Annotated in this window: 39 protein-coding genes and 1 tRNA gene (2 of these 40 running past the window's edge); 22 read left to right on the plus strand and 18 right to left on the minus strand. The window is 55.5% G+C overall.

Going from position 1 to position 57,671, the window contains the following annotated elements; translation table 11 throughout:
• On the minus strand, positions 1 to 503 hold the 5' portion of the coding sequence (locus GKC41_RS04995) for an ABC transporter permease (RefSeq protein ID WP_045934991.1). 337 nt of this gene lie to the left of the window's left edge; the window shows 503 of its 840 coding nt (coding positions 1-503); it begins with the start codon at positions 501 to 503; the stop codon falls past the left edge of the window.
• Between the two features lie 158 nt (positions 504 to 661).
• Between GKC41_RS04995 and GKC41_RS05000 the strand changes: the two genes are divergently transcribed.
• On the plus strand, positions 662 to 1,804 hold the full coding sequence (locus GKC41_RS05000; protein WP_154313234.1) for an acyltransferase family protein: 1,143 nt from the start codon (positions 662 to 664) through the stop codon (positions 1,802 to 1,804).
• A 25-nt stretch (positions 1,805 to 1,829) separates the two neighbouring features.
• Here GKC41_RS05000 and GKC41_RS05005 read toward each other — a convergent pair whose 3' ends face one another.
• The 6 genes from GKC41_RS05005 to GKC41_RS05030 all read right to left on the minus strand — a co-directional run bounded on the left by GKC41_RS05005 (position 1,830) and on the right by GKC41_RS05030 (position 10,453).
• A complete protein-coding gene (locus GKC41_RS05005) occupies positions 1,830 to 3,731 on the minus strand; it encodes a DUF6020 family protein (RefSeq protein WP_154313235.1) in 1,902 nt (633 codons plus the stop codon).
• Positions 3,732 to 3,847: 116 nt separating this feature from the next.
• On the minus strand, positions 3,848 to 4,780 hold the full coding sequence (locus GKC41_RS05010; RefSeq protein WP_229281639.1) for a glycosyltransferase family 2 protein: 933 nt from the start codon (positions 4,778 to 4,780) through the stop codon (positions 3,848 to 3,850).
• Complete coding sequence (locus GKC41_RS05015; protein WP_195760182.1) at positions 4,780 to 6,477, minus strand: glycosyltransferase; 1,698 nt, start codon at positions 6,475 to 6,477, stop codon at positions 4,780 to 4,782. The genes GKC41_RS05010 and GKC41_RS05015 overlap by 1 nt, the downstream gene beginning before the upstream one ends.
• A gap of 96 nt (positions 6,478 to 6,573) precedes the next feature.
• Complete coding sequence (locus GKC41_RS05020; protein WP_154313238.1) at positions 6,574 to 7,290, minus strand: glycosyltransferase family 2 protein; 717 nt, start codon at positions 7,288 to 7,290, stop codon at positions 6,574 to 6,576.
• Positions 7,291 to 7,466: 176 nt separating this feature from the next.
• A complete protein-coding gene (locus GKC41_RS05025) occupies positions 7,467 to 9,536 on the minus strand; it encodes an RICIN domain-containing protein (protein WP_154313239.1) in 2,070 nt (689 codons plus the stop codon).
• Between the two features lie 203 nt (positions 9,537 to 9,739).
• Positions 9,740 to 10,453 (minus strand): metal-dependent transcriptional regulator, encoded by a 714-nt coding sequence (locus GKC41_RS05030; protein WP_154313240.1) that lies wholly within the window; start codon positions 10,451 to 10,453, stop codon positions 9,740 to 9,742.
• A 176-nt stretch (positions 10,454 to 10,629) separates the two neighbouring features.
• On the opposite strand from GKC41_RS05030, the gene GKC41_RS05035 reads away from it, so the two are divergent.
• From GKC41_RS05035 to GKC41_RS05045, 3 genes are all read left to right on the plus strand, one after another.
• Positions 10,630 to 12,072, plus strand: a complete 1,443-nt coding sequence (locus tag GKC41_RS05035; RefSeq protein WP_229281640.1) for an Nramp family divalent metal transporter — start codon at positions 10,630 to 10,632, stop codon at positions 12,070 to 12,072.
• 321 nt (positions 12,073 to 12,393) lie between these two features.
• Positions 12,394 to 13,836, plus strand: a complete 1,443-nt coding sequence (locus GKC41_RS05040) for a catalase (protein WP_154313241.1) — start codon at positions 12,394 to 12,396, stop codon at positions 13,834 to 13,836.
• A gap of 126 nt (positions 13,837 to 13,962) precedes the next feature.
• Positions 13,963 to 14,050 (plus strand) — tRNA-Ser (locus tag GKC41_RS05045).
• Positions 14,051 to 14,225: 175 nt separating this feature from the next.
• On the opposite strand, the gene GKC41_RS05050 is transcribed toward GKC41_RS05045, so the two are convergent.
• The gene (locus GKC41_RS05050; RefSeq protein WP_154313242.1) at positions 14,226 to 16,640 is read right to left on the minus strand and encodes a hypothetical protein; all 2,415 of its coding nucleotides are present in this window, start codon (positions 16,638 to 16,640) and stop codon (positions 14,226 to 14,228) included.
• 62 nt (positions 16,641 to 16,702) lie between these two features.
• Between GKC41_RS05050 and GKC41_RS05055 the strand changes: the two genes are divergently transcribed.
• Complete coding sequence (locus tag GKC41_RS05055) at positions 16,703 to 17,566, plus strand: HNH endonuclease (protein ID WP_229281641.1); 864 nt, start codon at positions 16,703 to 16,705, stop codon at positions 17,564 to 17,566.
• 89 nt (positions 17,567 to 17,655) lie between these two features.
• On the opposite strand, the gene GKC41_RS05060 is transcribed toward GKC41_RS05055, so the two are convergent.
• Both GKC41_RS05060 and GKC41_RS05065 read right to left on the minus strand, forming a co-directional pair.
• Positions 17,656 to 19,089, minus strand: coding sequence for a DHA2 family efflux MFS transporter permease subunit (locus tag GKC41_RS05060; protein WP_154313243.1), 1,434 nt, complete (start codon positions 19,087 to 19,089; stop codon positions 17,656 to 17,658).
• A 62-nt stretch (positions 19,090 to 19,151) separates the two neighbouring features.
• Complete coding sequence (locus GKC41_RS05065) at positions 19,152 to 19,601, minus strand: MarR family winged helix-turn-helix transcriptional regulator (RefSeq protein WP_154313244.1); 450 nt, start codon at positions 19,599 to 19,601, stop codon at positions 19,152 to 19,154.
• A gap of 563 nt (positions 19,602 to 20,164) precedes the next feature.
• On the opposite strand from GKC41_RS05065, the gene GKC41_RS05070 reads away from it, so the two are divergent.
• Positions 20,165 to 20,563, plus strand: a complete 399-nt coding sequence (locus tag GKC41_RS05070; RefSeq protein WP_229281642.1) for a MarR family winged helix-turn-helix transcriptional regulator — start codon at positions 20,165 to 20,167, stop codon at positions 20,561 to 20,563.
• A complete protein-coding gene (locus GKC41_RS05075) occupies positions 20,560 to 22,833 on the plus strand; it encodes an ATP-binding cassette domain-containing protein (RefSeq protein WP_154313246.1) in 2,274 nt (757 codons plus the stop codon). Before GKC41_RS05070 ends, GKC41_RS05075 begins: the two co-directional genes overlap by 4 nt.
• 26 nt (positions 22,834 to 22,859) lie before the next feature.
• On the opposite strand, the gene GKC41_RS05080 is transcribed toward GKC41_RS05075, so the two are convergent.
• On the minus strand, positions 22,860 to 23,630 hold the full coding sequence (locus GKC41_RS05080) for a GNAT family N-acetyltransferase (protein WP_154313247.1): 771 nt from the start codon (positions 23,628 to 23,630) through the stop codon (positions 22,860 to 22,862).
• Positions 23,631 to 23,977: 347 nt separating this feature from the next.
• On the opposite strand from GKC41_RS05080, the gene GKC41_RS05085 reads away from it, so the two are divergent.
• Positions 23,978 to 24,598 carry an isochorismatase family protein gene (locus GKC41_RS05085; RefSeq protein ID WP_154313248.1) on the plus strand — a complete coding sequence of 207 codons (621 nt, stop codon included), beginning with the start codon at positions 23,978 to 23,980 and terminating at the stop codon, positions 24,596 to 24,598.
• A gap of 18 nt (positions 24,599 to 24,616) precedes the next feature.
• Here GKC41_RS05085 and GKC41_RS05090 read toward each other — a convergent pair whose 3' ends face one another.
• On the minus strand, positions 24,617 to 25,363 hold the full coding sequence (locus GKC41_RS05090; protein ID WP_154313249.1) for an SDR family oxidoreductase: 747 nt from the start codon (positions 25,361 to 25,363) through the stop codon (positions 24,617 to 24,619).
• A 261-nt stretch (positions 25,364 to 25,624) separates the two neighbouring features.
• On the opposite strand from GKC41_RS05090, the gene GKC41_RS05095 reads away from it, so the two are divergent.
• Both GKC41_RS05095 and GKC41_RS05100 read left to right on the plus strand, forming a co-directional pair.
• Positions 25,625 to 26,506, plus strand: coding sequence for a glycosyltransferase (locus tag GKC41_RS05095; RefSeq protein ID WP_267872850.1), 882 nt, complete (start codon positions 25,625 to 25,627; stop codon positions 26,504 to 26,506).
• A gap of 18 nt (positions 26,507 to 26,524) precedes the next feature.
• Entirely contained in the window at positions 26,525 to 28,570 is a 2,046-nt protein-coding gene (locus tag GKC41_RS05100; RefSeq protein WP_229281644.1) for a DUF6541 family protein, read from the plus strand.
• Here the strand turns inward: GKC41_RS05100 and GKC41_RS05105 are convergent.
• Positions 28,543 to 29,538, minus strand: a complete 996-nt coding sequence (locus GKC41_RS05105) for a glycosyltransferase (RefSeq protein WP_154313252.1) — start codon at positions 29,536 to 29,538, stop codon at positions 28,543 to 28,545. The genes GKC41_RS05100 and GKC41_RS05105 overlap by 28 nt on opposite strands.
• A 153-nt stretch (positions 29,539 to 29,691) precedes the next feature.
• On the opposite strand from GKC41_RS05105, the gene GKC41_RS05110 reads away from it, so the two are divergent.
• The 6 genes from GKC41_RS05110 (at position 29,692) to GKC41_RS05135 (ending at position 37,085) form a co-directional block, all read left to right on the plus strand.
• The gene (locus GKC41_RS05110; protein ID WP_154313253.1) at positions 29,692 to 31,017 is read left to right on the plus strand and encodes an MFS transporter; all 1,326 of its coding nucleotides are present in this window, start codon (positions 29,692 to 29,694) and stop codon (positions 31,015 to 31,017) included.
• Between the two features lie 200 nt (positions 31,018 to 31,217).
• Positions 31,218 to 31,655: a (deoxy)nucleoside triphosphate pyrophosphohydrolase gene (locus GKC41_RS05115; RefSeq protein WP_154313299.1), complete on the plus strand. Its 438-nt coding sequence runs from the start codon at positions 31,218 to 31,220 to the stop codon at positions 31,653 to 31,655.
• A 72-nt stretch (positions 31,656 to 31,727) separates the two neighbouring features.
• Positions 31,728 to 34,880, plus strand: coding sequence for a DUF3427 domain-containing protein (locus GKC41_RS05120; protein ID WP_154313254.1), 3,153 nt, complete (start codon positions 31,728 to 31,730; stop codon positions 34,878 to 34,880).
• A gap of 190 nt (positions 34,881 to 35,070) precedes the next feature.
• Positions 35,071 to 35,811: an SDR family oxidoreductase gene (locus GKC41_RS05125; protein ID WP_154313255.1), complete on the plus strand. Its 741-nt coding sequence runs from the start codon at positions 35,071 to 35,073 to the stop codon at positions 35,809 to 35,811.
• 111 nt (positions 35,812 to 35,922) lie between these two features.
• On the plus strand, positions 35,923 to 36,291 hold the full coding sequence (locus tag GKC41_RS05130) for a TIGR02328 family protein (protein ID WP_154313256.1): 369 nt from the start codon (positions 35,923 to 35,925) through the stop codon (positions 36,289 to 36,291).
• A 62-nt stretch (positions 36,292 to 36,353) separates the two neighbouring features.
• Complete coding sequence (locus tag GKC41_RS05135; RefSeq protein WP_229281645.1) at positions 36,354 to 37,085, plus strand: hypothetical protein; 732 nt, start codon at positions 36,354 to 36,356, stop codon at positions 37,083 to 37,085.
• Here the strand turns inward: GKC41_RS05135 and GKC41_RS05140 are convergent.
• Complete coding sequence (locus GKC41_RS05140; RefSeq protein ID WP_154313258.1) at positions 37,072 to 38,322, minus strand: MFS transporter; 1,251 nt, start codon at positions 38,320 to 38,322, stop codon at positions 37,072 to 37,074. The genes GKC41_RS05135 and GKC41_RS05140 overlap by 14 nt on opposite strands.
• Before the next feature lie 204 nt (positions 38,323 to 38,526).
• Here GKC41_RS05140 and GKC41_RS09010 point away from each other — a divergent pair, with 204 nt between their 5' ends.
• Both GKC41_RS09010 and GKC41_RS05150 read left to right on the plus strand, forming a co-directional pair.
• Positions 38,527 to 43,965 (plus strand): Spy0128 family protein, encoded by a 5,439-nt coding sequence (locus GKC41_RS09010; protein WP_154313259.1) that lies wholly within the window; start codon positions 38,527 to 38,529, stop codon positions 43,963 to 43,965.
• A 236-nt stretch (positions 43,966 to 44,201) separates the two neighbouring features.
• Complete coding sequence (locus GKC41_RS05150) at positions 44,202 to 44,618, plus strand: glycerophosphodiester phosphodiesterase (RefSeq protein WP_154313260.1); 417 nt, start codon at positions 44,202 to 44,204, stop codon at positions 44,616 to 44,618.
• Positions 44,619 to 44,700: 82 nt separating this feature from the next.
• On the opposite strand, the gene GKC41_RS05155 is transcribed toward GKC41_RS05150, so the two are convergent.
• From GKC41_RS05155 to GKC41_RS05170, 4 genes are all read right to left on the minus strand, one after another.
• A complete protein-coding gene (locus tag GKC41_RS05155; protein ID WP_154313261.1) occupies positions 44,701 to 45,471 on the minus strand; it encodes an MIP/aquaporin family protein in 771 nt (256 codons plus the stop codon).
• Entirely contained in the window at positions 45,468 to 47,102 is a 1,635-nt protein-coding gene (locus GKC41_RS05160) for a glycoside hydrolase family 43 protein (protein WP_154313262.1), read from the minus strand. The genes GKC41_RS05155 and GKC41_RS05160 overlap by 4 nt, the downstream gene beginning before the upstream one ends.
• A 13-nt stretch (positions 47,103 to 47,115) precedes the next feature.
• Complete coding sequence (locus GKC41_RS05165) at positions 47,116 to 49,149, minus strand: alpha-glucuronidase (RefSeq protein ID WP_324612048.1); 2,034 nt, start codon at positions 49,147 to 49,149, stop codon at positions 47,116 to 47,118.
• A gap of 612 nt (positions 49,150 to 49,761) precedes the next feature.
• Positions 49,762 to 53,256, minus strand: coding sequence for an SNF2-related protein (locus GKC41_RS05170; protein WP_324612049.1), 3,495 nt, complete (start codon positions 53,254 to 53,256; stop codon positions 49,762 to 49,764).
• A gap of 160 nt (positions 53,257 to 53,416) precedes the next feature.
• Between GKC41_RS05170 and GKC41_RS05175 the strand changes: the two genes are divergently transcribed.
• From GKC41_RS05175 to GKC41_RS05190, 4 genes are all read left to right on the plus strand, one after another.
• Positions 53,417 to 54,889, plus strand: coding sequence for a DHA2 family efflux MFS transporter permease subunit (locus tag GKC41_RS05175; RefSeq protein ID WP_324612050.1), 1,473 nt, complete (start codon positions 53,417 to 53,419; stop codon positions 54,887 to 54,889).
• A 101-nt stretch (positions 54,890 to 54,990) separates the two neighbouring features.
• Positions 54,991 to 56,226 (plus strand): FtsX-like permease family protein, encoded by a 1,236-nt coding sequence (locus GKC41_RS05180; protein WP_154313264.1) that lies wholly within the window; start codon positions 54,991 to 54,993, stop codon positions 56,224 to 56,226.
• The gene (locus GKC41_RS05185; protein WP_154313265.1) at positions 56,223 to 57,218 is read left to right on the plus strand and encodes an ATP-binding cassette domain-containing protein; all 996 of its coding nucleotides are present in this window, start codon (positions 56,223 to 56,225) and stop codon (positions 57,216 to 57,218) included. Before GKC41_RS05180 ends, GKC41_RS05185 begins: the two co-directional genes overlap by 4 nt.
• An 82-nt stretch (positions 57,219 to 57,300) precedes the next feature.
• Positions 57,301 to 57,671, plus strand: partial view of a hypothetical protein gene (locus GKC41_RS05190; RefSeq protein ID WP_154313266.1) — the 5' end (the start) only. 511 nt of this gene lie beyond the right edge of the window; only the first 371 of its 882 coding nucleotides appear in the window; its start codon is at positions 57,301 to 57,303; its stop codon lies beyond the right edge, outside the window.

The raw sequence follows: 57,671 nt of genomic DNA on the forward strand, positions 1-57,671 counted from the left end.
GTAGCCATGATCAGCGTGAAGCCCAAGGCAAGGATATACAGCTGGAATACGCTGATGGGCAGCAACAGGACCCTCCAGGTGAAATGCACCCGGCAGAAGATGGCAAAGATGAGAACCACGATCAGGTTGATGCCGTAGCTGATCAGCGCCCCCATGGTAGCAGATACAACCACGATGTAATTGGGAAAATGCACCTTACGCAGGAGGTCGCCACGGTCCACAATAGAACGCAGGCCTATGGAAGTTGACTCGTTGAAGAACTGCCAGGAGCTTATGCCCAGAAGCAGCACGACGGGATAAGTCGGCGTGCCATCGGTCATCCTGAGGAATTTGGCGAAGACCAGGTACATAACCACGAAGAGCATCAGCGGCTGCAGAACGGACCAGGCAACCCCAAGGAAGGAGCCCTGATACCTGAGCTTGAAATCGGTCTTGACAAGCTCACGCAGGATAACCAATGAATAGTGGTATCGCTGGCGTAATCTATCTACGATGCTTCTCACAAGCGTACAGACTACCAAACAGCCGTGAAAGATATCCTTCCATCTCTGCATTCTCACAAATAACAACGGGTTGTTGATACTTTACAGCCACTGCTTCAGGTAGGCACCAGGCATTATCCTTTGACGTATTCATGTCATCTTGATGGGAGATCAGAGTGATGTCTCAACCGGAGAAGGCAACAGGCCGATCAGCTCGCAGCCTCAATATCGAACTCCTACGCATATTGGCAATGCTGATGGTCGTCTATTGTCATATGATCATCCACGTTGATTTCACTAACGGGGTCTCGCGCATCGTATTGCCCATGTACCCAGGCTGGAAATCTGCGATCAGCTTCACTATTGTGCAATACGGCCAGGTTGGCGTTTCAATCTTCTTTATGATCTCAGGATACTTCCTCGTTAAGAAACAGTTTTCGTGGAGACGAATTTTCTCGACCTGGTTCCAGATGTTTCTCTATGCAGTTTTATGCTTAGTGATTGCAATTGTTGCCAAGCAATTCCGACCTCTGCCGTTCGGCACCAACGAGCTGCTATCTGGTTCCCAGACCCTGGATACAGTCCTATGGAGTTTATGCCCATTTTTGTACAACAGCTACTGGTTCATAGATGCGTACATTCTCATGCTGCTTCTTAGCCCATTTATCAATACTGTATATGCGCACATGTCCCAGAAGCAGATTCTTGCGCTGATCGCTCTTCTTATGTTCATCGGTACCTGGCCCTTATTTTTCGGCAGAGCAAATCATTGGAACAATGTAGTATACGCCGTTCTCGGATATATCATCGGCGCTTATATCCAGACCTACCACGATTCATTGCGGGGCATATCAAATGGCGCGCTGGCCATCTGCACAGTCTTATGTACAGCACTCATGCTGGGGTTCAATCATTTTGTCTTGTCAGAATCCTACTGGGCACAGAGACTGACATGGACGGCACAAATCCATCAGGGCCTGCAAATACTGCCTATATGCATTGCTTTTTGCCTTTTCGTGGCAGTTTGTCGGCTACCACAGCTCCACCTCCCACACATATGGAGCAATTTCCTACTGCAGGTATCAGCAGGGACCTTCGGTGTCTACCTCCTGCATGAGAACACATTCGGTTTCCGATTCATCTGGGGCACTGTCGCTTCGTGGCTACCAAACATATCCAGCAAGACTGGTTTTGTTTTAACTTATATAGTTACGGGGTTGCTCATCTTTGCTGTTCTTGACATTATCGCCATGCTGGTCGACCGATGGCTTATCCATCCATTGCGTGATTGCATCATTAGCAAAGTGGGATGGATTCAATAAGGCATAAGCTACAATAGAGCGTCTTTTATGCCGATCTACTTACCTTGCATTCCTTGGTAAGCACTTTGGCAAATGGAATAGCAAGCGTAAGTGCGAAAGCAAAAAGGAAACTAAGCGTGTACCTCGCCTGATGCGATGGCAGGAGCAGCAAACTGAACCAAGATACCACGGTAGGAATTAGATAACAAAGGTTCATATAGCGTCTGCTCGATATGGTCAGTCCTAATGCTCCCATCGGTAGCCATACAGTATACAAAGCTTCACTACCAAGAAAAGAAAAAGGTGGCACTTTATTTAATGCGTTCTTCAAGGGAAGTGCAATCTTCTCTTGCGTATAGCTGAGTCCACATTCAGGATATTCATTAAGAATCTGCGATCCACCTGCTTCCCACCAACCACAGCGAACGGGTCCGCTATAGTAATAGGTATCTCCATATATAAATGGATTTATTAGATAAGGCACTGCAGCAATGTAATCCTTTGGGTATCGGAAAAACAAACGTATCCAAGTTAAAATAAAGTTTTTCCTGTCAGACGAACTGGCATTCAGTCTGTACCCATAGTGCTTGGCATAATCAGCTGAATCAGCCTGCCAATACGGCTTTAAATGATTAATATCAAGGACTTTGTCAATCGCCTCCCGATCGGATCTTGTTAACTCATCTTGATGAAGTATCGCAACTCTCGACAGCTGTTGAATAGGGACAGATATGGCCTCCTGAGAACCTCCAGGTGCTATATCCAACGCGGGAAGCACCGCCACAGGCACAAAACCAATCACTAGAGCAGCGGGTACAATCATAGAAATCAAGAAAGCGGCGAACTGCTTTCTAATGACAATTATTGCTAATAACAGCGACACTGTAGTAACATAAATTCCCAGCTTTTTTGTTAGACCTGAGAACAAGCCAAGCACCACAAGGCACAGCGCTAATTTCCAGCCAACTGCATGGTTATTGTTACACCGATATATCGCTTCAAAGAAAGCCACCATCCATAAGAGAAAGATGGAAACCCAGGTTGAATCCTTGAGCACAATACTCATATACATAGGAAAGGCTGGCAATATCGCTGCCAGGCACCAACAGACGCAAATACAGGAATCTGGAAGATTCGTTCTTTTCTTAATCCATACTAGCGATACAACTATCGCAAAGGCCGCCACTGTGCTTTGCAATGCTATAAGAATGCGAAAACCCAGAATTTCCTGACCAAGCCATAACCCAAGTTCATCAAATAGTCCATATATATAAGTATCAAAAAAAGGGTGGTGATCCTGTCCCGCATATCCCGGTAATTCAGCCATCGTCATGGGATCCCAAACATGTCCTGTACGAAACTGAACTAGCTGCACCATAGAATCCACGCCTATAATAGCTGGACCCTGAATTATGAGCATAGGTACCCAACAAAGAACCATGGCCAAGGTAGCCACGGTCATGTGTTTAGGTTTGCCATCAAAGAAGCGAACTCCTCTTTCCCAGATACTGAGGTTTGTAGGTGGGATAGAATTTGACGCATCGTCTGTGTTCCTGTACTCAACAAAGTTAGCTGCTTTATGCATTAGCCAACAGATAATAACAGCAAGAATAAAACCAATTGTCAGCAATTGGACACTAGCAACCATCCAAAAAATCGGCTTGTGCCACTGTGGCACACCACCCACATAATTCGGATAACTGTCGAAAGACACATTAGGCAGTTTCATTAGACGCGGCACGACAATTGAAAGAGCCAAGAAGAAAGAAAGAATTGCAGAAATCAGCTGATCTCTCTTTCCTGCATGATTAAAATTCGGATAAAACCGATAAAATAAAACTCCAAGACATACAGCAAGGGCGATAGAACCAGCTGGGCCAAACTGTGCAATTGAATCCAAACCCTTAGCTGTTAAATTGGCGAAGTTATCGAACGCTGCAGAATCCACGTTCCTAAACGCCAAAGACTGAGCACAAAGGATTCCTACGGCCACAGATAAAAAGCAGCGCAACTTTTGTACGCATGGTCTATTCGTTTTGCTGGTCATTAGTCTCTCCGGATTGCTTACAACTGCGGATAATCGATTGATGGGTTGAACCTTATAGCTTCAATCATCTTGCAGTACATCTGTCGACGCAGCTTCTTGTCGACTCCCCCGGACCGCATGGCATACCAAACCTGGGCGCAAAAGAGCAGATAATGAGCGAGGCTCTTATGATGCAATCTGTAGGATCCCTGATTGCGGATGCCATAGGCGAACTTCCAGGCATTCTTCTCGTTGATCATCGAGAAATTGACCCCCTTATTCTCACCCATATCGTGCACCACTACGCTATCGAGAACCTGGACTCCGGGACAGTCTCGGGAGATACGAAGAGTGTACTCAGCATCGTCAAACCAGATGAAGTACTCCTTGTAGGGTAGACCGTAGGCTTCCATAACCCAGCGTGGGATGAGTACGGATACGAAAGATGCCTGATCGATCAGCACCAAATCCCTGAGCCCCATAGCCCGCAGCCGACCCCAGTCCCATGTAGGCACAGGATTGTTCATTTCCGAAATGGTCCCATCGATATATTTGATCAAGGAGCAGGCAAAAGGGATATCCGGACTCAGAGCCTTGGTGGCTTGTTCATAGCCTCCGAGCAGCTTCTCCAAGGCATCCGGCTCAGGATATCCGTCATCATCGAAGATCCACACGTAGTCGAGGCCCATCCTATAGCCCTCGCGCATTCCAGCAGAGAAGCCGCCGGCCCCGCCGACGTTTTTGGGTAGGGTGACAATGCGAAGCTCTACCTTCCCTCCCAAGGGGAATGCGTCCTGATATTCATGCAGGTAATCCGCAGTCCCATCAGTCGAAGCGTTGTCGACGATGATCAGGGCCTTGGGCAGAAAGGTCTGGGACTCCAGGGAGGCCAGAACCTTCTTCAGCTTTTCCAGACGGTTGAAGGTGACAACGACAGCGGCCACATTCCTCCGGTTATCTACAGCATTCATCACTGCGCCCATTCTCCCAACATCCGGGTGAAGAAGGAGTCGGCCGATTCCTTCCTTGAAAACTCTTGAAGCCGTTCCAGCTCCACGGTCCACAACCGCCTGCGATCCTGTTCATAATCATCCATCCTCAGCAAGGAACGGACCGATTGGCGGACAAGGCCTAGCGATTCTCGAGGCAGCAGTCCCTGGGCAGGAACCAGCGTCGATTGGGAACCGACATCAGCGCTCAACACCGGCATGCCCCGACTGATAGCCTCGATGGTCGTAAGAGTGATGCCCTCATTGATCGAGGTAATCAGCAGGGCGTCCGCCCAATCATATGTTGCAGAAACCGGCTGAGAGACATCACGACGTTCCACTACATGACCCAAGCCATATTTTGCAAGGAGTTTGCGTACCTCCAAGTCCATATCTCCGCTGCCATGCATGATAAAGCGAAAACGACCCGGGAAACGACGCTCCATCTCCTTGGCGACATTGATAAATGCCTCCGGGCGCTTCTGCCTGGTCATCCTTCCTACAAAGGCGACGTGGAACACATCCTGCTGTACCCGGTCCTTGTACTGTGGATTCATCTGATCGGCAGTCAGACCAACCAAGGGCGCCATAACCACCTTTTTTGCCGCTATGCCATGATGATTTACCAGCCAATCCTGCAGTTGGGGTGAAATGACATGGTGTAGATCGATGTAAGGGTCACGGCTCACGCTCTGGTTGGGATAGCCACCGCGGTCATGGTATTCAAGAATGTGCAGTGAGTCGACAATGAACGTATGCGGGTAGTACCGCTTGATCCACCAGAGCCGGTCGTACATCCACTGATTGTGATGAATCATGACGCCACGGATATTGTACTGCTCAAATAGAGCCCTGAGCAGGGGTACGTCACCGATGCTCTCTTGCGCAGGAAAGGTCAGATTGATGACGAGGGCATCGTCCAAATCCTTGCTGACAATCCATGGCTGATGACTGTCATTGTTGGTGATGACGATAGGCAATAGTCCCGCTTTACGGGCCAGAGCAACTGTTTCCATGGCCCAACGCTCGGCTCCCCCGGGCTGCAGCCAATGCATGGCAATAATGACAGCCTTAGGAGCCGAAGAATCCGGTTGCGCAGGTTCGATAGAACTGCCGGGATGATGCGCAGCCCCGCGAGCGAACAGATCGCTGGTTGAATCGGGGTGATAAGGCTCAATAGCCTGGTATCCCGCTTTCTCACGCTTACGCCTGAGCAGCTCACGAACCTGATCGAACAGAAGCGGGAAATGCAGCTCACAGTAGTTATAAATTTGGTTGCGCATGGGCAATCGGGCGGACAGATTCCTGGCTTTGACTGTCATATCAGTGGCATCGTCCGGAGTAAGTAACACATACCGTTCATTCCAGTCAACCAGCTGATGATGCAAGTCGAAATAATGAGGCGTAAAGGCGGTCTTAGGCTTGGATACGGACCGTGCTTTGAATTCGACTACAGGTTTAAGCCCTGCACCCTTGGTTAGAGAACCATTCAGAGTCGACGTATCCGTCAAGCGGGGATATTGCCAATCTTCACCCATATAGATCTTGTAGAGCAGCTCTCGACCAGGCTGTATCAACGAATGATAGTTAACTGCTGAAATAACCAATCGGCGTTGCCGCTCGCTCAAGCCACCAAGTTGCTTCCAGGCATCAGGTCCAGTTTCAAATAGATGCTGCATGTGGCCAATGGTAACCTGAACACGGTACGCCAATCGATGATGGAGTTGGCTACTGCCCACAAATTCCATATTTGCCGGTTCACCTTAGTCTCCGTACTAATCAGCTGGTTGCACACCTTTGCGTTGCACAAAACGGTTCTTGGCCACCCACCATAGGTGACCGAGGCCAGTCTTCAGATATCGTTGCTTAGTCTCACCTTGGCGTGTTTTCTGCACAATTTTCACTTCGCCAAAACGAGTACCGAGATATCGATGCGCATTAAGTTTAATCTGAGGCGACAAGTTCCAGTCGCCCTCAGTCAAATGGAGTCGAGGGGCCACATCACGACGGAAAACCCACATGCCCGAGAGGGAGTCGTGAATGACGACTCCATATAGAAGAAACATTTCAAAGTTGAGTACTTTAACGCCAAGTTGCAAAGCAAACGGAATCGTTGAATCAGGATACCTCGTGCAGGAAGCCAGCAGCAAGTTGCGCTTTTTCATTTCATTGAGAATTCTTGGGGCATCTTCGACAGGATAAGTGCAGTCTGAATCCGCACAGACAATGATGTCTCCTTTAGCGTGAGCGATGCCAGTCATATGTGCATATCCATAACCGATGCCTGAGGCACATCTATCGTCTATATACATATGAAACCGATTGTTGGTTTTTTCCAACTTCTTGCCCAGTTTGACGGTATCATCCGTTGATTTGTTGCTGACGCATATTATTTCATCATAAAAGTCGGGGAGCTCGGCAACCATCTGAGTCAGATGCTTTGCCTCATTTCGGCAAGGCATAACCAAGGAGGTAGTCAAACCATTTATCATTGCCTGTTACTCCTCTTATAGCCACCCGGTTGAGTCCTAAATCCTCTAAGATAGGCGACTCAATGTCCCGAAGATATCTTTTCAAATCATACAGCACCCATAAACATTCACCTTTTAATGAGGACCAAGAACCGAAGTGTCCGTGTCATCACCAATCAAAAAGATGCCACAGATTCTTATTGGCGTATATCCCATAATTGATTAGCTTGTCGATGAAAAGTATAAGAAATGAGCCTTGCACCAGGGTTGACGTTAGCCCCACATATGTCGATAGCCTTGTTGTTCAATACACTGCGTATTGAATAGCCTCCTGAATAATGTTGAAGATACCATAATTGGTTGCTTCTGCCAGTGGAGGGGAACTGAACGACATTACCTTCATCCCCCTGATAACCATATTGAATATCAAGATACAGTCCCGAATGAGCAGCTTGAAGAGCAAATTGCCCATTTCCTTTATAAACAAGTATGAATTTTTGGTTATCTCCGCCGTTAGGAGTCCATGTCTGCAAATGTGCGTCAGACGCTTGGCTGGCGCCCTCCACATCAAAGCTATTCCCATTGGCAAATCGATTGGTGATACTGTTGGTACCCTGGAAAGCCTCGCTAGCCTGCAAGAGTCTAAAGGACTGATTCATTCCACCATTGAATTGCCATATCTCCAGCTGCGTCCCGGATGAAGTATTACCGCCAGGTATGTCAAGTGCTGCTGATTTGCCACCATTTAATGCCGAAGTGATATAGACAAAACCATCAGGAGCACGGTAAAACCGCCATCGCTGATTTGCCCCACCGTTCTGTGTGTATTGAATGATCTCATTGCCGTTTTGTGTTGATCCATATCTGACGTCCAAGGCTTTCCCTGAATGTTTCGTAACAATGGAGTAAGTTCCGGATCCTTCGGGCTTTATGTGAAAAAGCTGATTCGCACCATCGGTGGGCGCCCAGACCTGAACTGGGAAAGCCTCCGCCTGTGTTCCTCCGGAAATATCCAGGTACTTATCGCCCAAAGAAGATTCGATGTAGTAATCTCCCTCAACCATATCGGTCAACGCCTCAAGCTGATTCGGGCCATCAACTCCCGAATCAGAATCCTTGACTCCACAAGCACTCAAATCCGTGTTTACGCCTATACCGCTGATGCGTCCATCATCAGCGTATTGCCAGCAGCGATAGTTAGTGTAAAAATTAAAACCAGGACGACGGCCGTAACTAGCGACCCAACTTGTTTTACTTAGTATATCAGGAGAATTCAGCGCCGAATTAAGGTAAGAGACATAAGAATATACAGACAAATTTTGAAATCCAGCATTTTGCAAACAAGTAAACCAGGCATTAACAATATCTTTGTAAGTGCTTGGCGAACTCGGTGGCACGTGATCTTTCCATACCCACTGCTCAAGATCGTAGTAAATAGGGTAGGTGAGATCATTCGGACTAATTCCAGCCCGGCGAAGAAGATCCACAATGCTGTTGCCCTCGGCCCGTCCAGTCCCTCCGTCATAGGCGTAAGAATACAGATAGATGCCGAACGGGATGCCTAATCGCTTGCATTCGACAATATTCCGCAATGCCTTGCCGTCGAAGCCATTGCCCCAACCCCAGCCAATACGAATAATTGCACCTTCTACACCCGAATGGCGGACCTGATCCCAATTAATTGTCCCCTGCCATTGAGATACATCAATTACCCCCTTTGCTTTCTGGGCGAATAAGGAACCATCAGCTTCAAAAAATGCCGGAGAGCCTGAATATGCACCCCAATATGCCCCATACGAGTTGCCTGCCAACGATGAGGAAATAACCGAACCTGCTTGCGCAGATGGACGGAGAGCAGCCGATTTCACCGATTTACCCTTTTCCTCAATATGACGAGTAGTTCTGCCGGGTTTCTCAAGGGACCCCTCACCAAGCGAGGATTCTTGGCGGCGAGCATCTCCAACCTTGACGGGAATAAAGCTGCGACCGTAGGTTTTTGCGAGTGGGTCAGCCGGCTTGGCAGAGGTCCCAATCAGCTGTTTATCAGTAACCGAGTGCCCGTTGCTGACAGACTTCAGCGATCCATCTTTTGTAACCGCTAAGTCCTGAGAAACCAAGACGGCGTCATCAGGAATGGACTTCACAATAAACTCAGGCACATCTTTATGTTGGTCTACATACCCATCCTGCAGATCAAATGATGAGATTGGCGAAATCAACATAATCAGCCCGGCAAGCAACGTCGCTACAATAGTTCTTACACCCATCTTGTGCCCCTACTTTCTGCAAGATCACAATTGCAGAGTCAAATTCGCTCTATTTTAGAATAGCCTGGCGCTGGGCAAACTTACCATGGCAAGACAGTCCACTATATTTATGCGTTCTCTCTACTGTGCAAGAATTCGACGACGAAGTGCGACTACGAGTTTGCATTCATGCCTGTATATGCGATTCACAAACACATCAACCGTTACAAGATGACAGTCTGGATGCGGTCCGCGTCCTTAAGATGAATGGTTTGTTTGGAAGAAAGCTTGTTTTGATTTCTTTCATCAGCAATGCGCCCGCTCTTCAGGAGATTCAAGCGTATCTGTCCCTGAGGGGCATCCTTGCCCTCCACACGCACAAGACTTCCCGGCACCAAGCCGATGCGAACCAGGTACCTGAGAGCATTCGAATCCTCGTCGCTGACGCGTTGAACTCGAACCGTTGAGCCGACCGGCACTTCGGATAGCGTACAGGTAGCAGGAAGTTCAGGCAGAGATCCGCTACCGGTTGGTATGGCATCTCCATGCGGATCCATGGTGGGATGGCCCAGATAGTCGTCGATGCGGTCGACCATCTTGTCGGAGACGGCGTGCTCAAGGCTGTCCGCCTCCTCATGCACCTCATCCCAGCCGTAACCGAGAACCTGCACCAGGAAGGTCTCCAGCAGTCTGTGGCGCCGGACCATGGTGACCGCATAGCGACGACCGGTTTCAGTAAGCTCCACCTTGCCGTAAGGCCTATGGGTGACCAGACCGGCATCGACCAGACGACCCAGCGCGCCCGAGACCGTCGACTGTTTCATGCCCGTCCTTTCGGCCACCGCAGTGGGCTGGACAGGGCCCTGATCCCATTCCTGAAGATCCCAGATGACCTTGAGATAATCCTGGGCGCTGGAGGACAGTTCGGCAATTCCCATGTTCCACAGTCTATAGCACAGATCCATGGCGCGACCCGCGAGCAACCCCTGCAGGCATATTTCGACATTGTCACAGATCACCTCTGGTATTCTTCATCGAGCGCCACTAGACTTCGAAGGGTCGAAGTCTATAGCCAGCCACACGACCACCACGGTCCAGAATCAAGGAAGGTGACATGCCGAACACTCAGACCCGACCCGCCTCAGGGTCCGCCAGTCCAGCCGGATCCGAAGTCAGGACTCCGCCGTCCAGTCGGCAGCACCAATCCCATCCCATCATTGAGACGGCCAATGGGCGCTCTCTGGAGGAGATCAACGCCACGGTCTCCGTACCCAACTCAACCTCCTCCTTCTGGAAGAACCTGGCAGCCTTCTCCGGCCCTGGCGCTCTGGTGGCAGTCGGTTACATGGACCCGGGCAACTGGATCACCTCCATCGGCGGCGGCGCCCAGTACGGCTATCTGCTCATGAGCGTCATCCTCATCTCCAGCCTGATCGCCATGATGCTGCAGTACATGTCGGCCAAGCTGGGAATCGTGACTGGTCTGGACCTGGCCCAGGCCACCCGCCAGCACACCAGCCGCCGGCTCAGCTTCGTCCTCTGGATTTGCACGGAGCTGGCTGTGATGGCCACCGACATCGCCGAGGTGATCGGCGGGGCCATCGCCCTGAAACTGCTCTTCGGCATTCCGCTGATCCTGGGCGTGACGCTGACCGTGCTGGATGTGCTCATCCTCCTGCTGCTGACCAAGATCGGCTTCCGCCGCATCGAAGCCATCGTGGCCACCCTGATCCTGGTCATCATGGCGGTATTCCTCTACGAGGTCTTCCTGGCCAGGCCCGACATGCCCGCAGTCTTCCGCGGCTTCATCCCCGACAAGGCCATCCTGGGCAACGGCCAGCTGACCATGGCTCTGGGCATCGTGGGCGCCACGGTCATGCCCCACAACCTCTACCTGCACTCATCCATCGTCCAGACCCGCGACTTCGACCGAAGCGATGACCGTCAGGTTGCCAACGCTGTCCGCTTCGCCACCTGGGATTCCAACATCCAGCTGTCCGCCGCCTTCGTGGTCAACTGCCTGCTGCTGGTGCTGGGTGCGGCCATGTTCTTCGGACACGGCGAAGGGCTGGATACCTTCACCGCCCTCTACAACGCCCTTGGCGACAAGACCATCGCCGGTCCGGTCGCATCCGGTCTGCTCTCCACCCTCTTCGCCGTAGCCCTGCTGGCCTCGGGCCAGAACTCGACCATCACCGGCACCTTGACCGGACAGATCGTCATGGAGGGCTTCATCCGCATGAGGATCCCTCTCTGGCTGCGCAGGCTGGTCACCCGTGTGATCTCCATCATCCCCGTGCTGATCTGCACCATCGCCTTCGGAGGCAAGGAGTCCGCCCTGGATAGTCTACTGGTCTACTCCCAGGTCTTCCTGTGCGTGGCCCTGCCCATATCCATGATTCCCCTGGTCTGGTACACCTCCTCCAAGAAGATCATGGGCAAGTATGCCAACCCTCGATGGATGGCCTTCCTGGCCTGGATTGTGGTGGCGGTCCTAACGGGGCTCAACCTTCAGCTGGTCATCCAGGATGTGGGCGAACTGATACAGATGCTCTGAGCACCAGTGCTCTGATGAGAGCCGTCGCCGTTTGCCGATTGAATGAGGCATCGTCGGCGGCTCTCTTGTAATTCCGCCCGCAACAGACACATCACTCTTCGGCATCATGAGCATCTTGCTCGATTAGTGACATATCTGACTCTCGCTCAGCGCGCATATCCACCAACTCAATCCCCCGTCAGATACGGTGGAGAATAGCAGGATTTTATCAAGAGTCCTGCCATCAGCGATCGAGTGGTCAACCAGGAGCTGGGTCGCGGACCTGACTCGCATGGGACCGTCAATCGCGAAAATCATAGGTGTCAGAGGAATCGAGCAGACATGAACGACAAACTTACTACCAACGAAGGGCAGCACTGGGCAGACAACAACCATAGCCAGACAGCGGGCACCCGGGGGCCCATCCTCATGCAGGACTACCAGCTCCTCGAAAAGCTGGCCCACTTCAACCGCGAGCGCATACCAGAGCGCGTAGTCCACGCCAAGGGAGCCGGAGCCAAGGGAACCTTCACCTTGACCAAGGACATGAGCGCCTACACCAAGGCCGACGTATTCAACGGAGCAGGCAAGACCACGCCCATCCTGCTGCGCTTCTCCCAGGTGGCCGGCGAATCCGGCTATCCCGACACCCTGCGCGACGTCCGCGGCTTCGCCCTGCGCTTCTACACGCAGGAAGGCAACTACGACGTGGTGGGCAACAACACCCCCGTATTCTTCGTCAACGATCCCCTGAAGTTCCCCGACTTCATCCACTCGCAGAAGCGCGACCCGGCCACCCACCTGCGCAGCCAGGAGATGCAGTGGGACTTCTGGTCGCACTCCCCTGAGTCTGTCCACCAGGTCACCTATCTGATGGGTGACAGGGGCAACCCTGCCAGCTACCGGAACATGAACGGCTACGGAAGCCACACTTTCAAGTGGGTCAATGCGAAGGGTGAACAGTTCTGGGTCAAGTACCACTTCCTGAGCGAGCAGGGCGTGAAGAACATGACCGATGAGACCGCCGCCAAGGTCGCCTCCGAGGACACGGACTTCCTCCTGCATGATCTTTACGATGCCATCGACAGGGGCGACTACCCCAAGTGGAAGGTCTGCGTGCAGATCCTGCCTTACCAGGAGGGCCTGGACTACAAGGACGATATCTTCGACGTGACCAAGGTGGTCTCCAAGAAGGACTATCCGCGCATTGAGATAGGCGAGTTCGTGCTGGATACCAACCCGACCAACTACTTTGATGATGTGGAGGAAGCCGCCTTCTCCCCCGCCAACTTCGTTCCAGGCATCGAGCCCTCGCCCGACAAGCTGCTGCAGGGCCGCCTGTTCGGGTACAAGGATGCTGAGCGCTACCGTCTGGGCGCCAACTACGAACAGCTGCCCATCAACCGCCCGGTCAACGAGGTCCACAACTACGAACGGGACGGTTTCATGTCCCAAGGTCAGGATGGATCGGTCAACTACGAGCCCAACAGCAAGGGCGGCCCCGTGGAAGACAACGATGCCAAAATGCACAGCGATGCCGTCCAAGGGCAGACCGAATACTCCCGCCCCTATGACAAGGACTACTATTCCGCAGCCGGCCGTCTCTACAGGCTGATGAGCCCGGAAGAGAAGGACCGCCTGATCCAGACCATCAAGAACACCCTGGGATCCGTCGATGACCAGGAGATCCAGGTTCTCGAGACCAGGCAGTTCTACCAGGCTGACCCCGACTACGGCCAGCGCGTGGCCGAAGCTCTTGGCCTTTCCATGGATCAGATCAAGTAACACAGGAACAGGGCGGGAATTGTCGGCGACACGTCTGGACTGGCCTGCAATCCCCGCCCTGTGTTACTATTTCCTAGTTGCCTTGATCAGGGTCACGTAGGCTACGGCCCCGCTCACTGCAGCTTTGGAGGATTCGCCTAGTGGTCTATGGCGCACGCTTGGAAAGCGTGTTGGGTTCACGCCCTCACGAGTTCGAATCTCGTATCCTCCGCCAGCAAGGGGTTTTGGGGTTCCAAAACCCCTTTTTGTTACTCACCTCCACGACCCCAAGAGTATTGGTAATAGTAAGTCGGCAAAGGCTGGTCGCATCCCTATCAACTGATACGACAAGGCACAGAATCCGATGCACACTCATCTCGGCATGATTCCCATCCAAGCGCCGTCATTGATCAGGCCGATTCAACATCGTCTTTCGCAACTGTCGCAGTCTTCTTTGAGCGATTTTTCTGATTAATCAGCTTCGCCAATTCCTTTTCACAGTTATGCATGTACCCCAGGCTCTTCTTAAGACCGGAGAGCTCTTTCTTGGTTTCCTTCTTCTCAGCCTTGTCTAGGTTCTTATCTTCAGAACGCATAGAGAAGACCTCCTGCTGAATTTCCGTTCGTTCAATCTGATCGAGCAAGCCTTGTCGGATCCGTTCAATCGTCTCTGGCCTCATATCAGCTTGAGCGAAGTCGGATTGGCAAAATGTTAGGAGCTTCGAACATTCGTCGAGGGCAAACGCTCCTTTGGAATCAGTGAGAAGCGAAGCAACAGCAGTTACCCCACTACCACCGACCAAACCCAAGACTGCGCCGCCACCAGCGATTATGGCTGTGCCGCCTGCCATACCGAGGCCTCCAGCAGCCAATGCACCACCGCCAACCGCTGCAAGGCTCGCACTGGTAAGAGCAGCACCAGATAGGCCGGCAACAGCCGACCCGGCAAACAACGGCGCTATGACTGGCGCTAATGTAAAGGCTGCACCTCCCGTAGCAACCGCAACCGCGGCAGTTCCCGCAGCACCGACAATTTTTTTGGTTCGGCTACCATTCAATACGCCGGCATTCCTATTCAGCGCCTTAGCGGTCTGCTGCACAGGGGATTTATCCGAATCGCCGCTTACATCACGCCATAATTCTTCGAGGATCTTTGAATCAAATTTTGGGCGTTTAGTTCTCTTGATCGAGGAGTCCGGCCCTCCCTCAGGATTCTCTGACTCCGTTTCAAAACGATATAGGTCATACGGAGCAAACCGCGCAAGTTCAATCAGAACCAATGCTTTCCATGTGTCTCCGTCCCGCGCAACAAGTTCTTCAATTCTCCGTTTCACTTGCCCGCGATTAAGGAGATCACAGTCATCAGGCAGGTTTTCAGACCACCTGTCAAACCATTTTTCCTTTTCTCTCCGATCCACTGCCCTACTTCGATCTATATCCTCATAAAGCGCCAACCGCTCTATCGAGAACAATACAGATAGATGCTCCGGCTTCAACGAGAGCATTTCCATTGTCACCCGACCGGCCGAATCGTCGTTTTGCCGCCGCTGCCTGTGGCTTGCTCTTCGTTCCCATACCGTTTTGACATCCACACCTATTGCGAAAACCAGACGAGTCACACCTACATAGTTGATTTTCAGCAGGAAGAGATTGCTATCGAATCCCCCTACTAGAATCCCGACCAAGGCGGCCCGAATAGCAGCATCCGCTAGATCCACTGCAGTAAAGGTAGCCGAAGCAATGGATACCATGCGGACTACTCTGGAATTATTGAATGGAAGGACCACACCCATATCCAGCTGTGACAGGTCGTCCAAAGAGTCGACTTCATTGTTTTTCATTTCCAGATAAAGATGATGAAGAAAATAGCAGCCCCGTGTCAGGCACTCATTCAGCAACACTGGGAGCGCCTGACGCCCCAGTACATGCACAATTCCGATTTCAGTTCGCAGGTTAAACCTACGAAGGACTTTACGACCTTCATCGTCAACTTGAGCGAATAAGGTCCCATTGAACATCTTGGAAAGAAGTTTCCGTAACCCCATGCCGGAATCCATGGCGTTTTTAAACACGGGCAAGGCGGACAATTCCTTAATAATAGAAAGAAAAGGCCCAGGTATTCCCGTGCCCTCACCGGGATTCGAACTTGACCCCGACACGTCTGACGCCATGTGAAAGAACCATTGCACCGTGCCTAAGAACAGCTTTTCGCAGACAGTATCGCCGATCAAACCTTCCTTAAACCAGTGTTCTTCCACCGGGACTGCAATGAAATCTCCGTTCTGATTGGTGCCGTATACCTTTCCTGTAAATTGAGTGAGTATCGAGAACACCAATCCTTCAAGGGAGAAGTGGTGAGAAAAGTCTCTGAGATGATGTTGCAAACCGCCGCCAAATTCGGCCGTGTACTTATCACCAACAAAAGGATATTGATCTTCTAGGAAATGAATGGCATCACGCAGGGACTCCCCTTTAAAACCAGAATGCTGCTTTGCCACCCAAACCACGAATTCATTGACTTTCTCCGAACCCCACTCGTTCGCCTTGTCCAGAGAGAACTTGCCAACAAAAATCGAATCACATAAACCCGCAACCACTCCACAAGCCGCAGCGATCTTGTAATCAAGCTGCGCGTCATCTTGCACATGGCCACTTGCAGCATCTTCTTCAATGGATTCCACATAGATTCCATCACCAAAATCTTCGGTCGTTTTATCAGCGCCGAATCCAGCCTCTATACCTTTGTCATTAGCAAGCTCCAGCGAATACTCAACAGAGACCAAATCACCACCGTGCCGTGGCGAAAGCTCCAACTCCCTTGTCATCCGTCCCTCTCCCTCCACAGTGCGCATAGGAACAAAGCAATATAGCCAGAATAAAACAGCACTTGGAGCGTCTGCAAACAGTCAACAGGGTGCTTGAGCCCAGGGAGTGTGACGACAATGGGCTAGACGTACAGCGTCTGGCGTCATTCCTGCATCGCACTCCCGACTCTATTGCCTTGAAAATCTGGAACATCGCAGCCCATGACGTCAATCGGAGGGCCCAAGGCAAGGCGGGCATGAAGCATGGCAGCAAGCTGGATTCCCAAGTCTGGCAATGGTACGCAGAAAATCCTGATGCCTTCATGGCGGAGTGCCTCGATTTGCTCCAACACGCACTCCTGCAAGCCAGCAAACAACACTTCCACCCAGCACCGTTGGCCTCTGACCGATATTCCCCGCTCGAAACCGCAACAAAAATGCTGCTTGACAAGCCCAATCCCGAAGGCGGCGAGCGCGAAGCGACCACGATTCAGCGGATCAACCAGTCCTACTTCCGCAATTCACTGCTCTTGAACTACCAGTGCACATGCTGCATCACCGGCATGCAGATACCTTCAATGCTGATTGTCAGCCATGTCAAACCATGGAAAGCCTCAACCCCGACCGAGAAAACTGCCGCATCGAACGGCCTGCTGCTCAATGCCCTCCACGACCGAGCCTTTGACCAAGGGCTCATCTCCATCGACGACGATTACCACATCATGGTCAACCACGACAAGGTAAGGCACTCACCGATCAACGATCGATGGCTCTCAGCCTTCGAAAACCGAAGAATCACGTTGTCGCCGATCAGCAACCCTCGTATGAATTTATCGAGTACCGCCACAAACACATATTGTTCACCGACACCGAAGGCTTCCTGCTCCCCGTATTTGGAAGCGCTTTTCCCTTCCCTATCGAATTCATGGCCTCACCCTGGGCAATAGTCGTTTTACGTCCGCAGCATTTCCCACTTGCTAGTCAACCGAACAGCATCTGAAAGAGACTATCCAGTAAATGCACAAAATTTTTCCTCTTACTCGCCCGTCAGTTTGCGCGGCTTGAGGAAGAGAGAGCCGCATAGACCGATTAGGGCTACGAGCGTGAGGAAGATGAAGGCCCATTGGTAGCCCTGGTCGAGTGCCTGGGCTGACGTGGCTCCGCTGAGACTGCCGCGCTGAGTGCCGATGGTCACAATCATCATGGCTGCGGCCGTACCCAGTGAACCGCCCACCTGGCGGACAGTCGAGGCAGCCGCGTTGCCATGGGCCGTGAGTTCTGCGGGCAATGCGTTGATGCCCTCGGTGAAGGTGGTCATCATGACCAGCGCCACTCCTGCCAAGCGCAGAGCATAGCAGGAGGCGATCACGATAAGACTGGTAGTAGTGCCGAACCATATCATCGGCAAGGTTCCGGCAAGCAGCACCGTGTACCCCAAAAGGGAAATCTTCCTCGCTCCGATTCTTTGATAGATCAGACCAGAGAGGGGGTTGAATATGCCCATGACAATGGCTCCTGGCAGCATGACCAGACCAGAAGTGAGCGCGCTTGACCCGCGCGTATTCTGCAAGTACAGGGGAAGCACCAGCTCCACTCCGACCATGGCAATGTTGCTCAGGGTGCTCAGCAGACTGGTCAGATTGAAGGTGGCATTCATGAAAACACGCAAATTCACCAGCGGAGACTTCAGATGAAGCTGACGCCGACAGAACAGGATTACTACCAGCACGCCAGCAAGCAGCAATCCCAGGTCAAGCACTGACGCACCACCCGCGTCTCCAATGGCGGACAGGGCGTACAGAATGAGCCCGAAACCCAGGCAGGAATAAACTACGGAAGGCACGTCCAGCCGAGTTCTCGCCTGGTGGTTGACCGTATAGACCAGGAAGAACGAGGCCACCAGAATCGCGGCGCTCAAGACAGCAAGCAGCACAAACAAGGCCCTCCAGGACCAGTGCTCCAAAACAAACCCTGAGAGCGTGGGGCCAACCGTCGGACCCAAGGCCACCACCAGGCCCACCACGCCCAGGGCCACACCGCGCCTATCCGGCGGGAAAAGCAGCAGTACCACATTCTGAATGAAAGGCATCAACGATCCGGCTGCCACGGCCTGAATGATTCTGCCCGCCAACAGCAGCGGGAAATGCCCTTCGCAGAAGACACAGACCAGGGAGCCCATCAGGAAAATACCCATCATGGCCATGAAGGTGTGCTTGGACCGGAAGTTGGAAAACACCCAAGCCGATACAGGTATCATCAGCCCCACCACCAACAGATAGGAGGTGCTCAGCCATTGTGCGGTGGATTGGGACACATGGAATTCCGCCATAATGGTAGGCAGAGCATTGTTAAGGAAAGTCTCCGCCATCAAGGCCAGGAAGGCCCCTGCCAAAAGCGTGCCCACCATCGCAGTGCGATTTCCCTCAGTCCCGCCTTGGCTTCCTTCCCCTTTGCCGCCATCCTCATTCATACCGCATCATCCCCGTCCTTCACCGACTCGGTCCGAAGCTTGTTTGATCCAACTAAGGCAGATCAGGATTCCATGTTTCTAATGATTCGTTCCAGATAGCCGACAAGCTGTCTGCTCTCCTGCTCATCGAACCCTTTCAAGGCAAGCTTGCCCGTGGCCTCCAATGCATGCCGGATCTCGACCTGGTGGGCGTTCAGCTCCTTGCGTGCATGTCCGGTAAGCTCAAGAACCATCTGACGTCGGTCATCAGTCTGTGGCTTTGCCGTCAGCCATCCTGCCTTGACCAGCCGTTTGACAACTCCCCGAACCGTGGGATGGCTCAAACGGAACCTGTCGCCCACCGTCTTCTGCGTCACCTCCAGGCCCTCATGCTCATACAGGTAATAGACCATGACGAATTGGGGACCAGTCAGATTGGGAAAGATGTTCCGCACACACTCATTCATGTGCTTTTCCAGCAGGGTGTTGGCTATTTTGACCAGCCCCTCTGGCCGCTTCTCCGAGAGCTCCAAAAGATACCGCCTCTCTAAAATGTAGCATGCTACATTATTAGCGAAGAAAGCCTAGCTGTCAAATCAAGGAAATACAAGAACCTATTCATCAACGTTCTTAATGCAGGAGGCTCGAGCAAAAGAAGAGCCTTAGCTCAGCCTTTCCGACCGGTGGGCATGCTGGTTTACCTAGCATTTTGGCCTCAGTATCGTCGTTCTGCATAGCCGATTGGCTAAGCAATACTGATAGGATGATAAGTTGACACTCTATCCCACCGCCGCTGTCAACAAATCACGAGCCTTTAGTCCAACAGACCTCCTTTACCTTGGAGCGACCAACAGAGAAAATTGCTAAACCGCATCAAGGGATCCACCAGGCAGACACACACCTACTCTCATGCAAGAAGCTCTTTCAACAACACAAGGCCAATATTGAACCTCCTGAGACGTGGCTTCATCAGTCAATACAGTCAGACAAGCACGAATCCGGGGCACAGGTAACTACCTGAGCAATAGATAATTTCCAATATGATATAGTTTCCATTATGAAATCAAATAAATCCTCTTCCCTTTATAACGCTCTCATGTATCTGCAGTGCGAATTCGTAGCAGAGCGTAATAGGGTCAACCCAGGAGACATCACCTGGCAACAGTTCGATATCCTCACTGTTTTGCGTACTGGAGCCTTCAGGCCATCACAGATTGGTCAGCGACTTGGTATGAGCCGATCCAAGGTCTCCAAGAACCTGAGCACGCTGCGCGATCTCGGATACATCAGACAGACGCCCGATACCCGTGACCGGCGAGAGCTGGAGACCTGCCTGACCCAGGACGGTCGGGACATGCTCGGCATCATCGATCAACAGCATAAGACCCTTGAGGAAGACGCCAGACAGGTCTGGTCCGAAGACGAGCAGGAAGAGTTCACTGCTCTTGCCAACAGACTCATCGCCAAGCTACGCCAGGAGCGGATCGCCCGATGAGGACGGAATCCATCCTTATTGATAGGGCCTCCACACACAATCTCCAGCAAGTCTCGCTGGCCATACCCAAACGGGCCATCACCGTGGTTACCGGCCTGTCGGGTTCAGGAAAGTCGTCTCTTGTGTTTTCCACACTGGCAGCCGAATCACAGCGCATAATCAACCGCAGCTACAGCTCCTACATTCAGCAGCTCCTGCCCAAGTATGAGCCTGCGGAAGTCGCCCGAATCGACAACCTGCCCTTCTCCATTGTCGTAACCCAAAAGCAGCTCTCGGGCAATGCTCGCTCAACCGTAGGCACCTACACTGATATCTACACTGCCCTGCGCCTGCTGTTCTCCCGTATGGCCCAGCCCTTCATCGGGTACTCCATGACATATTCCTTCAACAATCCTGCGGGGATGTGCCCGATCTGCCAGGGACTCGGAACTGTGCGCACTCTGGTGCTTGATCGCCTGCTCAACATGGATCTCTCGCTGAACCAGGGAGCCATCTACTTTCCCACCTTCCAGCCAGGCGGCTGGAGGCTGACCAGGTATACGGATTCAGGTTATTTTGACAACGACCTGCCTCTACAGGAGTGGGACAGAGATGACCTCGACTTCCTGCTCTACGGCAAGAGGCAAAAACCGGCACACCCTGGCCCCAACTGGCACAAGACAGCCATGTATGAGGGATTGGTGCCCAGGATCACCAAGACCTTCATCAACCAGAGCAACGACAAGTACCAGCATGAGCTGGAGGAGGTTACGCGAATCACCCAGTGCCCCGACTGCCAGGGGGCCAGAGTTAACGCCAAGGTGCGCTCAGCCAGGATCCGCGGACTGAACATAGCTGACTGCTCCGCCATGAGCGTGGCAGACCTCCAGGAATGGCTTAGAAAGATTCATGACGATCAGGCTGAGACCATTCTGCAGGACTTGAAACGCAAGATAGCCAATCTGATAACGGTAGGTCTGGGCTACTTGAGTTTGGAGCGTGGCACTTCCACCCTTTCCGGAGGAGAGGGTCAGCGTCTGAAAATCGCCAACTGCCTGAACAGCCCCTTGAATGACGTCCTCTACATCTTCGATGAGCCAAGCGTTGGCTTGCACCCCCATGACCTGACTGGGATCAAGAAAATCTTTGAGGGCTTGCGAGACAAGGGCAATACGGTAGTGATCGTGGATCATGACCCCGAGCTCATCGCCATTGCGAACCATATCGTCGATATGGGGCCAGGGGCAGGCAGTGAAGGCGGACGGATCGTCTTTGAAGGGAACTATCAGTCTCTGCTGAGAAGCGGCACAGCAACTGGCAGAGCCCTGGCAAATCCAGGCGTGGTAAATGAACCATCGGTGCCTTCGCATGGCTTCTATACAATAGACAAGGTCACTGCCCACAACGTCAGAGAAGCCCACGCCAAGATACCCCGGCAAATGCTGACTGTGGTGACCGGGGTGGCCGGCTCAGGTAAGAGCACCCTTATTAAGGAAGGCTTCATGGCTCAACATGAGGCCTTACTCCTGGATCAGAAACCAATCAAGACCAGCGGACGCTCCAACCTGTTGACCTACTTGGGTGTCTTCGACCCGCTGCGCAAGGCTTTTGCCAAGGCCACAGGCGAGTCCCCCTCGCTCTTCTCATTCAACGCTGCCGGAGCCTGTCCGGTCTGCAAGGGCAAGGGGGTCGTCACCCTGGATATTGCCTACATGGGCGACACCAGCACTATCTGCGAAAGCTGCCATGGAACCAGGTATTCAACGCAGACCTTGTCTGCCAGATACCGTGGTCTCAGCATCGCCCAGGTGCTGAAACTGACTGCCAGCGAGGCTATGCACCAATATCGTGAAGTGCTGGGGCCAGCTATGAAGGCCCTGGAGGATGTGGGTCTGTCTTACCTATCCGTTGGGCAGGCTCTTGATACGCTCTCGGGCGGTGAGCTGCAACGCCTCAAGCTGGCCAGACTACTCAAGGAGGGGATTCGCGAGACCCTGATTTTGGATGAGCCCACCAGCGGCCTGCATGAATCCAATATCCTGCAGCAGATTGCTCTCCTACGCAAACTCATCACCAGCAAAGGTCTCACTATCATCGTCATAGAACATAACCTGCGCTTCATCGGCCAGGCCGACTGGGTGATCGATATGGGCCCGGGAGCCGGAAGCGCGGGCGGAAAAGTGCTATTTGAAGGAACTCCGCTTGCGCTGATGCGCCGCAATGACACTCCTACAGCCCGAGCCATGAATGTTTATTTCGGTCTCATCAAGGATGCCGCGGCGCAACCATAAGCGGCTGCATTCAGATCAGCAATCGTTCAGCAATCTTGCAGACGGCGCCTCTGCATGCCATCCTGATCGAAATTGTCATCATCCAGCCAGGTCTCCAACCGCTCTTTTACTGTCGGCCATTCACTGTCCAATATGGAAAACCAATCCGTATCCCGAGTACGGCCCTTGTAGACCATATCGTTCCTGAACCGGCCTTCAGCCTGGAATCCCAGCCTCAGCGCAGCCGCCCGCGAGGGCGCGTTGAGGCTGTCACACTTCCACTCGTATCGTCGATAGCCCAAGTCCTCGAAGACATGCCGAGCCATCAGATATTGGGCCCCGGTAGCCTGTCTGCTTCTCTGCAGCTCACGGGTATAGATAACGTGCCCCATCTCGACGCTTCCCACGTCGGACCTTATCCGGTGCAAGGCGTACATGCCCAACAGATCCGACGAATCATGAAGCTTGACATGCTTCCGTATATCCGCATCCTTTCCATCTGCAGACTGACCGACACTGAGTCCATGTGCAGACGGATTGCGGAGAATAGCAAAGAAGAGAGGATCCCGACTATTAATCATGGATGCAAACCCTGAGTCGAATGTTGGTCTATCAGGATAGAGATCGTGAGTGCTATAGGTCATGATGGCTTTGTCGCATTCTGGACTGAAAATCCGCTCATAGAAGGCATCGCCTTGATTCTCGTTCAAGGGCACTACCAGAACGGTCCTGCCAGTCAAGATGACCGGCTCCGGCGTCATGGCCCCGGGAAACGAAATCGCATCACCTATAGGTTGCCCAAACTCATTGATCCTCATACCCGCATCTCCTCCCTTGGAACGATGCCCGCTCTGTAGTCTATGGAAGAGTCAGCCCCAGAAGCACCGGCTATAACTCCGTACAATCCTGGCACTTAGAATACCAAGCAAACACCCCAAAAGCCCGTATGGATCCGCCTCACACATCCGTGTTTATTCTCCCCCGTTATCCCCTTTATCATCTTGTCCACAAGATGCTGCTTCACCGCCATATTTGTCCACATGCACCCAAGCGGAAGGGCCGACGCGGAAGCGAGAATTAAACTGATACGTAAGAGGAATATTCGCCGAACTTCAACCGGTATTCCCTCTGCCTACCGTCAGCATCGACCAAGGGAGTGATCACCATGTCCAAGGCTTTGATCGTCGTGGATGTTCAACCAACCTTCTGCGAAGGAGGTGAACTCGGAGTCGAGGGAGGCAACGCCACGGCCGGCAAAATCGCCGATTATGTCCACAATCATGCCGGGGACTACGCCTACATGGCCACCACCCAGGATTGGCACATCGAACCCGGATCTCATTGGTCCGATCACCCGGATTTTGTGGACACCTGGCCCAAACACGGCGTAGCCGGCTCACCCGGAGCGGAGTTGCATCCCAAGATTCGAGGACTGGACATCGCCCACCACTTCAAAAAGGGCCAGTACTCAGCCGCCTACTCCGGATTCGAAGGCATCGAAGACAACACCGATAAAATCCAGAGCAGGCAGGAGTTCGCTGCGGCCAAAGCATCTGGAGTCACCTTGGCCGATGCACTGGCGCAAGCTGGCGTTGACCAAGTGGACGTAGTAGGCATCGCCGAATCCCACTGCGTCAAGGAGACGGCCTTGGACGCTGCAAAACTTGGCTACCAGGTCACGGTCTTCGAGGATCTGACTGTCCCGGTCAGCGAGGATCAGGGCGTCGAGGCTCGAAAGACCATGGCCCAGGCAGGCATTCGTCTTCTTTCCTCCAACGGCGACTAAGGTCAGCGGGAGAAAAATTCACCAAGGCTGGATGGTAGGGCCTACGGTGAATTCCGATACATTGGTATCCTCAGGCTGATCAATGGCAAAGGCCACTACCTGGGCTACCCGTTCGGGATCAATTTGGTAGCTGTCGTAGGTCTTGTTCATGTCGGCCAGGGTCTGCTTGTCCGTGATGGTATCCAGCAACTCGGTTCGAATGGCCGCCGGGTAAATGGTAGAGGTGCGGATATGGGTCCCTTCCTGGGCGGACTCCATCCTGAGTACCTCCATCAGATCCCGCAGACCCCACTTGGTTGCTCCGTAGACCGCTCCACCGGGATAGGCTTTGAGGCCAGCCACCGAAGAGGTGGCGATGAACTGTCCATGTCGCTGCCCGGTGAACTCAGGCAGGGCCGCAGCAATGCCGTACAGTGCGCCTTTCAGGTTGACGTCAATGGTCCGATCCCACTCGTCCACATGCAGGGCCGACAGGGGCGAGTTAGGCATGAGCCCGGCGTTGAGGAATACTACGTCCACCCCGCCGAACTGCTTCTTAGCGAAAGCCACGAAGTCCTCATTGGCCTGGCGATCGGTCACATCCAGAGCCATGGAGGCCGCCTGACCACCCGCCTGAACGATGTCGTCGACAATTTTATCCAGCCGATCCTTGCGGCGAGCGCCCAGCACCACCTTGGCCCCTCGCTGTGCCAACAGCCTCGCCGTGGCCTCCCCTATGCCGGACGAAGCTCCGGTGATCAACACCGTCTTATCAGCAACAGTCATAACAGTTCCACCTTTCCTTGATCTTCAGTCGGCCTGATGGTACAACCTCGAGTCGCTGGAAGTGCAAGTCTTGCTACAGCCAAGTCCAAACCAACAATCGTGACTAAATGCGTGGCATGGGGCTGAAGCTACTGAGAAGGACGGGTCAGTCAGAACTGCGCTGGCCGGGCACATGTAGAATCGACGCAGTAATCCACGAAGAAAGGCGGCTGCACTGCCATGAGCGCAAGGAACCAGAGTCACACTCCGTTTTCCCTCCTTATGGCTGTCTATGCCGGAGACAGGCCCTCCTTCGTCGCCCGCGCATTGAAATCCGACACCATCGATCAAACCCTTATGCCCGATCAGATTGTCGTTGTGTGCGACGGTCCGTTGGGTAAAGAACTAGGCCAACTGGTTGATCGGTATCCAGCTGAGTTGAAGAGACAGTTGCTGCAGGCCGACAGGGCCGAGGAAATGCCCGCATTTACGATTGTGCGTCTGCCGGCCAACAGAGGACTTGCCCACGCACTGAATCTCGGGTTGAAGTCCTGCAAGCACGAGCTGGTGGCCAGAGCGGACAGCGACGATATCTCCCGGCCATCAAGATTCAGCATCCTCATCCCCTTGCTTGCCTCATCGGGTTTAGATGCCCTGGGGAGTGCCATCCAAGAGTTTTCGGATGACGAACGCACTCCCGGACGGATCCGCTATCTGCCAAGCGGAGGATCCGAACTTCGAACATATGCCACCCTGCATTCCCCTCTGCACCATCCCAGTGTGGCCTTTCGCAAGACAAGCGTGTGCAAGGTTGGCGGTTATCCGGAAGAATCCGGGCGCTTTGAAGATTACCGTCTTTGGGAAACCATGCTGGTCGCCGGCGAGCATATCGGCAACATCAAGGAACCTCTTGTTCTCTACCGATCCGATACGGCCATGTATCACCGCAGAGGCGGCATGCGCATGTTTCGGGACGAGCTGCGCCTGCAAAACGACTTTCTGCACGACCGCTTCATCAGCCCCATACAATATGTCAGAAACATCCTCATTCGTGCCTGCTACCGTCTGCTGCCCGACCAAGTACGCAGCTGTCTGTATGCCATCATGACCACCCTGCTCAACCGGTTCCATGGGAAGTCGGTGAATGACAGCCGAAAGAAGTGATTCATGCAATCAACCCTGATGACCTGGCAACAATCCTGGCCTCTGCTGCTCTTCATCATCGCAGCCCTGTATCTGCCCGGCTGCCTGCTGGTAGCAGCACTGGGCAGCCGAAAAACTATCTTCGTGACGGCACTCGGCCCTGTGGCCTCCATCGCGCTGGCCGGCATCGATGGCGTACTCTTCCAGCCGCTCGGCATATCCTGGAACTGGCGTTCCTACGGGCTTTCAGCCATAATACTCATTGCCATCATTCTTCTAGCACGCCAACTTTTCAATCATTTTCGTAATTCAGATGGAGTCGACCGAGAATCCTGGGCACTGACTACCAATGTCGGAAAAACCAAACCTCGACTGAGCCACTTCCTTCCGGCACTTCCGGCAATCATCGGCACAGCACTGGCTGCTTGCAACATCGGCATCAGACTGATGCACGCCGCGCCTTCGCCGGATCAGGTCACACAAAATTACGACTCGGTCTTCCACTACAACGTAGTGGCACGAATTGTGCTCACCGGTCAGGCTTCATCCCTGCATGCTCTTCCGCCCATCAGGGAAATATACCCAATCGCATTTCAGCAGTTCGCCGCCATAAGCGCGATGGCCTACAGACCTGCCACCGCAGTCAGCGCCGTCACCTGCACTTGGCTGGTCTTTGCTGCTCTGATATGGCCGATTTCCATGCTCTTCCTGATCAGAATCCTGCTGGGCAGACATGCCTGGAGCGATCTGCTCACACCGGTACTCGCCTCATGCTGCGCGGGTTTCCCCTTCCTCTTGCTGGATTGGGGCACCTTGTATTCCATGTTCGCCGGTCAGGTCATACTGCCTGTTTTCGTCGCGCTTACCTGGGCTTGGTGTACAGACGGGTGGCGGGAAGGCCGCCGATCCCTAGCCGGCCTTGCCTGGATTCTCCTCAGCGTCGTCGCCGTATCCTTCTGCCATTTCAGGGTCATGATGACCGGCGCTCTTCTTGTGCTGCCACTGATCCTCAGTTGGCTGATCAGGGCAGGGAGGCAGCTGGCCCAAACCAACAAGCATCGTTTCCGAGTGGCCGCCGGAGTGCTGACTGCCGGATTCCTGGTTCTGCTGGCTATAGGCCTCAAGATCTTCCATAATTTGTACCTGCGTGGCCCTGCACGGAAAATATCGGATCATCTCAACGGCGGCCCGGCACAACCCACGGAAGACCTGCCAGCCGCCATAGTGCGCTTTCTGCTGGGGCAGCCCATCAATTCAGGCAACCGCCGACTGCCGGTCTACTGGCCCCTGGCCCTGGCCCTGATCCTGGCCCTGATTGTCCTCTGTCTGCACCACAGCCGAAAGGACATGCTCCTAGTGTCCTCCTTCATGCTGCTGGGCCTGGTCTTCGTCGCCTGTGCAGGCACCCACGCCGATTGGGCCAAGATCCTTACAGCCCTGTGGTACAAGGATCAACGCCGACTGTTCTCTGCCTGGCCTGTAGTAGCCATACCCATCATGGGCATGGCCTTGGAGCATGGCATAGGAGCCTTGAAAAGGTATACGCCTCAGGGTGAGAAAATGATATCAATGCCAATTATGATGTTGGCAGCCACGGTAGCTGTTCTGATCTGCGCCGTGAATCCGCAGTTGGACTCCATGGAGAAGACCTTGGGCTCAACATATGCCTTCGCAGCCAACAACGCCGATGCTCCGATGCTGTCAACTGATGAATTCCTGCTGATGAAGAGAATGGGCCGCCATGTTTCGGCCAGCGAACAAGTCCTGTCCGATCCATGGAACGGCAGCGGATACATGTTGGCTGTCGGTGGCACCACATCCTTCTACGCTCATCTGAATATGAACTGGGATCATGATCATGCCTACCTGGCCACAAACTTTGAGCGCATAGGCTCCGATCCACAGGTATGCAAGATCCTGACCGATCATCACATTGACTGGTATGCGGACATGGGCGGACCATACGTTGCCAACGACCCCCAGCATCAGATCTTCAATGGCCTCCACCCCGTTCCGCAAGCCCTCCAACTGGTCGACAGCCAGGGTCGGGCGAAGCTCTACCGGATTACCGCCTGCCGCCCCTGATCGGCACGGTCGATCAGTGCCTGAATCTCGGGCTCCTGGACAAACAGGTCGTGGTTGCTGCCAGGGTGTGTAGACATGCCGGCTTTGAATCCTCGAGACAAACAATGCTGGATCTGCCGCCGATCATGCGCCCTAATAAAGGTAAGAAGCCACCGTCTGCCAGTAGCAAGGAGCAGTGCAAGAAATTCAATCGTTGTGAAATTGTCCCTGCTGAATCGGAACATCCATATCTTGTTACGCACCTCGTAAAAGAAGCGAGAACCCGGGTCGGCATCGCTGGAGCCGAAGACCTTGGTCTTATGCCATACCCGACTGGCAGGAACGTAATAGCCTATGCCTGTTTTCAGCAGTCTGGAAGTGTATTCGAAGTCGTCATTCCAAAGGAAAAAGGCGGCACGTGGCAGGGTTCCTGCAGCTTGGATGGCCTTGACGTTCACCAGGCAGGAGACGAAGGACAGGGAGCGGACCTGGTAGGCATGGGCGCTGGCCTGCAACTGCGGTCTGCCTCTTCTGATCGACAGACGTCGACGGGGCTTGTTCATCCCATGCACCCTGCCGTCGACCCACACAGCCTCGGAGCCCAAAACGGCCGGCCAGGATCCGTTATCGGCGTAAGCCTCGGAGGCAGCATTAAGCAAACCGGACAGCGCATTAGGCTGCGGCACCACATCGTCATCCATCAACCACAGGTAGGCCTCACGCTGAGGAGGAATCTTCGCCAAGGCCGCCGCCATTCCAGCCACGAATCCCCCTGCACCGCCCATATTGTGATGCAAACGAACCAAGTCAGGCTTCAACGGGTGCGACATGACCACTTCCACCGGTCCGTCCTCGCTGGCATTGTCTACGACAAGGACTTGATCAGGCTTGTGGGACTGGCTACTTATGCCATCCAGGCACTCCTGAAGGAGTTTGGAGCGGTTGTAGGAGACAACAACAGCGACGACGAAAAACCTCATAGTCTGCATTGTAACGATAGGTGAGGGTCAAATATTGAACTACAATGAGTTCTTAACTTTCCCATAGTGGACATTCAAAGCAGACAAACCACAAATCAATGGGAGCATGCAAACCAAGCAACAGTTGGCCAGTCCCGATTCCGCAAAAGGAAGGTCGCAGTCATGTCGACGACACCGATACAGCCCTCATCACGAAAACAGGCTGTCTATCCGTACCTGATCGTGCTCTCGGGCATCGTCTTCACGGCCATCCCGGTATCGCTGGTCTGCAGTTGCGCAGGCATCTTCTTCACTCCTGTCAGCAGCTATTTCCATGTTCCCAAGGCCGCATTCACCGGATATTTCAGCATATTCAGCATCACCATGGTCATCTTCCTGCCGGTTGCCGGATGGCTGATGCACCGCTACGATCTACGCATCGTCCTGACGGCAAGCACCATCCTGGCCGGACTGGGCTGCCTGGGCATGTCCCGATCATCCGCCATGTGGCAGTTCTATCTATGCGGAGTGGTTCTGGGAATCGGCATGCCGCCCATCCTCTATCTGTCAGTGCCCACGCTCATCAACGCCTGGTTCCGCAAACGGGTCGGGTTCTTCATCGGCCTGTGCATGGCCTTCACCGGCATAGGCGGGGTAATCTTCAACCAGATAGGCACCATGATCATCAGGTCCGCCCCTGATGGATGGCGGCGGGGATACCTGATCTTTGCCATCCTGATTCTGGTGGTCACCCTGCCCTTCACCATTTTCGTCATTCGCGGCACGCCCGAACAGATGGGTCTACATCCCTACGGCGACATCGACCAGGAGCCTGCTGCGGCTGAGGCTGCCTCCAACAGCGCAGACAATGGAAGCAAAGACAAAAAGGACTCAAAGCTTGCCACGTCGACCGTGGGCATGACCGCTTCCCAGGCCTTGCACTCCCCTGCCTTCTGGGCGCTGGCGCTCTTCTGCGGCCTGATCACCATGAATCAGACCATCTACCAGTTCCTGCCATCCTATGCGGCATCCCTGCCATCTATGGCAGCATACACGGGCCTGATCGCCTCCTCCTGCATGGCCGGCCAGGCTATCGGCAAGATCATCCTGGGTATGGTCAATGACGGCAGCATCGTGGGCGGGCTATGCCTCGGCATCGGCGGCGGCATTCTCGGTGTCTGTCTCATGGTCGCCTTCCCCGCATTGCCCGCACTCCTCCTGCTGGGAGCCTTCGCCTTCGGTCTGGTCTACGCCTGCACTACAGTGCAGACGCCAATCCTGGTTACAGCGGTCTTCGGCTCGCGTGACTACACCAACATCTATGCCCGCATCCAGATGGTGGGGTCCCTGGCCTCAGCCTTCGCCGCTCTCTTTTGGGGCGCCATCGCTGACCAGCCCCATGGCTACATCATTATGTTCGGTCTGAGCATCCTGATCATGGTAGTGGCCTTGTACCTGGGCATTATTCCTCTGAAGGGTACACGAAAGCCGGCCACTCAAACCGCCTGACCGAGCCCTGCAGCAATCGGCCCCACAACCATTTCGCCGCCCTGCCTTCGTTGCATTGCCCCCCCTACACAGCGGACGGGTTATCCCTATACTCTCCACAGTCATAGACCTTGGCTTTTGAACACTTATTAGAAGTCAACTAGTTGTATCCTGGACCTGGCGCCCAAAGGCGGAAAGGCGATTGAGCACTCATGACCACGATGCGGACCAATCGGACAAAGACAACAAGCGTAGCAGGCGGAGCCATTCTTGAAAACGGGCTGATCCTATGCGCTCAACGTGGACCAGGCCGTACCCTCGAAGGTTGTTGGGAATTTCCTGGAGGAAAGATCAAGCTCGGCGAATCACCCTCGGAAGCCCTGCGTCGTGAGATTTTCGAGGAACTTGATTGCACGGTTCAGGTATTGGAACCAGTTTGCACGACCATGTACACCTATCCGTTCGGCCGCATCGCCCTCTGTATTCAACTTTGCCGCCTTATCCAAGGACGGCCGCAACGCAGCGAACACCGAGCTCTTCGCTGGCTGGCTCCAAAAAATCTTCCATCTTTGAACTGGGCTCCAGCCGACAGGCCGGCCGAGGCCATCCTTACGGCCATGGATCAGTGCTTTGCGAATCACCACCATGATCACCAATGAACGCCCGAAGATCCAATCCGTCGAGTCGGTCAAACCGGGGAAACTGAAACCTGCAAAGGAATCGAGGAAAATATGGATTCTAATTTGAATGCCGACATTCATCTGCAAATAGATCCTGATTCAACATCGATATTAGAAGGCGTGGTTACAGGCCTTATCGGCAACGATCCGACTCATGAGATATCTTCTGGAACCCAAGACTTCACACCCCGGCTGATCACCAACCAACCTGGTGATAATATGCAGGACGCGCTTTGCCAAGAACTCCAGGAAAGCGAGACTTTCGACATCTCAGTCGCCTTCGTATCCGCCGAGACCCTGCTTTCTCTATTCCAAGAGTTCAAAAACCAGAAAGCCAGACCTGGCAGCCGACCTGGACGGATCATCACCTCCACTAAAAACTATTTCAATCCTCCAAGAGCCTTCTGGGAGCTGCTCAAACTCAAGGACGTTACCGGGGCCGACGTAAGAGTCTGGCAAGGCGAACAGGAATCAGAGTCAGAGTATTCAACCGACCAAGTCACACCAGGGGGCCAACCCTTCCATCCTAAAGGCTATATTTTTGCCAAGCACCTAAAAAACGGCAAACCATACTATGACCTCTATATTGGCAGCTCCAATCTCACCCAACAGGCCTTGACGAATCAACGTGAGTGGAACCTACGCTTGTCCTCTCTGGACAGGGGAACGCTGATCGACCAAATCAGCCATGAAATTAATCGACAAGTGGCTGAATCTCTGCCTCTGACAAAAGACTGGATCGAGCAATATGAAGAGGACTTTCGCCGTTACGCCCCACCCAGAAAACAACTCGAGACCGCACGCCAGCACAGACACATACGCCCCAATTCCATGCAACGGGAGGCTCTGAAGAACCTGAGAGAACTGAGAGCTCGGGGCGAGCACCGGGCCATCATTATCTCAGCCACAGGAACAGGTAAAACCTACCTATCGGCCCTGGATGTCAAGCAGGTCGGTCCGGCCAGGATGCTCTACCTGGCTCAGCAGGAGCAGATATTGGAGAAAGCACAGTCTTCTTATCAGGAAATTCTGGGTTGTTCCAAGGAGGAAACCGGTCTATATACCGGCAGCGACAGGAAGAAGGACGAAAAGAAGGACAGACGCTACCTATTTGCAACGGTGCAGACCATGAGCCGTCCGGATATTCTGAAAGAGTTCTCACCTGATGCCTTTGACTACATTCTTATTGATGAGGTTCACCATGCCGGAGCTAAAAGCTATCAAGCAATCATCGACCACTTCTCCGCAGCAAACTTCATTCTAGGCATGACAGCTACCCCTGAGCGCACCGACGGTTTCAACATTTTCGAACTCTTCGGATACAACGTAGCCTACGAGATACGACTGCAGAAAGCATTGGACGAGGGTATGCTCTGTCCATTCCACTATTACGGTGTGGCCGAATATCTGGGGTCCGATCCCGCTAGCAGCAATGACCGGCCAAGCATCACCGTCAATGATGATAGACACAGCCGAGACCGCGGCCAGTTGACATATGAAATAGGGCAGCTGGCCACCCCCGACAGGGTCAGATACATTATCGATGTGCTGCAGCAGTACAGCCCCTACCATCAGCAGATCACCGGCCTCGTCTTCTGTAGCAGACGCGAAGAGGCTCAACAACTGTCAAAGCTGTTCAACAATGAGACCAATCAGCAGGCCGAGCGAAACTATCGTACTCAGGCAGTCACCGGGGATACCCCCGTTTCGCAACGTAATAAAGCTATCCGGGACTTGGAAAACGGCGACCTGGACTACATCTTCACCGTTGATCTGTTTAACGAAGGCATCGATATTCCGGCGCTCAACCAGATAGTCATGCTCCGCAACACCCAGTCCAGCATAGTCTTCACCCAGCAGTTAGGAAGAGGACTGCGGCTTTACGATCATAAAGAGAGCGTCGTTGTCATAGACTTCATCGGCAACTACACAAACAACTATCTGATCCCCGTGGCCCTGTACGGGAATACAGGCGATCGCGACATGGCCCGTCGCAACTTGCAACGCCATACCATAGGCCTGTCATCCATCAGCTTCGACCCCATCGCACGGACACGTATCCTGCGATCTCTGGACACAGCAGATTGGTCGGCTATGAAAAAGTTGACTGAAGCATATCGCCAGTTAAGGTTCGAACTAGGACGTATCCCTATGCTCACTGACGTCCATGCTCATGATCCATCGCTCACGCGTACCATGGCCGCCAAATTGGGTGATTATCACTCTTTCGTACGTTCTCGCGAGCGCAACCTGGGCAAGGATGGCACTCCGCCTGATCCTGTCAGCACAACCGAAACAGGCATTCTTAAATTGGCCACCGAAGTCCTGCTACCTGGTTTAAGGCCTCAGGAGCTTGTCATCCTCGAGCAACTGTGCCAACTGTCCAGGAGCGAGCATGCAAACACACCGACCGACGTTGGAAGGCTAAAGGCTGCCCTGAATGAACGATTTCCGCAGTCCTATCGGGATCCCACCCAGATCGCATCGGCTCTGCGAGTCCTGGACGGCAGTTACTTCACACCGACCCAAGCCCGCCGGTTCGGCGGTCTTCCGCTAATCAGCCGTATGAAGAACGGATCCATCCGACTCAACTCTACCTTCGCCGGGCTGATCGAAGAGCACAGCACCTTCCGTAACTTTTTTGTGGACACTCTGAAAACCGGACTGCTCAACTGCCAGGATGCGCTCGGGGATGTCTCCGCCCAGGAACTGCAGTCTGAGCACGGATTCCTTAGAGGAAGGCAATACACTATGGCCGAAGTCGTGCGCCTGCTGGGCTGGGATCACGAGGTCAACGGCCAGAGCATTGGCGGATATATGGTGGATCGGACTACAGGCACCATGCCCATCTTCATCAAGTACGCCAACAGCCAGTACCAGGACCAGTTCCTGAGTGATCAAACCTTACGCTGGTTCAGTAAGAATCACAGAAGACCCGAATCCAGGGAATTTCAGTGGATGCGTCAGGGCCTGGGACAGACAGGCTGGCAAGAGACTCACTTCATTCCGCTTTTCGTCATGCGCCGACAAGAGGCGGCAGACCGTCGCTACTACTATTTGGGCCATGTCACCGAGATAGGGCCATCGCAGACCGCGGAGAAACCAGGGCCGGACGGCAAAGGCCGAGTACCTGTCACCATCACCAACCTCGGTCTTGACCGACCTGTGGATCATGAACTCTATCGCCATCTGCTCGACGTCTAAGCGCAGCCCAGTCAGCAGAAGAGGTGCACTGTTTCAGCGGAAAATATATTGTGACCCCGCAGAACTGTTGGCATCCCAAGGATAACTTCGGAGAAATAGCGAACCGGGATCATCCGTACGTCGGCCATCAAAGTGGGCATACCATCCCATAGGATGGAATACGACAGCACATCTCTATAAAGGAGTGGATATGACTGATCGTCTACAAGGTAAGGTAGCCATCATCACCGGAGGAACCGGCGGCATGGGCGTGGGCATCGCCGAATGCTTCGTCCGTGAGGGAGCCAAGGTGGCCCTTACCGACATCAAGGAGAGCGATGCCTCCCGCAGCCTCATGCAGGAGCACCCCGGACAGGTCGTCTTCCACACCCTGGACGTGACTGATGAGGACCAGTGGATCTCCACCATCGACACTGTTGAAAAGGAACTGGGCCAGCTGACCACTGTGGTCAACAATGCAGGCGTCGGCGACAAGGGCGTCACTATGGACGAGGAAAGCTACGATGACTGGAAGAAGATCATCGCCATCAACCTGAACGGGACCTTCCTGGGCACCAAGCATGGCATGAGGGTCATGAAGGGCCGCGGCGGATCCATCATCAACATTTCCTCCATCGAGGGATTCGTGGGCCTGAGCCGGGCCGGAGCCTACAACGCCAGCAAGGGCGGCACCAGGCTGCTGACCAAGTCCGCCGCCCTGGATTCCGCCAACAACGGCTACGGCGTTCGCGTCAACTCGGTCCATCCCGGATTCATCAAGACCCCTCTGATCAGCCAGAGCCTTGAGGACAGGATGAGCAAGCTGACGCCCCTGGGCCATATCGGCGAACCCCGGGACATCGGCGAGATCTGCGTCTACCTGGCCAGCGACGAATCCAAGTTCGCGCTGGGTGCTGAATTCGTTGTGGACGGTGGATTCATCGCCCAGTAAGGAATTGCCGTAGGGAATAGCCCCAACCCCTCCCTCGTTTATCCGCCTCATAGCAATGCAAGCGGCTAGGCTGAAGGAGGGGTTCGCTTGTGGCCCCAACGAGGGGGCGTCATGCGATTGTGGCATCAGGATCTGATCCGACTGCTTCCCAGACAGCAGCTGCTGGGCCAGCATCGGGAGATCACTGCACTGCGGGGCCTGGGTTGGGGTCGACGGCATGCAACCGTTGACTATGTCTTTCACCACTCCCCATACAAGCTCTTTCAATTTCATCTGCTGGTCATGGCGACGATGCGCGAGCGCGGTTACCATCCTGATCCTGCCTGGCACGACCCGCTTTACCGCGGCAGGCACTGCCCACCATACAAGGATTTAACTGCCGTGCCGTTGACGGATCCCATCTTCCCCGAGCACGATGCAGCCTATCTGCAGGAATGCTTGGAGAACCTGGCAGGGAAAGGCATCCATCTTCCCCTCTGACGGTCGCCCTTCAGACTGCATGGGATCGCTTATAACAACGATGTACAATCATGTGTTGGAGTATGCTGCAGATATTTAGGGGAGTGCCCATGCCCATCATCGACATTATTAATCTCATCATTAACTCCATTACAGCCATAGCCACTGTGGTGGCGATTCCAGCGACCATTGTGTATTCCGCCCGGCAGACGAGAAGAACCTTCGCCAAGGACGATGAACGTCGCAGCTACGACCTTTACCAAACCATGTTCAAACAGGCCTCCCGAGTCGATGTCTGGGAGTCCAAGACAGTCAAAGACAAAGACCAGAAAGACGGGACCGACGAGCACCTGATTATCACCAACCACAGCGAGGGAACCATCCGCCAGGTCTCAATCCTGGTCCACTGGGATCTGCTGAAGAATTCTCATTTACGACCGATCAGCCTTAAAAACAACACGATCAACTATTACGGGGTGCCTGGATTCGGATATCATCATGCCTGGCGGACACTGCCAACAGCAGACTGGGTTATATCTATGGATCCTGACAAAAGATTTGTCTGGAGCCTGCCTACCATCTGCCCTAAGGACATCTTCGAATCCCCCCGGTTTCTGGACAAAGGCGATCCTCAGGGCAGGTGCCGACTGGCTGCTGTGGCCATAAAATTCACTGACGTGTACGGCAATATCTGGGAACGACTGTTTGAATCCGAGTATCTGCCCAAAGACCATACTGCCGATCTCCATCTCTTGTATTCGCCCGACAACCGGTTGACGGATTTTTGCCAACCGAAGAGCATCATTGCCGAGTGAGTCTGGACACCGTGGGCACCAGGAGGGTAACCGCCGCCAGCAAGAACGCCAAAGGCAACAGGGCCGGCCTGACACCGGTATGATCGGCCAGAAACCCGATAGCCGGAGGAATGATCCAGGAGACTCCGTAGTAGGCAGTTGAGATGACCGAAGCACGCTGAGCCGCCATGGCCGGATCCCTGGTTGCCAAAGTGGTGACGATTGGCACGCCCAAAGCAGCTCCGACCCCCCAGATCCCAGTGCCCACAAGGCTCAACACAAAAGAGGGCGAAAGAGCGTAGACCAGGATGCCCAGAGCCGAGACCAAGAGGGTCAGGATCAACGAGCGCATGTTCCCCAGTCGCTCGATCAGATGCGTCCCCAGCAACCTTGAGACAATCATGGCTGCAGCGAAGATCGTGGGAGCAAGACCGGCTTGAGACTCAGGGACACCGAAGGCATCGACCAGGCCAACGCCGCTCCAGTCGTTGACGGCACCCTCGCTGGCCTCCAGGGCCACGTTGATCAGGGCAAGCATGAGAACCAGGGCATCGCCCCAGGCCGCCACCTGCTTGCCGAAGGCGGACGATTGCCCTGCCCCCGCCTGCCGATCCGAACGCTCCTCGTCAGCGCCGCCCTTGTAATCACCCAGTGGCTGAGCCGGGCAGAGCAGGACGCAGACGACCACCAGAGCCAGGCTAATCAACGCATTGACCGCCAGGTGGGCACCTATGGCTACACCCAGATGGGACAGGAGCGAGCCCAGTCCCAGGGCAAGAAACATGCCCAGGCTATATGAGGCGTGGAAGCGCGGCATTATCGACCGAGAGGAGAAGCGCTCCACTGCGCCGGCCTCGACAGTGTTGACCGTTCCCCAGAGGCTGATCCCCGCCGAATTAAAGAGCAGCCCTAGAACCACCCCAGGCACTGACCGCAGAGTGACGGCCAGTGCCGCGATTACCATGCCCAGACACCAGGTGGAGGCTGCCAGCAGCATGGCCCGACGCACTCCCAGCCGATCGGTCAGAACCCCTGAGACCAGCATACCGACCAGAGCGCCGCAGCCGCCAAGGATGGTCATCAGAGCCAGGCCCGAAGGCTGCAGACCAAGGCTGGCCTTGACTGTTGGCAGTCGAGAAATCCATGCCGAAGTGCCTATGCCCATGATGATGAAGAACCCGTAGACAGCCGACCGCTCGCGCATTCCATGACCCGAAAAATCAGCCAACGAGAGCTCATGATGATCCCGTTCGCTCATGCGGGCCTCCCTGCTCTGTTCATAGTTGGCCCTTTTCTCCGGAGGCGCACAGCAATAGCGCGATTATAGCCAATGAATTTGTATACTGTTCGATATAACTAATATCGAATAACTCGAGAACCATCGTAGACAGTCGACCGGATGACCTGAAGGGAATGCCCGGCCCGACGCCCCAAGCGGTCGTCGGCGCTCAAAAGGAGAAACGTGGCAAAGGGTAATTTGAGCGGAAAAGTCCTGGTCGGCCTGTTGGCTATGGCCACGTTAATACCCACTATGGCCATAGCCGACAGTGGACAGACAGCCGATGCCCAGACCATCGCCTCCACATCAACATCTGCAACGACACATGCACAGCAGGCTACTGCGACAAACCAGGTGTCATCCACGTCGACCCAAAGCTCGACTCCGCAGTCAGACACTGCCGCGTCCGGGACAGCCCAAACCACTCAAAAGTCGAAGTCGACTCCTCCGAACCAGGCCGCGCCCATACAACCCAGCAGAAAGCCGACCGCCAAATCGGTAATCAAGGATATGCTGGACACCGACGATGCCGTGGTCACCACACTTTCCCAGGCCTCCCGCTCCACCGGCACGGCTCCTTTCGACAACGACAACAACCCCGGCGACGACCACGACGCAGACAATGATATAGTGCGCACTTTCGATAAGATGTCCTACACCTACTCTTTCGCCGTAAATACCCGCAGCGAGACAACCAGTTATCGCCGAGGCCGAATAGGCTTCCAATTCAGACTGAACCAACCTGAGAATCAGGTCACCTTTGATGTGGATTCCATGGGCTGGGTGGACACTACGCCGGAATACCAGCCAAAGCAAACTACAGAGACCATCGACGGTCATCCGACACAGGTGCTTACCGTTTACAGGCTACTCACCGCCCCACAGAATTTGTCTACCGTTATTCCGGGATCCTCCAGCGTCACTCTGGTCCTCCGGGTCAGAAGCATGCCCAATGGCAGTAAATTCGCCCCCGAGGTCCAAGCCTGGGGCGCTCCGAATACCACCACCAAGACCGATCCTGCTTCAGCCACATCCGATCAGGTCACCGTGTCGGCCAAGCTTAATCTGAACCTGCGAATCACTGGCGGAACCAATGAAGGCTCCGGCAACCAAACCTTCGACTTCAACACTCCAGCCGCCAGCAATTACCCCAACCATGAGCTGGGTAAGCGCAAGGGGATCATCAGCAAGTTCAACTGGGCCGTTGACATGCGTTGGCCCGATCGAACCAAGGGTCTCAAGGGTCTGGAGGTTCCCATTGGCCCCATTACCTTTTCCCTGTCACTAAGCAATTTGTGGCAAACCGCTGGCGGAGATGCCTACCCGAAGATAGAGGATCTGCAACCCTACTTCTGGGACATCGGCACCATCGACGGCGACTTCAACAACAGCGGGCGCAACACCGGCGATCAGGGCTGGAGACCCACTCTCAGCAACTATGGCTATGCCCGATCCACGGGTGGCACGGCTGGGAAGGACCAAGTCCAAGGCAATGGTCAATACACCGTGGCTGAACAGCGCAACAGCCAGGGACTCAAGCTGGACCTGACTTTGAAGGACTATAAAACCAACGACCCCTTCCCCTACTTGGGACACACCTATGCACTAGACGCCAAGTGCACGCCTGCACTGGCCTCGACTGACTGCACGCGACAGGAAGTGGCCGAAATCTCCACTGGTTACCTATATGTCTTCAACCCCTCCACTGTCGGCGGCAAGGACGTGGCCAACTACTATGGACAGACCGGTCTCAGCTTGCAGAGCAAGGTCGACGACGGCAACCTGAGTGCGAAATCGCTATCAAACCAGTCTTTACCCTCTGCCACCGGCCCCACGGACACGTCAAACCAAACCGACCAGTCCGATGACATGTGGCACAACGTCATCTTCACGCAAGGTTCCAGCACAATAAAGGCAGGCATCAGCAACATCATTCAGTACAGTTGCATGACGGCTTCCAACTATTTTGATGACGGCGTGGACTGCGGGTGGTGGACTGCTCCTGACAATCTACGGGGAACCGACTCAGCAGTCGCAGGGACCAAAGTGCGGGTAACGGCCGGCTTCAACTTCAAAACCAGCAAGGCCGATCTGCCTCTGCTGGGAATGTCCTTGGTCAAGATCGACCCAAAGGTCGTTAAACTTCCGGACCCCGCAGGTCTGGATATTCCCTGGGTCAATGGCATCTGGCAGAACAGCAAATACGATAAATACGAGTCAACGAACAATCAAAACCCGTCACAGGAACTGGTCATGTACGCCACTAAACCCGACGGAAAGGACTGGAAAAATGACACTGAGCAAGCCAATGCCGACATAGAGGATCTGAACTTTTATAGCACACAGGAGGATGCAAAGAAGCATGGCACGGTTGTAGGCATGCTGCTGGGCGGGCACACCGCCGCGCCCACCAGTTTTGCCGAAGAGAATTCCCGATTCGGCTTCGGCGGATTTGTGATCAACGTCCTCCCCGATGCCAAGGTAGGTTCGGTAGCCCAGCTGACATCAGTTTCGCGCACTTTCACCCGCAGCCAATTAGCAGCTATGGCCGGGCTAAGCCCCGAGAACTCCAGCGATCAGGAATGGGAGGACTGGGCCAAGCAACAGAACCCCTACGAACTGGCCAAAATCAAATCTCCCGTCTTAGCCACGTCGGTCGGAGGCTATACCAAGGCCAGCTATGACCAAATAAACGGTTACCTGGGCGGAGACACCGGCGGCAATGAACACGGGGACAGCCTCTATGTAGCCGGCGAAACCAACACCATCTCCAACGCCGTAGCACAAACAAGCACCAATTCCGAACCCAAAGAATACTTTGACATAGACAGCGATCAACGGTTCGTTGACTGGCGGCTAACCATCAACACCGGCACATCAGCTTCCCAAGCCAACAAGGGCGCCAAAACTGAACTCTACATCACCGACAAACTACCGGCAAAGCTCCACTACATCCCCGGCAGCGCCCGATTGGGTGGCACATATACGGAAGCCACGCCTGAAATGGGCCACATAGAGGGCGGAACCGCCTGTGAGCCATCAGTGAGCACGGACCCCGTAACCGGAATCACCACTCTGTCCTGGACACTGACGAACATCCCTGTGGACGGCAACAACCGCGTCATCCACTTCTCCACCTCCCTGGGCGACCTGACTGACCCCAGCAAAGACATCGGCTCCAACGAAGACCTGACGACCTCTGCCACAGTTCAGTCAAAACAGAATATGTCCCAGCCCAACACATACTTGAAGACTGCCGACTCCTTCACTATCCACGCTTGGCGGACCAACACCACCAGCCTTTCCACTTCGGCCGTACAGGATACGAATGAAGCCGGTGCACCAATCGGCTTCACCAACATGCTGAGCAGCACCTCAGGCAGCGGCAAGCAACATCACTATGCCATCGACATCATGCCGTACAAACAGACAAGCGGCAAACCCGACTTCCACGGGGAACCCACTTTTGCCGATATGAGCATAAAAGCTTCGGCGGGGGCTAGTCTGAGCCGAATCACCATCCGCTACACCACAGATTCTCGATGGCGGGTGAATGACACGAGTTCCATACAATCCCAGGATTACCTCTCTTGGGACGTGGCTGACCTGAACCCAACAAGTGGCGAAGTGAAAATGCCTGAAAACGTGGTCGCCTGGGCCTTCATCATCGATGGGCAGCCCAACCAATTCCGCTATGACATTACTTTCCATATAAATCCCGGAAACAACTCCTCCGGCGACCTCTATCGGAATCGCTGGGGCAATGCCCTGAACCAAATGCCGGCCCAGGCCATGGTTGTCCAGCGTTCCATCAGTGGCATCGTATGGTACGACCGCGATGGGGACGGCACCCGCTCTTCGGACGATATTCTGCTTAAAGATGTCAAAGTGACCCTGCTCAACGATACTGACGACAAGCCCGCCAAGTCGGTCGTCACCCCACATGATGATCTGAGTACAGAATCTGATTCCCAGGGCAAGTACGAACTGACCAATATACCGGCAGGGAAATTCCACCTGCGCTTCGACCCCGCTCCGAACACGAACTGGACCCACCTGACTACAACAATCCAAAAGGCAAGCGGAGCCAGCCCGAGCGAAAACTCCTCAGCCAGCGACATACTGGAGGGCGGAACCATGAAGGGCGCCGTCATCAACGATATTGAGTTCCAGAAGGCCGAGGATATGGTGGACACAGCCAGCCAATCCTTGGATTTCAATAACTGCGGCCTGACAGGAACAATGGACACCAATGAAGTGTCTGCCGGAGTCAAAGTACAGATCCAAGGCAGGAATTGGCTCAACTCAGACTCCTTCACACTGGCTGTCGAACCCCTGCGTGGCGCACCGTCCGCAGCGTTGCACAGCCAAATCACCATAGACGCCGACAACCAAAATACCCAGGTGCCTGTCAACGTGTCTGCTCTGCCCGACGATGGCAGCTACGAGTATCGTATACACCAGGAAACCGGCTCCATTCCTGGTCTGACGTATGATCAGAGCACTGCAACCCTGACCATCACTTTGACAACCAATGCAGCTCAGTTGCACCGTACCGCCACTGCGCAGTGGACTGACAGCGAGGGCAGCCAGATAGACACGGCGGCCTTCACCAACACCTACCAGGCCAAGCCCGCCACGGTCAGGCTCACCGCCGTCAAGCACCTGGACGGCCGGGGCCTGAAAGCCGGGGAGTTCGACTTCCTCCTGCAGAACACGAAGGGCGGCAAGCCGGCCCAGGCATCCAACAAGGCCGACGGGGCCGTCGAATTCCCCGACCAGACCTTGTCCGAGGCCGGCGACTACACGTACTCCGTGAGCGAGGCCCGGGGCAACCTGCCCGGCATCACCTACGACCAGGACACGCACCAGATCACCGTCCACGTCACCGACGACCAGCAAGGCCGGCTCCAGGCCACCATCGACGGCAACAACCCCACCTTCACCAACCATTACCAGGCCAAGCCGGCCAAGCCCGTCATCACCGCCGTCAAGCACCTGCAGGGCCGGGACCTGAAGGCCAACGAGTTCACCTTCCACCTGTACGACGGGAAGAACGCTGAAGCGGGCTCGGCATCCAACGACGCCCAGGGCAGGATCGCCTTCACCAACCTGGCCCTGGACCAGCCCGGCGACTACCACTACACCATCCGCGAGGACCAGGGCAGCCTGCCCGGCATCACCTACGACCGGCACGAGGCCACGGTCGACGTCCACGTCACCGACGACCAGCAAGGCCGGCTCCAGGCCACCGTCACCGGCAACAACCCCACCTTCACCAACACCTACCAGGCCAAGCCTGATAAGCCAGATGACCCCGATAACCCTGACAACTCTGGAGGACACGACAAGCCGAATCTGCCGGTAGAACCAAACAAGCCAGGCGAGTTCGATCATGCATCCAACAAACCAGATCAAACTAGTTCCAATAGCCAAAAACCGGCACCAGGAAACCAGCCTTCTAGTGACCAAGCGAAATCTTCTACGAATTCCCAGGTCCTAGCCGCCTCCGGCGCAGATATAGTCATGCCTGTAGCACTGACTGTCGGCACTGCCGTACTAGGCCTGGCACTGATGTGCCTGTTGCGGCATCGCAGGGATCAGGATACTGACCTGGGCTGATCGTTCCCTGCATGAGAACACAGCTGGGCCTCTTCTTCACTAATGACAGCCACCTATGGCGAACCTCACGGTTCCCTGCCCCTATTCGCAGACGAAATTTGGTATTCTTGCAAGTGGAAGGAATCTTGCATCCAGAGGTCACCGTCGACGATGGACGGTCACCTGAACGGTCATGGCCCTGCACGGTCATGATGTCGATTGTCACACGTGCAGGCCGTCACACAGAAAGGTCAGTCATGGCAGACGATACAGTCATTGTTGTTGATACTTCCATGTTCGGAAAAGATGCCGCCGCGAAGACCGCCAAGGCCAACGAGGTCGCCCGCAAATACGGCATCAGCGACGAAGCCCTCAAGAAGGTCGAGGACTACAAGGATCAGTTGAGCTACCACCAGGCATGGGACCTGCCTTTCCTGGGTTACGTGGACGAGGACGGCTATGGATATGCCTACGTACCCAACAAGGCTGTCGCAGCTGATGGCTGGGATGCCCATAAGGCCTTCCTGGACCTGCCCGATGATGCCCAGACGGCATTCGCCATCCGCATGCTCTTCACCCATCGCGACGTCGACCGCCATGGCGCAGAGATGTTCCTTCACCACGGCCGCGGGCTGACAGTCCGCTTCCAGGAGCCCACCTCAGCCAGCTACTGAGCTCGAGCTGCATATACAATTCGACCCCCGGCCCTGTCGTAATAACCCCCTGACAGGGCCAGGGGCTTTTCCATGCCGACGATCAAGGCAGAAGCCCCATCCAGGCAGGCGCTAACACGCCGATGCAGGCTCCGACGATCGGCCCGACGAAGGGTATCCAGGCGTAGCTCCAGTCCGCATCCTTCTTGCCGGACATGGGTAGAAGGCAGTAAGCCAATCGAGCGGAAAAGTCACGTGCAGGATTCATGGCCGCACCAGAAACCCCGCCCAGGGCCATGACCAGAACCGTGATGACCAGGGCTACGCCCAAGGGCCCGACCTGGGTAGGTGTCCCTCCATTGAGGAAAACCCAGGTAACTAGGATGGCCGTACCGATGGCCTCCGATGCCAGATTCCAGAAATTCGAACGTATGGCCGGTTTGGTGCAGAAAACCATGAGTTTGGTATCTGTATCGGTCGGAAGTTCGAAATGCTTGCGAGTGCCCAGGTAGCCCAGGCAGGTGCCGAAGAAAGCCCCCAGGAACTGGGCGGAAACGAAGATGGCCACATTGGCTAAGGTGACCGGAATACCGCCCTTGCCCATGGCCAGACCGTTCAAGGTCGCCTGTGGATCAATCCAGTGACCGACCACCCTGGCCAGGGTCACGGCAGGATTGAGATGGCCGCCCGTTCTCCACCCCGCATATACGCCTACATAGACAGCAAGACCCCAGCCCAACGAGGCGTTGATCCAGTCGGCTCGATAGGCCCCTGTCTTGGGGAGCGACCTACTGGCGGCAACCATGACCGCGATGGCCATCATAAGGGCGGTGCCCATGAACTCCGAGCAGAACATCTGCACACCGCTGATCATGGTTTCTCCTTTAGCTCCCTGTAATCAAAGGAGCTGAAAGTGGCCAGGCTCCCATAACCCGAATAATCAACCGCTGCCAAGCCGACGAAACCACCGGTAAAGTAACCGTCAATCTGCTTATACACATGGTCGTCCGAAAGGACTGCCGCATCCAGGATAACCGGAACCGTGGCCCAGTGACGACCATCGAATGAGTATTGATAGGAGTAGGACGAAGTGCGGACTTTGGTTTTAAACCAGACATGAGCGCCCGTAGGCACAGGAATTGCTTCATCCTTGAGATATGAGACGTAACGATTTCCATCAGATTGGGCGACCTCAATCACCCGCGTGCTACGCCTTTCGTCCCAGGTGACAAATATCCAACTGAAATTTGCGTCGCTGTAATAGTTGGTCAACCCCGCCATAGCCTGATAGGACCTCGGTTCGAAATCCATCCGCACCTGAGCGTCGAAGTCGAAGGCCTGCCAGCGTCTGGCCACCAGAGACAAGTCAAAAAGATTATGCAGCGACCCCTGGCCCCTCAAGCGAAGGGAACCTGCACCCACTGAGCCCATTTTTTCATTGAAGGGCACCCGTAATGTACACCAATCCGGACCAAGCGTATCCGATTCGAAATCATCATGCTGATGGCCCTCCTCGTGCTCTTGCGAAGACACTGGGGCATCTCTGGGAGCCTCCACATACCGACTGCCTCCGTGGCCTCCCTGGATGTGAGGCCATCCGTCCTTGTCCCACTCCACCTTCTGGATGGATGTCTCGCGACCTAGGGTGCACCACCCTCGAGGATCCACGACCGACTCCTGGGGTCGGTGCCAGGGACGAGCGCACAACGATGCGTAATACCACTCTCCCGTGGGGGTGTTCACCAGCGATCCATGCCCCTGCTTCTGCAGGTAGGACCGTGGGGTATCGAAATTGCTCAGGAAAGGCTCATCGCCCGGCATGGTTTCGAAAGAGCCAGCCTGAAGCGTCCGCGAACGAGAGACGGTCTCTTGATGAGAGAAAGTCGTGCCCCCCTCGGCCGCGAACAAGTAGTACCACCCATTGATCTTGTAAAGATGAGGGCCCTCAGACAACCTGACATCCGTTCCCCTCCATATGGTTCTGGATGTCTCAGGCAACAGCCGCATGGTGGATGTGTCGAATTCAGTCAGTGTTATTCCATCGAAGTGATGATGATACTCACGATGATCCCAGGTCTGCTGAATCAGATACTTTCTGCCGTCATCGTCGTGGAAGAGGGACGCGTCGAATCCCACGTAGTTGATGGGCACTGGATCGGTCCAGGGTCCTTCTATGCGCTCGGCGCTGGTCAGATAGTTGGTGCCATCCTTGAAGGTGCCCGTGACGGTCTTGATATCCGAGAAGACCAGCCAAAACCGTCCATCGGAATAGGAGAGGTCAGGAGCCCAGACGCCGCCCGAGGAGGGGTCACCACGCAGATTGACCATTCTCTCGGAATTCAGGATGCTGGTCACATATTGCCAGTGGACCATGTCACGTGAAGAATGGACGCGTACGCCGGGAAACCACTCGAATGTGGAAGTGGCTATATAGTAGGTGTCCCCAACACGAATCATGGATGGATCAGGATGGAAGCCCTTTAACACCGGATTGTCAATGATCATCTGTATTTCCCCCTTATGCGTAAATCTTGCGGCCGAGCTTGTCGGGCACTCCGCTCATGCGATGGAAGTATGTGTTTATCTGATCGCGCCATTCGACTGCGTCGGCTTTCTGCGCCTGGAGTCTGTCTGCCACGTTCTCCCAGTCAGCCTGGGGAATCGAGCCTTTGACTTTCTTCCAAAGCGTTATATATCGCTCAACCTCCTTTACGCCTTCGAAATGGGAGCTGTAGATGTGCTGGATGAGCGTCTGCCCATCATGAAGCACATGGTCATAAGGCAGATGGTGAAAGAAGAGCAGCAGATCGTCCGGGGTTGTTTCCGCATGCTCGAACCGCTCCTCAAGAGCCTGATGATACTGGGTCGTAAAACCTGTCCCAGTTGATTGCGTTCGGTCCACGCCGATTCCGTCTCGGTCAGCAAAATGATACGTGCCCCACCGATCGTATTCATATCCGTTCACGTCCACGCCATAGTGCAAACCGGGCTTGACCATGAACCCTACGCCCAGAGGAGCGGTGTAGTTCTTGAAGGTCTTGTTCGAAGTGAGCATGATCTCACTGACGGCCTCCCTTGCCGGGCCGCGCAAATCAGGAAAGGTGAGCGTCATCCATTCATCCAGAATGGAGCCAACCGTTGCATCGGGATCCCAGCACATACGACCGAACCCGTAAAGGTTGGCCTGAGCCAGGGTGTTTCCTGTCCAGTTGTCATCCATGCCCACATTGCTGACTCCTGCGAAACCCGTATGAGCGGAAACCAGGCACAGCTTCGGGACCACGGCCTTGACACGTGCATCAACCTGTGGGGCACAGGTATCCCAATTGGTCATTGCCAGCCACTGCGGCAGAACATAGTTGACGTCAATCTGCTGTCCTAGGTATTCAGCGGTGATTTGGAACTCGATCATAAGATTCGTATGGGTCATGCGACCTATCAAAGGGTTGGCAGGCTCGCTGACCTGGAAATCGATGGGGCCGAATTTGACCTGGAGAACGACATTTTCAGCAAACAGCCCGTCAAGACCGATGAAATTCTCATATGCGGATTTGGCCCTATCCAGGCTCCTATCCCTCCAGTCCTGATTGCAGTCATAGACAAAAGCTCTCCATATGACAAGGCCGCCGTGCCTGGACAGGGGTCGAGCCAGCATATTCGCCCCATCGACGTGTGTGCGCCCGTACCGCATGGGGCCCGGTTCTCCTTCAGCATCCGCTTTGACCAGAAAACCGCCGAAGGCGGGAATACGCTGATATATATCAGCGACTGTCTTTTCCCACCAATCCGAGACCTCATCAGCAAGGGGGTCCGCCGTGGACAGACCGCCGACATCGATGGGCGAAGCAAAGTTCACCGACAGGAAGACCCGAATGCCGAATTGCCCGAAGATGTCGGCGAGCACTGCAACCCGGTCGAGGTATGGTTCGACAATCAGTTTCCTGGCCTCGCCTCGCACATTCACATTGTTCAAAGCTATGGCATTGATACCGATTGACGCCAGAAGACGGGCATAGGCGGTCACCCTTGCCAGATCACCTCGGAAAGGATCATCCTGGCGCCGATCAGGAAAATTACGAAAATCAGCATGGCTATTAGAACCCAGAACGCCGAAAAAGATGGATTCGCCTGCGTACCCGCGCTCAACCGAACCATCCGTCTGATCCCAGTGATCAATCATTCTCAATGCCTGATTCGGCACTGACTCAAAGTCATCGATCTGCTGCCCGCATGCCTTTCTGCGCACCCATCCGTATAGGCCATAGAGGAGGGCCGTGGCCGTATTGCCTTCGATGCAGACACAATCCCCCTCTGTGTGGATGCGATAGGCCCCGTCCCGTTCTGCAGGTAGGGCAGCGGAATTCATTATGAAGACCAAATCCGCGCACTGCCGGTCAGCCGCTTGGCTAGCCCCGAAGAAATCAAGCAGTTCTCTATATATGCGCGCCGCGACAGGATCTTGAAAATCAAGACCTTCAATATAGAACCTGCGGGTGCCGACTATGGGTCTTATGACTTTTGGCGATAGCCACATGGGCTCAAACATGCTCATTCCTTCTTCGCTGCAGTAACTCGCATAATTTATAACGTAACTTTCGATATTAATACCGTAAATTTATTATAGTCCCGCCCTAAACAAGTAAGATTGCGACGACGGAAACAACACAAAAGAATCCGTCCCTTTGGCATGGAACTAGACAGGGGAGAAGACTGAATTCGGCAGGATGACAATCAACATCTCAACCACTGTCAGCTCACAAGGAAAACCAGAAATGTCCAAATGGCAAGCACATTACATCTCGGGTAATGAAATATGACCCTGCGAAAATCAGGCCGCATGCTATAAACGAATATATCCAAGAACAAAACCCAACAGGCCAGGACATAGCAACCATTGGCAGACGGAAGAGGCCCGATTATTGTGATGCTCGACCTCATCGAGCGCTAATGCAGGGGGGCAAGAATAAGCACAAGCGAATCTCTATCAATCTTTGCCGCGTCATCCAAACACTTGGCTTACGCCTCATCTGAATATGAATCAATAAAAAGCCTAGGACTCCCAATCAATGGAAGTCTGCCGCTTCTGCTCCGACTCCCAGGTATCCGTCAACCTCGCCATCGATGACACTGTGTATACAGACTGTCAACGCCCAGTCCAAGCCGCTCAACCCAACAGGGCCAGGAGGTCTTTTCTGCTCAGTCTTGCCACACTGGAAGCGCCGGTGGAGGCGGCGGAATCGACAAAGCGCGATGCTAGGTCGCTCTTGCTGTGCTGCAGGTTGAGGATGCGTTCCTCTATGGTGTCCTTGGCTACGACCTGATAGACGTTGACGTCCTGGGTCTGACCGATCCGGTGGGCGCGGTCGTTGGCCTGCTCCTGGGCTGCGGCGTTCCACCAGGGGTCCGCATGGACCACCACGCAGGCTCCGGTCAGGTTGAGCCCGGTATTGCCGGCCTTCAGAGAGATCAGGAAAACCGGCGTGGCATCCCTATTGAACTGTTCCACCAGCTCCAGCCGCCTCTTCTTGGATGTGGCGCCGGTGATCAGATCGTAAGTCACATCCAGCCGACGGAGCCGTTGAGCTATCAGGTCCAGGTAGGAGGTAAACTGGGAGAAGATCAGCATCTTACGCCCGGCATCCTGGCAGGAGACCACCAGATCCTCGATGGCATCCAGTTTGGCCGACTCGCCACGCCGGTCCCGGCCCTGATCCTGGTAGACCAGACGCGGATCGCAACAGACCTCCCGCAACCTGGTCAGCTGGGCCAGGACCTGGATTTTGCCGACCTCGTACTCCTGGTCCCTTTCCTTGTTGAGGGTAGCCCTCAGCTCATGCTCAAGGGCCGCATAGAGCTTGCGCTGACGACCCTGTAGGGGCACGCTGATCACGTTTTCGATCTTCTCGGGCAGATCCGTCAGCACCTGAGACTTCAGCCGGCGCAGAATGAAGGGTCCCACCAGGGCCTGGAGCCGGGACTGGGCATCCTGATCGCCGCTGAGTATGGGCATTTCGAAGCGGTCCCGGAACCGGGAGTAGGGGCCCAGCATACCCGGCATCAGGAAGTCGAAGATGCTCCAAAGCTCGGAAAGCCTGTTCTCGATGGGTGTACCGGTCAGGGCGAACCGGTGCAGGCTGTCCAGAGCGCGTACGGCCCGGGCGGCCTTGGTGGCATGGTTCTTGATGTACTGGGCCTCGTCCAAGACCAAGGCATACCAGGGCAGGCTCCGATACCGGTCCAGGTCCCTCCTGAGCAGGTCATATGAAGTAATCAGCAAGTCGTAGGACCTGGCCTGATCCAGCAAAGTCTGACGCTGGCTGCGCCCTCCGGCCAGGACCGCCACCCGCAGATCCGGTGTAAAACGACGACACTCGGCCTCCCAGTTGTAGACCAAGGAGGCCGGGCAGACAATCAGCGAAGGCCCTCGATCCCTGGCTTGATCCCGACGGGAGAGCAGGTAGGCCAGCATCTGTATGGTCTTGCCAAGGCCCATCTCGTCGGCCAGGATGCCACCGAATCCACGGTCGCTCAGAGTGCACAGCCAACGCAACCCTTCGACCTGGTAAGGTCTGAGCTGCCCCTGCAACCCGTCAGGGACCTTGAACCCCTGAGGATCAGGCTTGCGCTCCTTCAGGTAATCGCGGAAGCTGGAATCGCGGTCCTGCTCAGGCACCAACGCATCCAGGTAGCCGAGCTGAAATTCAGGCACACGGACCGGCCCCTTGGCCAGATCAGCCGGGTCAATACCCAGATCTTCGGCCAGGGTGTCCACAGCCTCGGTATTCAGATCAGCCAACTCGACGAAGGCCCCGTTGCGCAGGCGATGGAAGCGCCGACGGCGGCGATGATCGGCCAGAATGGCAGCGGCCTCCTCGGGCCGTACCTCATCGGCGATGGGCGAAATCTCGACCAGACCGGAGCGCACCCTCACACCCACGCGGATCTGAGGATGGGAGACGACGCTCAACCCGTCGAAGGCCGGGGTGGAGAAGACCCGTCCCAGGCCCTTGAGCACGGGCAGGCCCCGGGTCAGCAGGGTGTGGATGGCCTCCTCATTCTCCTCGGGGATGCGGGCCAACCCCTCCTCCATCAGGGGGAAGTAGCGACGGACCGTCTGCCGGGCCAAAGACTCGCTCTCCCGGTCCCTGCCGGGTTCATCCTCCGAGGCAGGGTCAGCGCCGACGGACAGAAGACGGCCCCCATAGCGGGCCTTGAGATCGCAGCTGACCCCCTGCCGATCCCTGTCCAAATAAAGCTCGATCCTGCAGGGTGGCCGTCGCCGGGCATCCAGCTCCTCGGGCAGACTGGCGGAGAGCCCGGATCCTTCCTGGGTACCCTGGTCCAGGTCGGGCAGAACGGTCCGGGCGAACAGGTCCAGGTCGTCTGCATCCAGATGCAGATCCCGATCCTCCCCAGGGCGGCAGAGAGTCTCCAACAGGTCCCGATGACGCAAGAAACGCGCGCTGCAACGGTGGATGACCGGCCCCGGATCCAGCCCCAGGCCAGGCTGCGAGGGGCGCACAATAACGAAGGAAGAAGCCTGGCCTACGATGAAGCGTTCCACGGCCAGGGCATGGGTGATTCGGTAGCCGTCCGCCTCCTTGCTGACCGCGATGCCGGGGTCTGGGTCTCCGTCGACCACGGGGGCAGGCATGGTCTGCAGGAAGGAGTCCTCGGGAGGCGTGTAATCGAGGGTGAGCCCGGAATCCACGAACAGATCGAGAATCTGCGCTACCTCGTCGTCGCTGAGTCGAATCCCCGCCAATCCTGCACGTGTAAGACGGCGGCGCATGCCCCCCTCCTGTTCGGCCAGGCTGCGGCGGATGGCGCCGGCCCTTTCCAGAATGGTCAGCAGAGCCTGGGCCCGGTCATCAAAAGTGTCACGAGAATGAATGAAGGCCAGCCGCCGTCCGTAAGACATGAATTCGCCCTGGTCCACGGCGCGCAGCAGGGCCGGCAGATCCTTGACCAGGTAGGCGACCCCGTGGGAGGACAGGGTGATGTGCAGGCGGACCAGCCAGCCGCCGCGCTCACTGGTCAGATCGGGGATCAGCCCGACTGAGCCAATGGGCAGGTGACGGCCTCCGACCGGTCCATTCTCTTGCTTGAGCAGGCTCAGCTGGCGGTCACGGAAGGCCTGCCGACGCCGACCTTCCTGCCGGTGCATGTAGGCCGCCAGGGATCCCGAGGTCGATCGGGTGGACCGGGATCGACCCTGGTCGCCGATCCAGTCATCCGATCCTGCAAAGGACTGGCTGGACTCGTTGTAGGCCATGATCAGGGCGACTACATGCTTGCAAGCAGGACCCTGGCGCCCAAATGCCCGGCAGGTGCAGGAGGAGTCGATGACCCGATGGGCCTGCTCGTCCAGCCGAGCCTGAACCATGCAGTCGCCATCCGGCTGATAGGTGGCGGGCACACGCCCCTTGAGAACGGTCAAAGCCCCCAGGTGCCGCAGGCGCAGGTCTGTAAAGCGGCGGTCATCCAGCAGTTGATGGGCACGGAAGTAGGCCTTGCCGCCCAACCGGCGCAGAGCGGCGTCAGAGATGGTGTCCGGGTCGCCAAAGGTCCGTCCCTCCTCCTCGTCGCCCGGATCATAGAAGCCATGGCCTCCTGAACCACCCGCTCTTGACCCGTAGACCGCTGCATGCCAATCCACACACACCCTCCTTATGGTCTCTGACGACCATTCCCGAGCATAACCTTTTCCGTCCCGATGTGGCACGCCTTCGGCGAAGCGAGTAGACATGCCGACTTACGAAAAAATGACCGTCTCCCTAAGATGGCGTGCTGTTTGTCTGAAGAAGGAGATAATCATCGTGCAAAACACGTCCACCTCTGCCTCCGTTCACCGGTCACGCCCGGCCGTCCCCCATCCCTGGCCGGCCATCGCCGCGCTGATGATCGGGGCCTTCGTGGGCATGCTGAGCGAGACCTCGCTCAATATCGCCCTGCCCAACCTGATGGAGAGCTTCCAAATCCCCGCCGCAACCGTGCAGTGGCTGGTCACGGGATACATGCTGGTCATCGGCATTGTCCTGCCCTTCTCCAGTCTGATCTCCAAGTGGTTCACCACCAGGCAGACCGTGATCTTCGGCCTGGTCGCCTTCCTGGCGGGCTCAGTGATCTCGGCCATGGCCCCCACCTTCCCTGTCCTTCTGACGGGACGGCTGATCCAGGGCATCGGCACCGGCCTGATCCTGCCGCTCATGTTCACCGTGGCCATGCTGATCTTTCCGCCGGCGCGACTGGGCACGGTCATGGGCATGTGCGCCCTGGTCATCATGTTCGCCCCCGCCATCGGCCCGACCCTGACCGGAATCATCCTGGGCAAGCTGACCTGGCACTGGATCTTCTGGTTCTTCACCCCCTTCCTGGTTGTGGCCCTGATCTTCGCCGTCTGCTTCCTGAAGAACGTGGGAACCATCACCCACCAGCGGCCCGACCTGGCCTCGATTCTGGAGTCCATTGTCGGCTTCGGCGGACTGGTGGCAGGCGTCAGCCTGGCCAGCCGGTACGGATGGCTCTCCCCGGTCACCCTGATCATCCTGGTCGTGGCCCTAGTAGCCCTGGTCCTCTATATTCGTCGTCAGCTGGGCCTGGAGCACCCGGTGCTCAACCTGCGCATCTTCTCCATCCCGGCCTTCCGCTACGGTGCCACCCTGGTCATGCTTGACTTCGCAGTCATCCTCTCCTCCATGTATCTGCTGCCCCAGTTCCTGCAGCGAGGGCTGCTCCTGCCCGTGGCCATGACCGGCATCCTTATGCTGCCCGGCGGCGCCATCAACGCCCTGGTCTCAGCCTTCGCCGGACGGCTCTATGACGGCTTCGGGGCCCGAATTCCCGTCCGTTGCGGATTCCTTGTCGCACTGGTGGGTACGGTCATCCTCCTGTTCACCGGCCCGCACACCCCTGTGGCCCTGGTGGTGGTTGCCCACATCATCCTCATGATCGGCTGCCCCCTGGCCATGTCGCCGGCCCAGACCTACGCGCTCAACTCTCTGAGCGGCCCGCAGTCCGGCGACGGCAGCACCATCATCAACACCATGCAGCAGATCGTGGGAGCCGTGGCCACGGCCATCACCACCTCCCTGCTGGCCATGGGCGAGGGGCATGCAGCCGGAGCCGATAAAGCCCAGGCCTTCACCAGGGGCACCCACTACGGATTGATCTTCACCCTGGTGCTGATTCTGGCCGCTCTGGCCGTCTCCCTTAAGGTGCGCAACTTCTCCCACGCCGACCTGGCAGAGGCCGAGCAGGACATTCAGCAAGCTCCAAGTTCGCACCGCTAGCTTGGGAACGTCCCTGGCTAGACTGGAGGACGGCGACCGGACTTAAGGCCCGCCATCGTGGGCCGCCCGGTCATCCCTGGAACGCTATCAGGAAGGGTGTCATGTTCGTTCTCAAGAACGCCTGGTTCACCATCAGGCGGCATGCGGCGCGGAGCCTGGTCATGGTTCTGGCCTGCCTGGTCGTGACGGCACTGGCCACGACGGCGGCCGCCGTGCTCCAGGCTGACACCAAGGCACGTACCACCGACTACGAATCCCAACAGGTGGATGCCGTCATCAGCCCACGCAAGGGGACCAAGGCATCCCCCCTGGGCTGGAACGAGTATTCCAAGTACGCCCAGCGCCTGCAGATGGATGGCATGCAGTACAAGGCCTACTTCCATGAGACCGCGAACATCGACCCGGAGGGATTGCCCCCGTCAGGCAGCTACTCCCTGGTGGGCGTCTCCGACAAGGCGGCCGAACCCACCCTGCCTCACGGCCCCTTCGTGCTGGACCAGGGCAGGGGCCTGGACTACGCCTCGCAGAATGCCTCCGGCACCCAGACCGTGCTGATCTCCAAGCAGATGGCACAGGCCAACAAGCTCAAGGTGGGCGACACCCTGACCATCAAGGATCCCCGCCAGCAGGATCAGCAGGTCAAGCTGACCGTCTCGGGCACCTATCACTACCGCAAGGCGGCCGACCAGGCAGCCAACCGGGCCATTTACACGGCCTACCCCACCTTCGCCATGCTGGGGCTGGATACGGCCAGCAAGCCAGGAGACCCTGGTCATGAACTGCTGGTGGCCTTCGTCCTGGATTCGCCGAGCACCTACCAGAAGTTCATCAAGGAACTGCGCAAGGACGGGCTCAAGGCCTCGCAGTACGACATCGACTCTCCCAGCCTGAAGGACTACCAGCGGCGGATGGAGCCGGTCCACCAGGCCGCCGACCAGGCGCGAACCACCCTCATCCTGGCCTGCCTGCTGGGCGGGCTGATTCTGCTGGGCTGCCTCTTTCTCATGCTGCGCGGCCGCGCCAACGAAATCGGCATGGCTGTCACCATCGGAGTCCACAAGGCCCGGCTGGGCTGGCAGTTCGCCCTGGAGACCCTCTTGATCACCCTGCCCGGACTGGCCCTGGGCCTGGCTCTGGGTGCCGCAATCAGCCGACCCCTGGGCCGGTCGCTCTTCCGGCTGGGAAGCCTGGCCAGCATGCCTCATGCCGGTCTGATCTGGAAGATGGTCCTGATCGGCCTGGCCGTCTGCCTGGTCCTAGCTCTGGCAGCAGCCGCCAGGGTAGCGGCCTTCCGGACCGCCCAGCTATACACCAACGACCTGGAGGACGAGGCATGAGCGAAAAGACATCAGACCAGCAGCCTAACGAGGAGTCCCAGGCAACGACCGATCAGAAACAGACCGATCAGAAACAAGCCGATCAAACAAGGGCCGACACCGAACAAAAAGCCGCCGAGAACACCAGCGCCGAAACGCTGCCCGCATCCGAGGAAGAAGCACCCATTCAGACGGGAGAAAGGTCCGAGGAGGATGATTCTTCGGAAGAAGATGTCTCGCTGGCTGCCTTCAAAGTGGTCATCGAGCATGAAGATGCCGAAGATCTCGATGGCGATCAGGAAGAGGACCCGCTGTCGGAGACCAAGGACCAACGTGTGCTGGTTCCAGGCGGCTACCCAGTGCTTTCCCTGAAGCATGTGGATTACACCCGCAAGGTCCAGGGCCGCCCCGAACAGATCCTGGACGATGTCGATCTGGATTTCCAACGACGCCGCATCTACTCGGTGGAGACCACCTCGCCTTCCGGACGGGCCGCTCTGATGGCTCTGATGACCGGTCTGCGAGCTCCCACCCAGGGCAGTGTGCTCTTCCGGGGCACGGACCTGCGCCAGTTGCTGGCCTCCGATTATCGCGGCCACCAGATTGGAGCCATCTTTGGCACCGATGCCCTGAGGCGCGACCTGACCGCCGTTCAGAACCTTGTTTACACCATGGATGCCAGTGGGCGCACCTTCCTGGGCCCCAAGGACAACCTGGCCCGTCAACTGCTGGACGAGGTGGGCTTCCCAGAGCGTCTGCAGGACAAGCTGACCGCTGATCTGGACCACCTGGACTTCCGCCTGGCCTCCGTGGCCCGAGCCCTGTGCTGCGAGTGCGATGTGCTCGTCGCCGACGAACCCACCGAGGGGCTGGAACCGGGCGACTGGGACACCCTGCTGGCCACCCTGAAACGAGTCTCCCGCCGTCATGACTGCACCGTGATCATCCTGACTTCGGGCGGTTCGGACACTGTAGACGAGGACACCTACGACGACCGGTTCATCGTCGATTGAGCCCCACCCTTCCGGACCGGGAACGGACGACGCTGCACTGATTTGTTCGGTCATCACCCATGAGGAGTGGATACCCCGGGTCATGGCCGCACAAATCGATTTGTGCAACAAGGACCCACGTTGGCAGCAGGCGGTCATCCTGCACCATCACCATGGATTCGGACCCGTTCGGGAGGTCGGCGCCAAGGAAGCCATATGGATTACTCCAGGACTGCTGATCGCCCAGAACGCCTGGCTGGCATCCCATGGCCGTCCCTCCTGGGCCCTGTCATCCCCACCGACCATGTGGCTGGATGGGCTGGACCAGTCCCTGACCGGACGCAGGATTCTGACCGCGACGGCCGAAACCATCCTGACCTGGCGCCGACTGCCATCAGGCTTGGGACAGCGCCCCTGGTCGCAGCTGGCCGCCGGCCGGGTATCGGGCCTGCCTGCAGCACGACGAACCCTTGA

The organism is Bifidobacterium asteroides, from assembly GCF_009683175.1.
In the GTDB taxonomy this organism is placed as follows: Bacteria; Actinomycetota; Actinomycetes; order Actinomycetales; family Bifidobacteriaceae; genus Bombiscardovia; species Bombiscardovia asteroides_H.

Coding starts and splice junctions, on each gene's coding strand:
- GKC41_RS05030 (WP_154313240.1), bottom strand. CDS start 10,453: ATGGGAATTGCCGAACTGTCCTCCAGCGCCCAGGATTATCTCAAGGTC.
- GKC41_RS05160 (WP_154313262.1), bottom strand. CDS start 47,102: ATGATCATTGACAATCCGGTGTTAAAGGGCTTCCATCCTGATCCATCC.
- GKC41_RS05155 (WP_154313261.1), bottom strand. CDS start 45,471: ATGATCAGCGGTGTGCAGATGTTCTGCTCGGAGTTCATGGGCACCGCC.
- GKC41_RS05110 (WP_154313253.1), top strand. CDS start 29,692: ATGTCGACGACACCGATACAGCCCTCATCACGAAAACAGGCTGTCTAT.
- GKC41_RS05135 (WP_229281645.1), top strand. CDS start 36,354: ATGCTGCAGATATTTAGGGGAGTGCCCATGCCCATCATCGACATTATT.
- GKC41_RS05100 (WP_229281644.1), top strand. CDS start 26,525: ATGACCTGGCAACAATCCTGGCCTCTGCTGCTCTTCATCATCGCAGCC.
- GKC41_RS05015 (WP_195760182.1), bottom strand. CDS start 6,477: ATGCAGCATCTATTTGAAACTGGACCTGATGCCTGGAAGCAACTTGGT.
- GKC41_RS05115 (WP_154313299.1), top strand. CDS start 31,218: ATGCGGACCAATCGGACAAAGACAACAAGCGTAGCAGGCGGAGCCATT.
- GKC41_RS05080 (WP_154313247.1), bottom strand. CDS start 23,630: ATGAGGATCAATGAGTTTGGGCAACCTATAGGTGATGCGATTTCGTTT.
- GKC41_RS05090 (WP_154313249.1), bottom strand. CDS start 25,363: ATGACTGTTGCTGATAAGACGGTGTTGATCACCGGAGCTTCGTCCGGC.
- GKC41_RS05060 (WP_154313243.1), bottom strand. CDS start 19,089: ATGAATGAGGATGGCGGCAAAGGGGAAGGAAGCCAAGGCGGGACTGAG.
- GKC41_RS05140 (WP_154313258.1), bottom strand. CDS start 38,322: ATGAGCGAACGGGATCATCATGAGCTCTCGTTGGCTGATTTTTCGGGT.
- GKC41_RS05010 (WP_229281639.1), bottom strand. CDS start 4,780: ATGAATGCTGTAGATAACCGGAGGAATGTGGCCGCTGTCGTTGTCACC.
- GKC41_RS05130 (WP_154313256.1), top strand. CDS start 35,923: ATGCGATTGTGGCATCAGGATCTGATCCGACTGCTTCCCAGACAGCAG.
- GKC41_RS05035 (WP_229281640.1), top strand. CDS start 10,630: ATGCCGAACACTCAGACCCGACCCGCCTCAGGGTCCGCCAGTCCAGCC.
- GKC41_RS05075 (WP_154313246.1), top strand. CDS start 20,560: ATGAGGACGGAATCCATCCTTATTGATAGGGCCTCCACACACAATCTC.
- GKC41_RS05150 (WP_154313260.1), top strand. CDS start 44,202: ATGGCAGACGATACAGTCATTGTTGTTGATACTTCCATGTTCGGAAAA.
- GKC41_RS05165 (WP_324612048.1), bottom strand. CDS start 49,149: ATGAGCATGTTTGAGCCCATGTGGCTATCGCCAAAAGTCATAAGACCC.
- GKC41_RS05095 (WP_267872850.1), top strand. CDS start 25,625: ATGGCTGTCTATGCCGGAGACAGGCCCTCCTTCGTCGCCCGCGCATTG.
- GKC41_RS05050 (WP_154313242.1), bottom strand. CDS start 16,640: ATGACAAGGGAGTTGGAGCTTTCGCCACGGCACGGTGGTGATTTGGTC.
- GKC41_RS05120 (WP_154313254.1), top strand. CDS start 31,728: ATGGATTCTAATTTGAATGCCGACATTCATCTGCAAATAGATCCTGAT.
- GKC41_RS05020 (WP_154313238.1), bottom strand. CDS start 7,290: ATGATAAATGGTTTGACTACCTCCTTGGTTATGCCTTGCCGAAATGAG.
- GKC41_RS05180 (WP_154313264.1), top strand. CDS start 54,991: ATGTTCGTTCTCAAGAACGCCTGGTTCACCATCAGGCGGCATGCGGCG.
- GKC41_RS05000 (WP_154313234.1), top strand. CDS start 662: ATGTCTCAACCGGAGAAGGCAACAGGCCGATCAGCTCGCAGCCTCAAT.
- GKC41_RS05185 (WP_154313265.1), top strand. CDS start 56,223: ATGAGCGAAAAGACATCAGACCAGCAGCCTAACGAGGAGTCCCAGGCA.
- GKC41_RS05070 (WP_229281642.1), top strand. CDS start 20,165: ATGTATCTGCAGTGCGAATTCGTAGCAGAGCGTAATAGGGTCAACCCA.
- GKC41_RS05125 (WP_154313255.1), top strand. CDS start 35,071: ATGACTGATCGTCTACAAGGTAAGGTAGCCATCATCACCGGAGGAACC.
- GKC41_RS05105 (WP_154313252.1), bottom strand. CDS start 29,538: ATGCAGACTATGAGGTTTTTCGTCGTCGCTGTTGTTGTCTCCTACAAC.
- GKC41_RS05025 (WP_154313239.1), bottom strand. CDS start 9,536: ATGGGTGTAAGAACTATTGTAGCGACGTTGCTTGCCGGGCTGATTATG.
- GKC41_RS05040 (WP_154313241.1), top strand. CDS start 12,394: ATGAACGACAAACTTACTACCAACGAAGGGCAGCACTGGGCAGACAAC.
- GKC41_RS05085 (WP_154313248.1), top strand. CDS start 23,978: ATGTCCAAGGCTTTGATCGTCGTGGATGTTCAACCAACCTTCTGCGAA.